38 protein-coding genes, 4 pseudogenes and 1 riboswitch are annotated in these 47,986 nt (G+C 72.8%); of the genes and pseudogenes, 28 read left to right on the top strand and 14 right to left on the bottom strand.

Features of this window, described 5'->3' with window-relative positions; all coding sequences use genetic code 11:
• A partial coding sequence (locus BU198_RS05755) for an AfsR/SARP family transcriptional regulator (RefSeq protein ID WP_411293147.1) occupies positions 1-316 on the bottom strand: 316 nt, incomplete at its 3' end.
• Between the two features lie 180 nt (positions 317-496).
• Between BU198_RS05755 and BU198_RS05750 the strand changes: the two genes are divergently transcribed.
• Complete coding sequence (locus tag BU198_RS05750; RefSeq protein ID WP_188295746.1) at positions 497-1,303, top strand: class I SAM-dependent methyltransferase; 807 nt, start codon at positions 497-499, stop codon at positions 1,301-1,303.
• 51 nt (positions 1,304-1,354) lie between these two features.
• On the opposite strand, the gene BU198_RS05745 is transcribed toward BU198_RS05750, so the two are convergent.
• Positions 1,355-1,837 carry a nitroreductase family deazaflavin-dependent oxidoreductase gene (locus tag BU198_RS05745; protein ID WP_188295745.1) on the bottom strand — a complete coding sequence of 161 codons (483 nt, stop codon included), beginning with the start codon at positions 1,835-1,837 and terminating at the stop codon, positions 1,355-1,357.
• 385 nt (positions 1,838-2,222) lie between these two features.
• Here BU198_RS05745 and BU198_RS05740 point away from each other — a divergent pair, with 385 nt between their 5' ends.
• The 9 genes from BU198_RS05740 (at position 2,223) to BU198_RS05700 (ending at position 18,998) form a co-directional block, all read left to right on the top strand.
• Positions 2,223-3,263, top strand: coding sequence for a helix-turn-helix domain-containing protein (locus BU198_RS05740; protein WP_188295744.1), 1,041 nt, complete (start codon positions 2,223-2,225; stop codon positions 3,261-3,263).
• 75 nt (positions 3,264-3,338) lie between these two features.
• Positions 3,339-3,749, top strand: a complete 411-nt coding sequence (locus BU198_RS05735; RefSeq protein ID WP_188295743.1) for a peptidase inhibitor family I36 protein — start codon at positions 3,339-3,341, stop codon at positions 3,747-3,749.
• Entirely contained in the window at positions 3,746-4,573 is an 828-nt protein-coding gene (locus BU198_RS05730; protein ID WP_188295742.1) for a hypothetical protein, read from the top strand. Before BU198_RS05735 ends, BU198_RS05730 begins: the two co-directional genes overlap by 4 nt.
• A gap of 570 nt (positions 4,574-5,143) precedes the next feature.
• Positions 5,144-5,857 carry a hypothetical protein gene (locus tag BU198_RS05725; protein WP_188295741.1) on the top strand — a complete coding sequence of 238 codons (714 nt, stop codon included), beginning with the start codon at positions 5,144-5,146 and terminating at the stop codon, positions 5,855-5,857.
• 19 nt (positions 5,858-5,876) lie between these two features.
• Positions 5,877-9,920, top strand: a complete 4,044-nt coding sequence (locus tag BU198_RS05720) for a DUF6603 domain-containing protein (protein WP_188295740.1) — start codon at positions 5,877-5,879, stop codon at positions 9,918-9,920.
• 13 nt (positions 9,921-9,933) lie between these two features.
• Positions 9,934-12,306 carry a hypothetical protein gene (locus tag BU198_RS05715; RefSeq protein ID WP_188295739.1) on the top strand — a complete coding sequence of 791 codons (2,373 nt, stop codon included), beginning with the start codon at positions 9,934-9,936 and terminating at the stop codon, positions 12,304-12,306.
• Positions 12,303-16,085 carry a hypothetical protein gene (locus BU198_RS05710; RefSeq protein WP_188295738.1) on the top strand — a complete coding sequence of 1,261 codons (3,783 nt, stop codon included), beginning with the start codon at positions 12,303-12,305 and terminating at the stop codon, positions 16,083-16,085. The genes BU198_RS05715 and BU198_RS05710 overlap by 4 nt, the downstream gene beginning before the upstream one ends.
• Positions 16,086-16,197: 112 nt before the next feature.
• A complete protein-coding gene (locus BU198_RS05705; RefSeq protein ID WP_188295737.1) occupies positions 16,198-17,568 on the top strand; it encodes a hypothetical protein in 1,371 nt (456 codons plus the stop codon).
• Positions 17,569-17,693: 125 nt separating this feature from the next.
• A complete protein-coding gene (locus tag BU198_RS05700; protein WP_188295736.1) occupies positions 17,694-18,998 on the top strand; it encodes an NAD(P)/FAD-dependent oxidoreductase in 1,305 nt (434 codons plus the stop codon).
• Between the two features lie 106 nt (positions 18,999-19,104).
• Here the strand turns inward: BU198_RS05700 and BU198_RS05695 are convergent, their stop codons facing one another.
• Positions 19,105-19,659, bottom strand: a complete 555-nt coding sequence (locus tag BU198_RS05695; RefSeq protein ID WP_188295735.1) for a hypothetical protein — start codon at positions 19,657-19,659, stop codon at positions 19,105-19,107.
• A gap of 352 nt (positions 19,660-20,011) precedes the next feature.
• Between BU198_RS05695 and BU198_RS05690 the strand changes: the two genes are divergently transcribed.
• From BU198_RS05690 to BU198_RS05680, 3 genes are all read left to right on the top strand, one after another.
• The gene (locus BU198_RS05690) at positions 20,012-21,256 is read left to right on the top strand and encodes a 2-isopropylmalate synthase (protein ID WP_317619981.1); all 1,245 of its coding nucleotides are present in this window, start codon (positions 20,012-20,014) and stop codon (positions 21,254-21,256) included.
• Entirely contained in the window at positions 21,253-21,945 is a 693-nt protein-coding gene (locus tag BU198_RS05685) for a hypothetical protein (protein ID WP_188295734.1), read from the top strand. Before BU198_RS05690 ends, BU198_RS05685 begins: the two co-directional genes overlap by 4 nt.
• A gap of 273 nt (positions 21,946-22,218) precedes the next feature.
• Positions 22,219-23,244, top strand: coding sequence for a BTAD domain-containing putative transcriptional regulator (locus tag BU198_RS05680; protein ID WP_188295733.1), 1,026 nt, complete (start codon positions 22,219-22,221; stop codon positions 23,242-23,244).
• A 51-nt stretch (positions 23,245-23,295) separates the two neighbouring features.
• Here the strand turns inward: BU198_RS05680 and BU198_RS05675 are convergent, their stop codons facing one another.
• Positions 23,296-24,381, bottom strand: coding sequence for an alpha/beta hydrolase (locus BU198_RS05675; RefSeq protein ID WP_411293148.1), 1,086 nt, complete (start codon positions 24,379-24,381; stop codon positions 23,296-23,298).
• Positions 24,382-24,633: 252 nt separating this feature from the next.
• Between BU198_RS05675 and BU198_RS05670 the strand changes: the two genes are divergently transcribed.
• On the top strand, positions 24,634-25,068 hold the full coding sequence (locus tag BU198_RS05670) for a chromosome partitioning protein (RefSeq protein WP_188295732.1): 435 nt from the start codon (positions 24,634-24,636) through the stop codon (positions 25,066-25,068).
• Entirely contained in the window at positions 25,065-27,065 is a 2,001-nt protein-coding gene (locus BU198_RS05665) for an NACHT domain-containing protein (protein ID WP_188295731.1), read from the top strand. The genes BU198_RS05670 and BU198_RS05665 overlap by 4 nt, the downstream gene beginning before the upstream one ends.
• 278 nt (positions 27,066-27,343) lie before the next feature.
• On the opposite strand, the gene BU198_RS05660 is transcribed toward BU198_RS05665, so the two are convergent.
• On the bottom strand, positions 27,344-27,709 hold the full coding sequence (locus BU198_RS05660) for a rhodanese-like domain-containing protein (RefSeq protein ID WP_317619980.1): 366 nt from the start codon (positions 27,707-27,709) through the stop codon (positions 27,344-27,346).
• 236 nt (positions 27,710-27,945) lie between these two features.
• Here BU198_RS05660 and BU198_RS05655 point away from each other — a divergent pair, with 236 nt between their 5' ends.
• Complete coding sequence (locus BU198_RS05655) at positions 27,946-29,100, top strand: hypothetical protein (RefSeq protein WP_188295730.1); 1,155 nt, start codon at positions 27,946-27,948, stop codon at positions 29,098-29,100.
• A gap of 1,359 nt (positions 29,101-30,459) precedes the next feature.
• Here the strand turns inward: BU198_RS05655 and BU198_RS05650 are convergent.
• Positions 30,460-31,476, bottom strand: coding sequence for a helix-turn-helix transcriptional regulator (locus tag BU198_RS05650; RefSeq protein ID WP_223243973.1), 1,017 nt, complete (start codon positions 31,474-31,476; stop codon positions 30,460-30,462).
• A 353-nt stretch (positions 31,477-31,829) separates the two neighbouring features.
• On the opposite strand from BU198_RS05650, the gene BU198_RS05645 reads away from it, so the two are divergent.
• The 3 genes from BU198_RS05645 (at position 31,830) to BU198_RS05635 (ending at position 34,377) form a co-directional block, all read left to right on the top strand.
• Entirely contained in the window at positions 31,830-31,994 is a 165-nt protein-coding gene (locus BU198_RS05645) for a hypothetical protein (protein ID WP_188295729.1), read from the top strand.
• A 3-nt stretch (positions 31,995-31,997) separates the two neighbouring features.
• On the top strand, positions 31,998-32,306 hold the full coding sequence (locus tag BU198_RS05640) for a hypothetical protein (RefSeq protein ID WP_188295728.1): 309 nt from the start codon (positions 31,998-32,000) through the stop codon (positions 32,304-32,306).
• A gap of 139 nt (positions 32,307-32,445) precedes the next feature.
• Positions 32,446-34,377 carry a hypothetical protein gene (locus tag BU198_RS05635; RefSeq protein ID WP_188295727.1) on the top strand — a complete coding sequence of 644 codons (1,932 nt, stop codon included), beginning with the start codon at positions 32,446-32,448 and terminating at the stop codon, positions 34,375-34,377.
• A gap of 387 nt (positions 34,378-34,764) precedes the next feature.
• Here the strand turns inward: BU198_RS05635 and BU198_RS05630 are convergent, their stop codons facing one another.
• From BU198_RS05630 to BU198_RS05615, 4 genes are all read right to left on the bottom strand, one after another.
• A complete protein-coding gene (locus tag BU198_RS05630) occupies positions 34,765-35,928 on the bottom strand; it encodes a low temperature requirement protein A (RefSeq protein ID WP_188295726.1) in 1,164 nt (387 codons plus the stop codon).
• A gap of 135 nt (positions 35,929-36,063) precedes the next feature.
• Positions 36,064-36,984: an alpha/beta hydrolase gene (locus BU198_RS05625; RefSeq protein ID WP_188295725.1), complete on the bottom strand. Its 921-nt coding sequence runs from the start codon at positions 36,982-36,984 to the stop codon at positions 36,064-36,066.
• A 50-nt stretch (positions 36,985-37,034) separates the two neighbouring features.
• Positions 37,035-37,802 carry an SDR family oxidoreductase gene (locus BU198_RS05620; protein WP_188295724.1) on the bottom strand — a complete coding sequence of 256 codons (768 nt, stop codon included), beginning with the start codon at positions 37,800-37,802 and terminating at the stop codon, positions 37,035-37,037.
• Between the two features lie 46 nt (positions 37,803-37,848).
• Entirely contained in the window at positions 37,849-38,262 is a 414-nt protein-coding gene (locus BU198_RS05615) for a cupin domain-containing protein (RefSeq protein WP_188295723.1), read from the bottom strand.
• Positions 38,263-38,506: 244 nt separating this feature from the next.
• Here BU198_RS05615 and BU198_RS05610 point away from each other — a divergent pair, with 244 nt between their 5' ends.
• Positions 38,507-39,403 (top strand): helix-turn-helix domain-containing protein, encoded by an 897-nt coding sequence (locus tag BU198_RS05610; RefSeq protein WP_188295722.1) that lies wholly within the window; start codon positions 38,507-38,509, stop codon positions 39,401-39,403.
• Entirely contained in the window at positions 39,400-40,293 is an 894-nt protein-coding gene (locus BU198_RS05605; protein ID WP_188295721.1) for a helix-turn-helix domain-containing protein, read from the top strand. The genes BU198_RS05610 and BU198_RS05605 overlap by 4 nt, the downstream gene beginning before the upstream one ends.
• 106 nt (positions 40,294-40,399) lie before the next feature.
• On the opposite strand, the pseudogene BU198_RS05600 reads toward BU198_RS05605, so the two are convergent.
• The 4 genes and pseudogenes from BU198_RS05600 to BU198_RS05585 all read right to left on the bottom strand — a co-directional run.
• A pseudogene (locus BU198_RS05600) lies at positions 40,400-40,549 on the bottom strand (DUF255 domain-containing protein); the annotation flags it as partial.
• Positions 40,550-40,894: 345 nt separating this feature from the next.
• On the bottom strand, positions 40,895-41,275 hold the full coding sequence (locus tag BU198_RS05595; RefSeq protein ID WP_188295720.1) for a CBS domain-containing protein: 381 nt from the start codon (positions 41,273-41,275) through the stop codon (positions 40,895-40,897).
• Positions 41,276-41,472: 197 nt separating this feature from the next.
• Complete coding sequence (locus BU198_RS05590; RefSeq protein WP_188295719.1) at positions 41,473-43,005, bottom strand: DEAD/DEAH box helicase; 1,533 nt, start codon at positions 43,003-43,005, stop codon at positions 41,473-41,475.
• Positions 43,006-43,376: 371 nt separating this feature from the next.
• The gene (locus BU198_RS05585; RefSeq protein ID WP_030918248.1) at positions 43,377-43,580 is read right to left on the bottom strand and encodes a cold-shock protein; all 204 of its coding nucleotides are present in this window, start codon (positions 43,578-43,580) and stop codon (positions 43,377-43,379) included.
• Between the two features lie 504 nt (positions 43,581-44,084).
• Here BU198_RS05585 and BU198_RS05580 point away from each other — a divergent pair.
• The 7 genes and pseudogenes from BU198_RS05580 (at position 44,085) to BU198_RS05550 (ending at position 47,882) form a co-directional block, all read left to right on the top strand.
• Entirely contained in the window at positions 44,085-44,306 is a 222-nt protein-coding gene (locus tag BU198_RS05580; protein ID WP_188295718.1) for a hypothetical protein, read from the top strand.
• A 110-nt stretch (positions 44,307-44,416) separates the two neighbouring features.
• Positions 44,417-44,774 (top strand): annotated as a pseudogene (locus tag BU198_RS05575) (aldehyde dehydrogenase family protein); the annotation flags it as partial.
• Positions 44,775-44,776: 2 nt separating this feature from the next.
• Positions 44,777-45,190, top strand: a pseudogene (locus tag BU198_RS05570) (acyl-CoA dehydrogenase family protein); the annotation flags it as partial.
• Positions 45,190-45,477 (top strand): enoyl-CoA hydratase/isomerase family protein, encoded by a 288-nt coding sequence (locus tag BU198_RS05565; protein ID WP_188295717.1) that lies wholly within the window; start codon positions 45,190-45,192, stop codon positions 45,475-45,477. The pseudogene BU198_RS05570 and the gene BU198_RS05565, both read left to right, overlap by 1 nt.
• Positions 45,441-46,277 carry a 3-hydroxyisobutyrate dehydrogenase gene (gene mmsB, locus BU198_RS05560; protein ID WP_188295716.1) on the top strand — a complete coding sequence of 279 codons (837 nt, stop codon included), beginning with the start codon at positions 45,441-45,443 and terminating at the stop codon, positions 46,275-46,277. The genes BU198_RS05565 and mmsB overlap by 37 nt, the downstream gene beginning before the upstream one ends.
• A pseudogene (locus tag BU198_RS05555) lies at positions 46,274-46,471 on the top strand (enoyl-CoA hydratase-related protein); the annotation flags it as partial. The gene mmsB and the pseudogene BU198_RS05555, both read left to right, overlap by 4 nt.
• Before the next feature lie 102 nt (positions 46,472-46,573).
• A riboswitch (cobalamin riboswitch) is annotated at positions 46,574-46,714 on the top strand.
• A 100-nt stretch (positions 46,715-46,814) separates the two neighbouring features.
• The gene (locus tag BU198_RS05550; protein WP_223243972.1) at positions 46,815-47,882 is read left to right on the top strand and encodes a prenyltransferase/squalene oxidase repeat-containing protein; all 1,068 of its coding nucleotides are present in this window, start codon (positions 46,815-46,817) and stop codon (positions 47,880-47,882) included.
• Positions 47,883-47,986 lie beyond the last annotated feature (104 nt).

The raw sequence follows: 47,986 nt of genomic DNA, 5'->3' as shown, positions 1-47,986 counted from the left end.
CCGCGCAGGCGGCGGCGTGCAGCAGCACCGCCGCGGCGTCCACCCGTTCCTCCCCCAGCCCGAGCCGGTACCCGGTCGGCGTGCTGACGATCAGCGAGGCCCCGAACCTGGCCCGCGCCCGGGACACCAGCACCTGGAGGGCCTTCTCCGGCCGCTCGGGCCCCGCCTCCGGCCACAGCCCGTCCACCAGCCGCCCCCGGCCGCAGCCGCTCCGCGCCTCCGCCGCCAGCAGCGCGAGCAGCCCCCGCAGCCCGGGGGCGGTGACCTCCTCACCCCGGAAGGAGACCGTGGACAGTACCCGCAGCTCGATCGTCACCGCGTCAGGGTAACGATCACCCTTCCGCCCATCGGCCCTGACCCCAGGTCAGCGGCAGCCGGCCTTGTACGTAAGCCCGCCGGTGCCTATCGTCACGATGTATCGGTTCGCTCTATGACACCGTCAGAGCCGGGCCGGCCGCAAGAACCCGGCACAGCCCGCCGATCGGAAGGAGCTTCGATGACGGGGCCGGACCACACCACCGAGCACCACCAGGACGAACGACGGCTGCACAGCTCGTCGTTCGGCCGGGCAGCGGTCGCGTACGCCGAGCACCGCCCGGACTACGCGCGGGCCGCGGTGCGCTGGGCCCTCGAAGCCACGCCCGGCCCGCGGGTGCTCGACCTCGGCGCGGGGACGGGCAAGCTCACCGCCACCCTGGTCGCACTCGGCTACGACGTCGTCGCGGTCGAACCCGACCCGGCGATGCTGGCCGGACTGCGCGGCTCGCTCCCGGCCGTCCGCGCGCTGCCGGGCAGCGCCGAGGCGATCCCGCTGGCGGACGGGTCCGTCGACGCCGTGGTGTCGGGCAACGCGATGCACTGGTTCGACATGGACGTCGCGGGCCCGGAGATCGCCCGGGTCCTCGCACCCGGCGGCATCCTGGCCGGCCTGTGGAACGTCTTCGACGACGGGGTCGACTGGGTGGCCGGCCTCGCCCGGGTCGCCGGCCCCGCCGCCATCGGCCCGCGCGACGTGCCCGCGAGCTGGCGCACCGCCACGGCCCGGATGCACCTCCCCGCGTCGGGCGGGGCCGCCCGCTTCGACTCCCCTGAGCAGGCGGAGTTCCCGCACGGGCAGCGCCGGACCGCCGACTCCCTCGTCGCCACCCTCGCCACCAAGGCGGGCATCCTGGTCATGCCGGAGCAGCGGCGCGAGGCCCTGCTCGGCGAGGCCCGCGCCTACCTCGCCGCCCGCCCGGAGACCGCCGCCGGCGAGTTCACCCTCCCGATGCTGACCAGCGTCCTGCGCGCCCGCCGGATCTGACGCGCGTCGCCCGCCGCCCCGGTCCGGGGGCCGAGCGAGTGGGCCCGAAGTTCAGTCCCCCGTGGGCGCCGGGGCCTCCACCGGCCCGGCCGGGTGCTCGGGTTCGAGGACGAAGACCGGGATCACCCGCGGCGCCCTCTCCTGGTACTCGGCGTACGGCGGATACGCGGCGACCGCGCGCTGCCACCACCGGGCCCGCTCGTCCCCGGTGAGTTCACGGGCCGTCATGCCCTGGCGCTCGGGGCCGTCCTGGAGGTCCACCTTCGGGTCGGCCTTGAGGTTGAAGTACCAGTCCGGGTGGCGCGGGAAGCCGCCCTTCGAGGCCACCGCCGCGTACCGTCCCTCGTGCTCCACGCGCATCAGCGGAATCTTGTGGATCCGGCCGCTCTTCGCACCGCGCATCGTGACGATGACGACCGGCAGGCCGGTGTCCCGCAGCGTGGTTCCCCGCGTGCCGCCCGAGCTCTCGTACAGCTCGACCTGTTCGCGCACCCACTGCGCCGGACTCGGCTGGTACTCGCCCTCAAGAGGCATCGCATTCACCCCACTGTCGTGCACGGACCGTGCCGGGACGGTCCGGACGCAAGCCTCCCGTGAAAGGGGACACCGCCGTCCCCGCTCTGCCGACACCGCCCAGTGTGACGGCAACGCTCCGGGGTCGCACCCGGCTCCGCGTCCCCGCAGGTCATCGACCCGTTCGTGAACGCCCCCCGCGGCCGGCGGGCTGCCGGGCCCGCTCCGTGGTCGGCCCCCGCAGGACGTGCGAACTCGACCACCGGGCCAGTGTTTCCCCCGCGTTTCCCCACGGCTCCGGGGACGGGAAAGTGCCACGCGCGGAGGGCGGGACCGGCAGGGGCCGCCTCCGTAATCTCGTTGCAGGGCAGACCTGCCCGCCCGAAGCGGGATCGCTGGAGGTTCTGTGGGATACACCGTTCTGAGCACGACCAGCGTGCCGGCCGAGCAGCGTTTCGACTGGTGGTGCGACCTGATAGGCCGTTCCGTCGCCCCCGTCCGGATCCACAGCCGCCACACCTCCGACTTCGTGGCCGACGCCGGCGCCCTGGATCTGGGGGCGGTCCGGCTGACCACGATGTCCTTTCCGCCGATCCACTCCTTACGCACGCCCGCGCTGATAAGGAACTCCGACCCCGAGGGCTATGAACTGGCGTTCATCCTGGACAGCGAGATGTCGATAGAGCAGTCCCGGCAGGGCAGCCGCCTGTCGGCGGGCGACTTCGCCCTGTGGAGCACGTCGTTGCCGTACGAAGGACGGGGGCTGGGCGGGACGGCCGGGCCGCTGCTGCGCGGCATCGTGCTGCATCTGCCACGTTCCGGCTTCCCGCTCCCGGACGGCAGGGTGGACCGCCTCCTGGCGCGGGCCCTGCCGGGCCGGAGCGGTGTCGGCGCGGTGCTCGCCGCGTTCCTGCGGAGCGTCCTCGACCAGGCACCCTCGCTGGAGCAGCCGGCCCTGGAACGGATGGGCAGCGCGGCCTGGGAACTGACCGCCGCCTTCCTCGCCCACCACCTCGACGCACACGACCGCCTCCCACCGGAGGCCCGCAACCGCATGCTGCTGGCCCGGATCAACGCCTTCATCGAGGACAACCTGGCCCAACCCGCCCTGTCCCCCACGTCCGTCGCAGCCCACCACGGAATCTCGGTACGGACGCTCCACTACCTCTTCCGGCAGCAGGGGGAGACCGTCGCGGCGACCATCCGCAGTCGCCGGCTGGCGCGCTGCCGGGCAGCCCTGAGCGACCCGGCCCTGCGTACGCTGCCCGTCCACGCCATCGGCGCGCGCTGGGGCCTCGCCGACGCCGCCACCTTCAGCCGATCCTTCCGCGGCGCCTATGGCGTCACCCCCGCCGAGCACCGGCGATCGACGCTCCCCGTCGTCCCCGCCACTCGTCCCGCCCGCCTTGCGCACGGTGTCAAGGAAGGCTGCGCCGATGGCCAATGACGCCGGCCGGGGGCCCGACGCAGACTTCTCGCACTGGGCCGAAGCCACGGCCCATCCCACGACCGAGGAGCGACGATGCGAGGAGTGAAGACGCGCGCACGAGGGCTGCTGCTGACAGCTGTGGCCACGCTGAGCCTCACCGCCGGCACCATGGCTGCGGCCGCCCCGGCGAGCGCGGACAGCTGCGTCAACGGGTGGTTCTGCCTCTACTACAACTCCAACGGGGGCGGTGCGTTCGTCAGGATCGGCGGGAACATCCCCAACCTGACGGACACCAAGTTCACCGCCTGCGGCACCACCTGCAACGGCGTCGGTCAGAGCGTCTGGAACAACGCCGGCTCGGCTCGGAACACGAACGACTTCTACGCTGCCACGGTCTTCTACCGGTTCGAATACAAGGGGGCCAGCGACTTCGTTCCGACCAACTTCCTCACCAACCTCCCCAATACGAAGAACGAGGACGCCTCGGTGCTGTTCGGCCCGTGAGCAGGCGGACCGTACTGACGGCGTGCGCGGTCGCCGTCTGCGTCGCGGCCGGCGGGGCGGCGGGCTACACCGCCACCGCCGGCCGCGGCCCGGCCCGCGACGGGAGCACACGGACGGATCTCCCCGTACAGGCGTACCTGCTCACCTACCAGCAGCGCGACGACCTGAACAGCGCGTACGAACGGCTGGTGGAGCGGTGCATGCGGGACCGGGGGGCGCCGATCCAGCCGCTGACGCACGTACGCCCGCCCCTGAAGGACTTCCTGGAACGGCGCTACGGCCTGACCGACCTGGAACAGGCCGAACGGTACGGCTACGGGCTCCCTCCCACCAGGGACGCCGCGGCGGCACCGGCCCCGCCGGAGCTGACGGAGGCCCAGCGCCTCGTCTACGACGGCGGTCCGGGCGAGGGGCCGTCGCAGGGCTGCGTGGGCTGGGCCGTGCAGCAGATCGGAGACACCGCCAGGGTCCGGGAGACTCCGGTCGCCATGGAACTGCAGCGGAAGTCATGGGACGCCTCGGCCAAGGACCCCCGCGTCGTCGCGGCGACGGCCAGGTGGTCGGCGTGCATGAGCGCGCTCGGCTACCACGTCTCCTCGCCCGTGGACACGGCTGCCACTCCGACGTCCGACCAGGCGGCGGAGCGGGCCCTGGCCGCCTCGGAGGTACGGTGCAGCCGTTCGTCCGGCGTCGTCCGCGAGTGGTTCGCGGTCGAGGCCGCGTACCAGGACGAGATGATCGAACGGAACAAGGACGCCCTGCTCGCCGAACGGTCCGCCGCGCTGCGGGTCGTCAACCGGGCACACGCGGTGCTCGACGGCTGAGCCCGAGATGACGCGGCGCCAGGAGATGGCCGGCCCTCCCGCATGCGCCGCAGGCGAGCCGGTGCGGCCCGGTGAGATCAGGTCATCGAGCGCACCACGTTCCGCCTGACCGGCTGCCGCCGGTTCGGCCACCGCTACCTGGCCTTCCCCGGCCCGGCCGCCGCCTCGTGCCGCTCCGGTCGCCTCCTCGGGCTCGCCACGGGGGAGACGGCCGTGGCCGCGTTCGGGACGGGCGGCCGGGACCGGAGGTCCGGGGTGGAGCGTGCGGGAACGGCCGGGGCCCGCAGCCGGGCGAACGGACGTTCGGCCTGATCGCCCCGCCGCGCCCCCGGGGCCGGCCCGGTCCCCGGCCGTGGCGAGGCGTGCGTCCGGCGCACCCGCGCGGGGCGCCCGCAGGTCCGTGTGGCAACTGTCCGAAAAGGTCTCCGCGCCCGCGGGGCACGGTTGCGCGGGCCGCCTCGCGGCCGTGAGCCTGTGACGACGGCCATCGGCAGTCGGGCTTCACCGGTGGGGAGCGGGCCGTGGCGGGGTGCGGCCCAGGTGGACGCATCCGGTCGGGGAGGAGATGCTGTGGCGCCCAGTCACAACCTGGAGATGCCGGACAAGAGGCCGTCACATCCGTATCGGGCTCTCGACAGGGAGTTGGTGCCCGGCCACGACAAGAAGCTCGACATGGCGCGCCACCACGTCACGCCCTACAACCAGCTCAAAGCCCTCTGGAACGCCAACCTCAAGGATCCGGCCGTCGCGAGAAGCCTTCTCCTGGCGATCGACACGAACATCGGTCTCTACACCGACAGGTCGGATTCCGCCCGCAAGGACGACCAGCGCGTCCGCACGTTCTGCGCGGAGCTCGCGAACGGTCAGTTCACCCACAATCCGGGCGGCGATCGCCACACCGGCTGGGACAGCTTCTGGGAGGTCTACTCCTGGCTTCCCGGGAACCTCTTCATCGGCCCCACAACCCGGGCCGACGACCCTGAAGAGAATTTCGAGAAGGATGCCGAGCCGATATTCTCCTCGGCCCACGGTGTCGATCCCCGCTACGGGCTCCTCTCGCTCGTCAACAAGAAGATCACCGAGCACCTGGGCTCCAAGACCTGCCGATCGGCCGAAGAAGCCTACGGAATGCTGGCCGAAGTGGCCACACAGGCCCGCTACGTGGACTACCAGGGATCCCACTGGACATGGGAGACCGACAAGGCCGAGCTGAGAAGGCTGAAGCCCGGGGCGAAGAAACAACCGCCGGATGGGCCCAGGATCAAACCGGGCACCGGCTCGTGACCGCGGGAGGGGGAGTCCGGTGGATCTCGAAGCCCTGAAGGCGCACCTGGCGGGTCTGGGGGATCCGCCGACGCTGCGCGCCGAGGACGCCGCGCTTCCCGAGCGGCTGCGCGCCGTGCTGGCGGCGTTCCCGGACGGCGCGTGCCGCGGTGCGGCCGGCAGCGGGCGGCCGGAAGTGGACGCGGGGCGTACGAAGCTGACGCTCGTCCTCGCCTGGCAGTCCACCGCCTGGCCGGCCGGGGCGCTCGTGGCCATGGCGGTGACGTCGGTGACGGTGACCGCGACCGCCCAGGGCTCGGTCACCGTGGCGCTGGGCGGCACCTTCGACGGCGTCGAGGTGGAGTCGACGCTGGCCGTGGACGACGTCGGATGGCTGACCGCCGCCGTACGGCCGCGGCAGCCGGGCGCGTTCGCCCGCTCGCTGGACGAGCTGGGCAGCCGCTTCGCGGGCGCCGGCCCGTGGCGGACCGCGCGGGAGGGACTGCGCGCGTTCGGATTCGACCCCGGGGACGTCGCGGGCTTCGACTACCGCCTGGTCAGGACGGGGCAGGGCACGTCGGCCGGCTACCAGGCGACCTCCGTCGCGGTCGTCGCCGACCTCGACGTCAAGGGGCTCCCCCTGGAGGTCGCCCTGCGGCTTCCCGACCTGGGTGTCACCGGCAGGCTGCGTGACGGCAGACCGATCGGCGTCCGGTCGCTGCTGGAGTCGTTCGGCATCCCCGCGGGAGAGGTGCCCGAGTCCGCCGCCGTCAGCGAGCTGTCCTTCGGAGCCCTTCTGGGGGACTGGTACCTCCTTCGGATGAAGGCCACGGGCGACTGGGCGCTCGGGCCCTTCACGGCCACGTCCCTGAGCCTGTACGTGTACCAGGACGCCCTCCAGGGACTCACCGCCCGCATCGCGGGCACGGCGACGATCGACTCCTCCTTCCACATCGAGGTCTCGGCCGCGAAGGCCCCCGGCGACAAGGGCGGCTGGACCTTCGGCGGCGGCCTGGAGGCCGGTGAGGCGCTCCGCATGGACGACGTCCTCGACGCCCTGCACCTGTCCGACGTGCCGGAGCCGGTCAGGACGCTGGAGCTCACCGCGCTGTGGCTGTCGTACACCAGCGGCACCGACACCGTCGACTTCGACTGCCGGGGAGAGGTGACGGTCGCGCAGGGGGTGACGGCCTCGCTGGAGGCGAGGATCACCCGGGACGGCTCCGGGGCGCAGTACCGCGGGGTCCTCGACGTCGACGGCTTCACCTTCGACGTCGTCTTCGACGAGCAGAAGGGCGGCGCCTCGAAATCCGGCGCCTCGAAGTCCGGCGCCTCCGTCCTGGCCGCCACCTACCGCAGCCCGGGTGAGGGCACCGAGATCGCCCTGCGGGACTGGGTCGCGCACTTCTCCCCCGACCTGGCCGACGACGTGCCCGACAGCCTGCGGGTCGGCCTCAAGGACGCCAAGTTCGTCCGGGTCGAGCCGCCGGGCGGCCCGGCGCGGTTCTGCGTCGGCGTGGACCTCTCGGCGGACTTCGACCTCACCCGGCTCCCCCTGGTCGGCGGGTTCCTCTCGGGGGCGGGCGGCAGCCTGGCGGTGCAGAACCTCCAGGTCCTGTACAGCTCCGGCGTCTTCGACCCCCCGACGGCCGACCTGGTGAACGGACTGCTCGGGCAGGCGCAGGTGGTACCGCTGCCCACGGCGGGGCTGACGCCGGGGGTGGGAGCCCTGGCCGAGCTGCGGATCGGGCAGGAGACCGTCCCGGTCGCCCTCGGCGTGCCCCCGGCGAAGACCGGTCCGACGGGAGCGGCCGGGCAGCCGACGGCTCCGGGCTCCCCGGGCACCGATACCCCGGTCCCCCCTGCCGTGCCCGGCGGCCCGGCCTCCACCGCCGTGTGGGTGCCGGTGCAGAAGCAGCTCGGTGTGGTCCAGATCAACCGGGTGGGAGTCGTCTACCAGAACAACGCGCTGCTGTTCGCCCTGGACGCGGGGGTCGCTCTGGGCCCGCTGTCCCTGTCCCTGGACGGCCTGGCGGTCGGCTCGGCCCTGGACCGCTTCGCGCCCGTCTTCCAGCTCGACGGCGTCGGCGTGGGGTACTCGGCTCCCCCCGTGCAGATCGCGGGCGCGCTGCTGCGCATCCCGCCCGACAGGCTGCCCAAGGAGGTGCTCTTCCAGTTCGACGGGACGGCGACCATCGCCGTGCCCGACTTCTCGCTGGCCGCCGTCGGCTCGTACGCCCAGCTGAAGGACGGCCAACCGTCGCTGTTCCTGTTCGGCCAGCTGGAGGCGCCGCTCGGGGGGCCGCCACCGCTCCTGGTCACGGGGCTGATGGCCGGGTTCGGCTTCAACCGGGAGCTGACCCTGCCGACCGCCCGGGAGGTGACCGAGTTCCCGCTGCTGACCCTGAACAAGCAGGGCCCCGACGCCGCCAAACGGCCCACCGGGGTGCTGGACGTCCTGGAGGGGCGCGAGCCCGCCGTGCCGGGCGGGCCGTCGCGCACCTGGATCGCCCCGAAGGAGGGGTCCTTCTGGCTGGCCCTCGGCATCGAGTTCACGGTCGCCGAGGTGGTGAACTCCAAGGTGCTGCTGGCCGCCGAGTTCGGCCGGGAGCTTGCACTGGCCGTCCTCGGCATCGCCACCGTCCAACTGCCGCTGCCCGCCGAGTCCGCGACCCGCACGTACGTGTACGCCGAACTGGGCCTGGAGGCGGAGGTCCGGCCGCTCGCCGGGAGCTTCGAGCTGGCCGCGCAGCTCGCGCCCGTGTCGTACGTGCTGACCCCGGACTGCCACCTCACCGGCGGGTTCGCCGCCGCCATGTGGTTCGGGCCGCACCCCGACGCCGGACAGTTCGTGGTCACCCTCGGCGGCTACCACCCCTCCTTCGAGAAACCCGCCTCCTACCCCGCCGTACCGAGGCTCGGCATCGACTGGGCGGTCAGCGGCAATCTGACGATCACCGCGCAGGCGTACCTCGCGGTGACCCCGTCCTGCGCGATGGCCGGGGGCAGGCTGTGCATCACTTTCCACGCCGGCGACTTCCAGGCCTCGTTCACCGCCCAGGCCGACCTGCTGCTGTCGTGGCGGCCGTTCTCCTTCACCGCCCGGATCTCGGTGAGCATCGGCGCGTCCTACACGATCAACATCGGACTCATCCACAAGACGATCAGCGCGCACGTGGGCGCCGATCTGGAGCTGTGGGGGCCGCCGACGGGTGGCTCGGTCACCGCGCACTTCGTCGGCTTCTCCAAGACGATCGGTTTCGGCCCCGGCCGATCCGGCACCGACACCAGGGCGCTGGGCTGGAGCGAGTTCGCCGACCTGCTGCCGAAACCGGCCGACGTCGTCACCGTCGGACCGGTGGGCGGCATCGACAGGGCCGTCGAGGACACCACCCCCCAGGACCGGGGCAACAGCGGCACGTTGTGGTACGCCCGCGCCCGCGACCTGCGGTTCTTCACCCAGTCCGCGGTGCCAGCCAGCCACCTGCGGATCGGCGCGGACCCGCTGTCCGCGCCCGGCGCCGGAGACGGCCCCGCGGTCGACGTGCGGCCCATGGACCTCTCCGGGCTGGTCGGCGAACACCGGCTGACGCTGTACTACGAGGACGCGCCCGCCCCGATGGACGGCTGGACGACGACCCCGCGCACCCACCACCTGCCCGCCGCACTGTGGGGCGCCCCGCCGACTCCCTTCAGCCACACCCCGGGCGCCCCCAGCGCCGAGGTCCTCGCGGACCGTCCGGTCGGCTACGACGTGCGGGCGCCCCGGCCCCGGCTCGCCGACTCGCGCGGGGTGTTCCCGCTCAGCGAGTACTCCGCCGACGAGATCCCGCCCGGCCTCGCCCCGCTGCCCTCCTCCCCCGTCGCCGACCGCGACTACGTCTTCGTCCCCGACGACACGTGCGTGCGGCGGATCGGAGAGACCGACCGGGGCACGGCACGGACCGGGCGCGACCAGGTGTGCGCGGCGCTCGTCGACGCCGGGCTGCTCGACGGCCCGGCCGACCCGCTGACCGCCCTGGCGGCCGGCGCCGGCCACTTCTTCGGCCAGGCCCCGATGGTGCAGAACCCGGACCGGACGTGAGGGAGCAGACCACGTGAGCGCGAGCCCGCCGCACCCCGCCCGCGACACCATCCCCATCGGGGACATCGAGCTGCACGACCGCTACCTGCCCGCCCTGCCCGCCGGGAACTACCGGATCGAGGCCACCCACACCCTGCGCACCGGGACGGACGGGAGCGCGCGGACCGTCGCCGGGCCGTTCCGGGCCGTCCAGCGGTTCACCGTGCGCGCACCCCAGGTGTCGATCGACGCCACGACCGCCGTGGTCGCCAAGCACCCGCCGGACACCGCCGCAGGGCGGTTCGCCGACGTGCTGCCCCACCTGGTACTCGGTGACCCGCTGCTGCCGTGGGAGCGGCCGCTGCACGGGGCGGGGGCCGGCACCCCGTGGCTGGCACTGCTGGTCCTGACCGACGACCAGCTCGTCGGCGGCGACACCTCCCCGAACCGGACCGAGTCGACCACCGTGGGCGACTTCCTGGCCGACGATCCCGCCGTGCTCAAGCCCGCGCTGCACCGGGAGTCCGACATCGGACCGGACGACCCGTGCGACGTCATCCGGATCCCCACGTCCGTGTTCCCCACGGTGGCACCCCGGCTGACGGAACTGCCGTACCTCGCGCACTGCCGCGGCGCCAACACCGGGGACCGGCCCGTCCTCGGCCTCCAGGAGGACGGGTTGTTCTCCGTCGTCGTCGCCAGCCGCTTCCCCGCCGCCGGCCCGCCCGGCTCACCGCCGGACGCCCGCACCAAGAACATCGTCCACCTGGTGTCCCTGGAGGGCCACGAGCCGCTCCTCGGCCCCGACCCTGACTTCCAGGACCGCACGTCTGTCGCCCTGCTGTCGCTGTGCAGCTGGTCGTTCTGGGCGGAGCCGGACGGCAAGGCCCACTTCCGCGACCTCGCCGAAGGACTCACCCGGACACCGGACGGCTCCCGGGCGGCCACCCGCGAGGAGATGTGGCTGCGGCTGCCCTCCCCCTACCGGGACGCCGACGGCACCCCGCCCGCCCGGCGGCAGGTGGCCCGGCGGATCGCCGACGGCCACCTGCCGCTGCCGTACCTGACCCGCTCCGGCGAGCGCGCCTTCGGCTGGTACCGGGGGCCGCTCACCCCCGTCCCACCCCAGCCCGTCGACCGGGTGGCCACCGCCACCAGCGCGGACGCCCTGCTCGGCTACGACCCCGCCTGGGGCAGCTTCGACGTGTCGCTGGCCACCGCGTTCGAGACCGGGCGGGCGCTCGCGCTCGCCGATCCGGCGTACGTACGGCAGCTGACCGCGTTCAAGCGCGCCACCCACGAACTGGCGGACACCCTCTACCACCGGCAGACCAGCACCCACCTCCCGGCAGCCGGAGGGGACGGACCGCGCACCGCCCGGGCGGCCTTCGGCGCGCTGCTGGACGGGCCGCTGCTCACCGCCCTCGGCACCACCCCGACGCACTCCGGTGACCCCTGGTCACCACCCGCTCCCGGGCCCGCCCCGACCGATCCGAGCGCCGACCTGGACGCCTTCCTGCGCTCCGACGCCGCCCGCGCGGCCGTCACCGAGGCCCTGGACACGGACGACGGCCTCAGGACACGGCTCGCGCCGGTCGCGGACTGGCTGGGGCACCTGCTGCTGCTCACCCCGGTGCCGTTCACCCACCTCGTGCCGGACGCCCGGATGCTGCCGCCGGAGTCCCTGCGCTTCTTCCACACCGACCCGAACTGGCTGGACGCCCTGGTCGGCGGAGCGCTGGGGATTGGCGCCCAGTCGAGCCGGGACACGCTCCAGGACGCGGTCGTGGCCGCCGCCGTCCGGACGAAGGCCGCGCAGGCGGCGGCCCGCCACCGCGACCGGCAGCGCGACGCCGGGCCCGGCGATCCGGACGCCACCCTCGGCCGGGTCTGCGGAATCCTGCTGCGCTCCGCGCTGGTCTCCGGCTGGCCCCACCTCGCCGTACGAGCCGTCGACGTGACCGGTGCCCCGCTGCCGGTGCTGCGGATGGAACACCTCTCCCCGACCGTGCTGCTGTGCCTGTTCAACGGGCTGCCCGCCACCGTCGAACTCGCCGAACCCCAGGAGGGGTTCCGCTTCGGCGTCGAGGACGACGGACTGATACCGCTGCGCAGCCTGCTGCCGGACGCCGGACCACGGCTTCCGCTGGGCGAGCAGCTCGGCCCGGACGTCACCTTCGACGTCCTGCGCCACCTGCGCCCGTCCGCCGACCCCGCCGTACGGGTCCTGGACCTCGACTCGCTCGTGCCCGCGCTGGCCACCGCCCTGGAATCCGCGCACGGCACGGACGTCGGCGGGGTCGGCCCCGCCGACCTCGCCCTGCAACTGGTCAAGGTGCCGGAGGCGATCCGCTTCGACGGCCCGGACGGAGACCGCTTCCCGGCGCCCGGAGGAGACCCGCGTTGAGCACCCGCCCCGCCCTCGTCGTGCCGGTCGCGCTCGACGCGCTCGTGGTGAACCCGGCCCTGCTGCGCCGGGACGGCTTCCGGACCTGGCGGCAGAACTACCAGGCCCTGGACGACTTCACCAGCCCCGAACCCGACGAGGGCGACCGGCAGAGCGACGACCCCCAGTTCCGGCAGACCGGCGTCCACCTGCACTGGGCGCTCCCCCGGGGCCTGCGCCACGGCGTGCAGGACCCGGCGACCGGGGAGGTCGACTACCCGCTGGTGCCCAACCGCTGGCTCGTCACCCGCTTCAGCGGCACCGGCACCCGGCGGGTCAGGGCGTGGGTGATCGAGAGCGACTGCCCGCACACGGCCTACGCCCTGCGGCAGGGCCACCCCCTCGAACACTCCAGCCCCCACCTGGTCACCGACGCCACGCTGAGCGCCTGGCGGGCCAGCCGGGACCCCTACCGGAGCGCCCGCACCGACGCGTCCCCCCAGGTCCTGCTCGGGCTCGCCTTCCCCCTCGCCGACCGCACGCCCTGGACCGAACGGGCCGCGGCGGACCGGCTGTTCCTCACCGCCATGGGCGCCGGCGACCAGCACTTCACCACCTACGTCCCGCACAACACCAACGTCTTCTCCTTCCTCGACGACCTCTCCGACGTCACCGCGGCGGACACGCTGGGGTACCAGGTCATCGGCTGGTACTCCGACCCGGCCGCCGACGTCCTCGCCACGCTCCCGCCCGGCACCCCGTACGCCGGCCTGCTCGACCGGCTGGGCTGGCGGGACCCGAGGCTCACCGGCGACCCCGCCGTGGACGGGGCCGTCCCGCCCGCTGTCCGCAGCCTCTACCAGGGACTGGCCCTGACCGTGCCCTGGGACCCGGCCGACAACGCCGCCGTCCCCTCCCCCGACCCGCTCCAGACCGTGCGGGACAACCGGACCCTCAACGTCGCCCTCGGCACCACCACCGAGGACGCCTTCACCGCGCTCGCCGGGCACGCCCTCCAGGCGACCGGCGCCCGGCCCGCCGCCGCGGACGTGCAGCTACTCCGGGCGTTCCTGCACGACCTGCTCGCCGTCGCCGAGGAGACCGGCGGCGACGAACGGGTGCGGCGCGCGGTCCACGCCGCCTCGTTCAGGCCGTCCTCGGGCGGATACCGGTGGACGGTGACACCACCGCCGGCCGACCCGGCACCCGACGGCACCCCCGCGGCGCCCTTCACCCCGCCCGCCTGGCTCACCACCCTCAACGACGACCAGAACCGGCTGGACTCGCTGCTCGGTGAGGTGCACGCGCTCCAGTGGCGGCTCAACTCCCTGTGGCTGAAGAACGGCATCCTGGAGTTCCTCCCGCCACCGCCGCCCGGGGACGCCCCGGACCAGGACGACATCCGGGCAGAACTGGACCCCACCCGGCCCGGCTCCCTCGCCCACACCCTGCGCGAGAAGGCCGTCCAGGCACGCACCCTGGCGGCCCGGGTGCCCCAGCCGGACCCGTCCGCGCCGCACGCCACCGCCCAGGAGGCGCTCCAGGCCGGGATCAGCGCCTTCGCCAGGGCCAAGGGCCTGACCGGGGGCGCCACCCTCAAGGCCGTACCCCGGCCCGCGTACTGGCGCACCACCGACCCGGTGGTGAGCGTGTCGGGCATCCGGCCCCCGGCCGACGCCGTCGTCTCCGACGAGCCGGTGCCCGTACGCCCGCTCGCCGACCACACCCCGGCCCCACCGGTCAGCGCCGTCTCGGTCGGGGGCCGGCCCGTCACCGCGACACCCGGACAGGGCGGGCTGCCCACCCTGCCCGGACTCGGCGCGCTGCCGGGCGAGGTCGCGCCGCTCCTCACGGAGTACTACCTGCTGGACCCGGGCAACGCGGCCGCCCTCGCCGCCGCCACCGGCCTGGCGGCGGGCGACCTCACCGCCGCGCTCACCGCGCACCGCCCGGCCGACTACACCGGCACCCTCCCCGCACTCGGCCTGGCCCCGTGGAGCCAGCCCTGGGAGCCGCTGTTCATGGAGTGGAACGTCTCCTACCGGCACATCCCGCACTCCGTGGACGGCCAGGGCTGCTGGGCCTTCGACGGCACCGACTACCGCTACACCCCGGGCGCCCGCCTCGACGGGGACCCGGTCGACGTCACGGGCATCTCCGCCCTCGGCCCGCACCCCCGCGCCCTGTTCGCCTCCCGGCTGAAGGAGTTCGTCTCCCGGAACGGCTCCGCCGACCAGCGCGACCGGCTCGCCGCCTGGCTCGGGGCCATCGGCGACTGGGGCATCCTCGCCCAGGAACTCACCGGCTTCAACGAGCGCCTCGCCGCCCGCGACACCCGCGCCTTCCGCCGCCCCACCACCGGGGACGACGACCTGCCGCACATCGCGGGCCTGGCCGGCTACCCCGACGCCGACACCGAGGACGCGCTGCCCGCCCGCTACCGGGGCCGGGTCACCAGCGTCCCCTACCTCCCCGGCGGCGAGAGCGCGGACTTCCACGAGACCCGCCAGGGCCAGATCCACGTGCGGGAACTGTTCCTCTACGACAAGTTCGGCCGCGTCCTCGACGTCGTCAGCCCCGACCTCCGGCAGGGCGGCCTGCACGAGTACCGCAGCTTCCCGCTGATCGTCGACACCTCCCTGACCACGGAGTCCTCACTCACCCCGACCGTCGCCGCCGTCGCCCAGCTGCCCCCGCGCCCGCTCCAGCCCGCCCGGCTCGACTTCGACCTGCTGGACGCGGCCACCGGCACCCGGGTGGTGGAGACGGCCGCCGACCCGAGCCCCGTCACCGGCTGGCTGCTGCCCGACCACCTCGACCGCAGCCTGCTGCTGTACGACCCGGCGGGCCGTTTCCTGGGCACCTACCGGCTGCTCACCGACGGCTCAGGCACCCGCGCCGGCCAGTGGGAGCCCCCGCCCGACGGCACGGTCACCGGCCTCGCCCAGGTCGAGGCGCTCGCCCCGGACCTCGCCGGCCTGGTGCGCTCCCGGCGCCTGGCCACCGAGGCCAACCTCAGCGCGTTCCTGGACGTCGTCGACTCGACCCTGTGGACCACCGACCCGCTCGGGCGGCGCACCGACCAGACGCTGTCCGCCCTGATCGGACGGCCGCTGGCGCTGGTCAGGGCCCGGCTCCGGCTGACCCTGGACGGGCCGCCCCTGACCGACACCGGCTGGGCGGCCACCCTCGACCCGCCGGCTCCCGCCTTCACCGCCGATCCGTTCGCCGTCCGGCTGGGCGACCAGGCGGCCCGCGACGACGGCCTCATCGGCTTCTTCCGGACCGCCCCCGGCGGGGGCTACGACTACGAGCGCTTCGACAGCGTCACCGCCCCCGACCACGGCCAGGACCTGATCGTCCCGATCGGCCCGCCCGGCACCCTCCCCGACCCGCAGCGCGGCGCCGGCCACCTGGACCTGGCGTTCGGCGATCCCGCGCCGACCCGGCTGCTGCTGCTCGTCGACCCGCGCGCGAGCGTCCACGCCGTCAGCGGCATCACCCCCACGGTGTCCGTGACCGTCCAGCCAGCGCACGTCGACGGGGCGTTGCGCCACCTCCAGGCCCAGTTCCGGTTCGGGCCCGTCATGACTGGCGGCCTGGACGGGGCGGTCCCGTTCCCCCGGCCGGGCACCCGGCACGGCAACTGGTCCTGGCTGCGTCCGGGACCACCGCCGGGCGGCCACTGGACGTCGCACGACCTGACCCCGGCACAGACGAACGCTCAGTTCCCTGACCGCCCGCCGACGCTGGAGGACGGTCTGCTCCGGCTCCTCACCGAACCCGAGCCCGAGCCCTGACCCCCGGTCCCCCGCTCCCGGTTCGGATCCTGCCCCCGGCTCCCAGCCCCGTCCGAGTCCGAGTCCGAGCCCGGCCCCGGGCAGTCACCACCACCCACCAGGAGGCCCCGCCGTGTCCGACCAGCCCCCGCTGCTCACCTACCGCCCCTCCACCAGCCCGGCCCCGCTCCAGGCGAGCACCCCCGGCACCGGGACCGACGGCCGGGTCAACCTGGCCGTCAGCACCGGCAAGAACACCGTGTACTGCGATCAGATCCTGCTGAGCATCCCGAAGGACGCGGAGAGCGGCGGCGCCTACTTCGCTTCCAAACCGCACATCTCCACCGGCTCCGACCGGTGGACCGTGGCGTCGCTGGTGTCCGTGTCCGCGGAGGAGATCGGCGGCAAGGGCAAGGCCGAGTACTGGCGGGCCACCCTCAAGTCCGCGGGCGAGGAGTACGACCAGGTCGAGGGCACCCTGGACTTCGGCATCAGCGGCGAACTCGGCACCAGCGCGGGCACGATGAACTGCTACATCACGGAGTACTCCGCCACCACGCCCGGCCGCAAGAGCTACAGCCACGAGACGTTCGTCCTGCCCCTGCCCGTCACCGGCCCGGTCTTCTACCTGCACACCTTCCTCGCCCGCGGCAGCGCCAGTGCCACCGCCCCGAAGACGGTGTTCAACCGGAACGACTCCGTCTACCTCTCCTGGGAGAGCAACGGCGCCTACTTCCGGGTGTACGACGGCGAGGGCCGCATCGTCCACGAGGGCCCCGAGACCTTCTGCTCGCCCGGCGCCGACCACCTCACCATGGACACCACCTTCACGGTGGAGGCGTCGATGTCGTCGACACCCGAGGGCGACTCCTTCAAGCCGGTCTACCAGTACGCCACGCTCGCCCTCAGCGTGAAGGACCCGGTCCTGGCCGCGCTGACCGTCGAGGGGGAGATCTCGGGCCGATCCGGGCTGGACCTGGCCGGCACCGCGACGGTGTACTACCTGACGGTGAACGGCTCGGCCGGTATCGGGAGCAGCCTGTCGGTCAGCGGCAGCGCCACCGTGCAGAGCAGTCTCACCACGAACGGCTACCTGAGCGTCGGGAGCACCGTGTACGCCAACAGCGACCTGCGGGTCAGCGGCACCCTGGAGGCCAACGGGGACCTGAACGCCAACAGCACCCTGAACGCCTACGGAGAGGTCCACGCGGTCAGTGACAACTTCGTCCGGATCCGCGAACTGCGCGGCCCGTACGGCGTGAAGCTCACCATCAACAGCAACACCGAGCTGATCTCAGGATGTGAGCTGGACGTCTCGGGGGACATCAAGCGCAAGGGCCACGGGGTACTCTCCGACCAGGACACCATCGGACTCAACAACAAGTACTACGGCGGCTATCTCTACGCCAGCGACTACGAGAGGGACAGCGACCGCCGGATCCCGTACGTGTGGGTGCCGGGCGACCGGGTGGCGCAGTCGTACTGGCAGATCTCCCGCGGCTGACAGCGGCCGGGGGCGCGCTCATCGAGGCGTGGACGGCGGGGGAAGCGTCCGGGAAAGCCTCTCCCGGATCGCCTCCGCCGCCACGCCCACCACCACCGTCACCACCACCCCGAGAAGAGGCCGTCATGACCATCGGACACCCGGACGCGGTGGTCGTCGGAGCCGGCGTGATCGGCTCCGCCATCGCCCTCGAACTCGCGCGCGCCGGACGGCAGGTGGTCGTCGTGGACAAGGCGGGCGCCGTCGGTCACGGCTCCACCAGCGCCTCCAGCGCGATCATCCGGTTCAACTACTCGGCGTTCGACAGCGTCGCGACCGCCTGGGAGGCCCAGCACCTCTGGGCGTCCTGGCCCGATCACCTGCAACTCCCCGGCCGCCGCCCGCTCGCCGCCTTCCGCCGCACGGGCGCCGTCCTGCTGGACTCCCCGTCCGTCGCGACGTCCGCCTCCGCCGCGCTGCTCGACCGCGCCGGCGTCCCGTACGAGCGCTGGGACGGCCCGACGCTGCGCGAGCGCCTCCCCGGGATCGATCCCGGACGGTACTGGCCGCCGAAGCCGGTGGACGACGACGCCTTCTTCGCCGACCCGTCGGGCGAACTCGGCGCCCTGTTCACCCCCGACGCCGGGTACGTCGACGATCCGCAGCTCGCCGCCCAGAACCTCGCGGACGCGGCGGCCGGACTGGGCGCACGCTTCGCCCTCCACCACACCGTGGTGGCCGTGGACGGGCACGCCGGCCGGGTGACGGGCATCCGGCTCGCCGACGGGACACGGATCACCGCCCCCGTGGTGGTCAACGCCGCCGGCCCGTGGTCGGGCGGCCTCAACCGACTGGCGGGCGTCGGCGACGACTTCACGATCGGCGTGCGCCCGCTGCGCGAGGAGGTCCACCAGGTCGCCGCACCGGACGGCCGGGCCGCCGGCCCCTTCCCGCTGGTCGCCGACCTCGATCTCGGCACCTACATCCGCGAAGCCCCCGGAGGTCACCTGCTGGTCGGCGGCACCGAACCGGACTGCGACCGGCACGAGTGGATCGACGACCCTGACACGGCCGACCCCCGCGCCACCCCCCGGCGCTTCCGCACCCAGGTGACCCGGGCCGCGCGCCGGTTCCCCGCGATCGGAGTCCCCAACCGGCCCCTCGGAGCGGCGGGGGTGTACGACGTCGCCGACGACTGGACCCCGATCTACGACCGCACCGCCCTCGACGGCTACTACGTCGCCATGGGCACCAGCGGCAACCAGTTCAAGAACGCGCCACTGGTGGGCCGTTACCTGGCCACCCTGATCGACGCGGTGGACTCCGGGCACGACCACGACGGCGACCCGGTCCAGCACCGGTGCGAACACACCGGCGCCCTCGTGAACCTGGGCGCCTTCTCCCGCCGGCGCCCCGTCCGGGCGGACGCGGCACGCACGGTCATGGGCTGATCCCCCACAGCTCCCCCCAGCCGTCCTCCCGCGCCGTCCTCCCGCGCCGACCGACGATGGTCCAGCGCGCACCGGGCGCACCGATCCCACCAGGGGTGCCGATACCTCAGAGCCAGTCCTCATCACCCCGGTCGACGTCGTGCAGCGTCTCGCCGAACCGCTCCAGTGCCGCCTCCGGCCCGCAGCCGAAGGCGCGGCCGATGTACTCCCAGGTCATCATGCTGCTGCGGGCCTTGCGGCCGGCCAGCAGCGCGGTCGAACCGGCGGCGCGCTCGAACCGGGCGGCCGCACGGGCGGCGGCGTACGGCCTGCCCTCCGTCAGGTCGCAGATCCGGTCCACCAGCGCCGCGACCAGCTCCTCGACCTCGCGCGGCACCACGCCCTCGGCCAGGTCGACGTGCCACTCCCAGTCCGCGAACGGCCCGGTGGCCTCGCCCACCGCCTCGGTCGCCGCGTCGTCACCGAAGTCCAGCAGGTGCAGCCGCTCACCCCGCCAGCCGCAGCTGCACCCACTGCGCACCGCGGCGGCCCGAGGACCGTCCGCACCGTTGTAGAGCCACCAGGTGGTGCGCCCGTCCGGCAACGGCTCCGGCTCGCTGCCGTCCGCCAACACCGCCGCCGGGAAACCCTGGTGGCGCCCGCTCTCCTCAAACCATGGCATGCCGTGCCCCTCGCCTCCCTGAAGTACAGCACCAGGGTTCTGAGTCCGTGACGCGCTGTCAAGGCTTCGCGACAACCGGTGCGCTCCGCAGCTCAAGGCGGCGCGCACCAGCCGCCGCGCGCCGGTCAGGGGCCGGTGAGCCACCGGACCGACCCTCCACTGCCCCGTGGGCCGCGACCGGACAGCCGGACGCGGCCCGCAACTTCACACGTCCCGGTGACGGGGTCCCGAACGCCTCCCCACCTTCGGGCATGAGCTGGATCACCTAGAGTACGGCGGTGGACTCTCTCTGCCGACGGAGAGTGCGAGTGCCGGGCCGGCCCGCAGGCCGGTCCGGGGATCAGGGGGCGCAGTGGGCGGGGACGTGGTGCGGGAGTCCGCGCTGGCGGGGCGAGTGGTGCTGTGGGAGGAGTCGGCGAGGGACGGCGCGCAGGCCAAGACCCTGATGGCGCCGGGGTTCCGGGTGCGGCTGGCCCGGGAACAGGGGCGGGTCTTCGGAGTGGACGGGCCGCGGCACGTGGTGTTCGCGGCGGGCTTCCCTGCGGTGTGCGCGGAGGAGTTCGAGGCGGTTCGGCGGGTGGCGGTGGAGGCCGAGGGCGCGGTCAGCGTCGCGGCGGTGTGCCGTGGGCGGGCGGCGGATGTCCGGCAGGCCGTCGCCTCGGTGAGGGGCACGGCGCACGCTCGGGTCATGGTGATCGTGCCCGCGTCCGAGGCGATGGCCCGGGTGATGACGCATCGCACCGCGCGCGAGGCCCTGGAGCTGGGCGTGGCCCTGGTCGAGGAGGCGCGGGGGCTGACCGGCGGGGTGGCCGTGGACGTGTGCCTGGCGGACGCCACCCGTGCCGACCACGGCCTGCTGGCCGAGTCCGCGGTGGCGTTGACCGCTGCCGGTGCGGGGGTGGTGGTGCTGGCCGACACCGTCGGCGACCAACTGCCTTCCGACGTCGCACGGTTGTTCACGCGGGTGCGGGCGGCGGCAGACGACGAGGTGGTGCTGGCCTCCCACCTGCACAACGACCTGGGGCTGGGGCTGGCCAACACGCTTCAGGCGCTGGAGGCGGGCGTACGGGTCGTCTCCAGCTCCTGGCTCGGCATCGCCGAGCGCAGTGGTCTGGTGGCGACCGAGCAGCTGCTGTTCCTGCTCGCCCACCGGGCGCAGTACACGGCCCGACTGCTGGGCGAGGGCGCCGATCCGTGGTGGACGGCTCCGGACCTCACCCGGCTGCCGGGGATCGCACGGATGGTCTCCGAGGAGACGGGCGTGCCGCTGAGTGTGACGACTCCGATCGTCGGCACGGGGGTCGGCACGATATCCACCGGCACCCCGTTCGTCCATCCGCGGCTCTTTCAGCCGTTCGATCCCGAGGAGTTGATGGGGATCACGCCGCGTGTGGTGCTCACCCAACTGGCCAGTGCGCGGGTGGTCAGGACGGTGGCCGCCCGGCTCGGCCGGGAGCTGGACGACGCGCAAGCCCACGCCGCGATGGCATGGGTGAAACAGCATGCCTACCGCACGGGCCTGGCCGTGGTCGACGACGACGCCTTCGGCTGCTACCTCGAAGGACTGCACACCGACGTGACGGAGGATGAGCGATGAACCGCGACCTGGGAACCGTCGACGCCGACGACGCACGCCACGCGCTCCACCAGGGCACGGCGGTGGTCCTGCCCAACCCCGCACCTCTGACCTACGTCGTGGCCGCGACCGACCCGCAGGCCGTCAACGCCGCCAAGGGCCGGCCACTCCCCCAGGCCGTCGCCCTCTGGGCCCACGACCCCGCCACCCTGGCCGCGCTCGACGACACCCTCGACCTCACCCCGCATGCGGTCGCCCTGGCCCGCCGGCTGCTCACCGAGGAACGGGTGACCCTGCTGCTGCCGCTACGTCCCGCCGCCCGACCGCCGTCCTGGCTGTCCCCGGCCGCCCAGGACGGCTGGACGCTGCTGTTCGGCGCCCGCTGGACTCCGCTGCTGCCCGTCCTCGCCGATCACCCGATCCTGTACGTCAGCAGCGCCAACCGCACCGGCCACCCGCCGGCCGCCTCCGCCGCAGAAGCCACCGCGATGTTCCCCCCGACCGTGCCCGTCCTCGGCTGCGCCTCCCTCACCGGCACCGACCCCGCCCCGGCAGAGCCGCCCCGCGCGGCGACCACCACCCTGCGCCTCCATCCCGACGGCCGGCTCGAACTGCACCGCCACGGCGCCCAGAACCGCCCCTACCCGGACGCCCACCACTACCTCGACCACCTCCGCTCCTCCCTGGCAACCTCCGCGCCACGCACCTGAGCACGCGAACGCGGTCAGCCGGCGGTCCGCCCCGGTCTTCAGCCGCGGTCGCCGCCGCACACCGGCCGGCCGCGGTGGCCGGCGCCTGAGCCCGTCCGGCCCGCCCCGGCCGGACGGACCGGCACGGAGGCTCCCGAACCCGCACCGGGGAATCACGTGGTTTGCCGTTCCGCGCGAGGAGGTACCGTTCGCCTCGCAACGGTCGGCACGCGGCACGGGGCGCCACACGCGGGCCGGCGGAACCTGAGCGGGACTCTCGTCGAGGGGGCAGCGATGCTCGGACACCGGGAACGCGAAGTGCTCCACGCCGTCGGCTGCGGGCTGCGGGACGACGAGATCGCCGCCGCCCTGGCCGTCTCCGAGGACGCCGTGGCCGCGCACCTCGTACGGATCCTCGGCAAGCTCGGGCTGCGCGACCGGGCCGCCGCCATCGTCCACGCCTTCGACTGCGGGCTGGTCACCCCGGGCCTCGGCCCCCGGGCGCGGCCCGTACCCTCGGCACCCCGGGCCACCGTGACCCGGACGGCGGAGCCCGCCGTGCGGATCACGGTACTCGGACCGCTGGGGGCCTGGCAGGACGGGCGCCGCCTCGACCTCGGGCACCCGCGCCGGCAGGCGGTGCTCGCGGCCCTGGCGCTGCACGCCGGGCGGGCCCTGAGCCGGCAGGAACTGCTGGACGGCGTCTGGGGATCGGAGCCGCCGGTCGCCAACGTGGTACCGGTCCACATCTACCGGCTGCGCAGGATCCTGCACATCGGGGACAGCCCGGGCTCGGTGATCGAGCACGACCGGGGCGGCTACCGGCTGGCCGCCGGCGCGGCCGAGGTGGACGTGACGCGGATGGAGGATCTGGTCACCGCCGCCGGGGCGGCCCGGCGCGCGGGTGACCTGACCGAGGCCGTCGGCCTCTGCTCCCGCGCGCTGAGCCTGTTCCACGGAGAGCTCCTGGCCGGACTGCCGGGCCCACTCGCCGAGTTGGAGCGGCTGCGGCTCACCGAGCGCAGGATCGCCGTCGCGCAGCGCAAGCTGGAGTGGCAGCTGCGGCTGGGTTGCAGTGCGGAGGCCGTCGCCGAACTGTTCCCGCTGTCCGCGGAGCACCCCCTGAACGAATTGGTGGCCGCGATGCTGATGCGGGCGCTGTACCGCTGCGGCCGGCCGGCCGACGCCCTGGCCGTGTACGACCGGACCCGCCGCCGGCTGGCGGAGGACCTAGGCGTGCTGCCGGGCCGGCTGCTGCGGCAGACGTACCGGATGGTCCTGCGGGGGGACGAGGCCGGCCCCGAGCCCGGCACCGGGTGACTCCGGTGGCGGGTCCGGGACCGGCGGTACGCGGGTGCGCGGACCGGCCGCTCAGGAGCCGAAGGCCGTCTCCAGCCGGGGGATCAGGTCCCGGAGGTCCTGCTCCCAGCAGCCGCCGTTGTGGCGGCCGTTGCACTGGGTGCCCCAGGTGGAACCGTCGCCGTAGTCCACGTAGTGGTAGGGCATGCCGAGGGCGTCCATGTGCTCCTTGACGTGCTTGGCGGCACCTTCGAGCCAGAACTCGCCGTCGGTGACCACGCCGTTCCCGTTGCCGACGTAGATGGAGACCCCGATTCCGGCGAGCCTGTCCATGTGCCGTGACGGGTCGGCGTTGTTCCACCGCCAGTCCGCGTTGAACACCGGATAGGGCGAGCCGAACAGGGCGTCGCTGTCCACGGCCGGCTTGTAGGGGGAGTTCGCGGGGTCGCAGGACCCGGACGACAGGCCGCAGAGCACTCCCGGCCCGTCCACGAGGGAGGCTACGGCGGCCAGCCGCAGGTCCATGGAGTCGACCGAGAGGTCGATGTCGCCGGACAGGGAGGCGGTCTGACTGAACAGCTCGGGGTGGTCCTGGGCGTAGTGGAAGGCCCCGAATCCGCCCATGGAGACGCCCGCGACGGCCCTGGCCTTCTTGGTGGCCACGGTCCGCAGGTTCGCGTCGATGAACGGGATGACCTGATCGAGGTGGAAGTTCTCCCAGTTCTGGGCCCCGGCCGGGGTGTTCTGGTCGAGCCAGTTGGCGTACCAGCCGCGGGCGCCGCCGTCCGGGATGACGGTGATCATCGCGTTCGAGCTGCTCAGCGCGGGGTAGGTCTGGCGGACGGGCTCGTCGGGCGAACCGTGCAGGAAGTACAGCACCGGGTAGCGCTTGGCCGGGTCGCGGTAGTAGCCGCTCGGCAGGATGATCTTGATGTGGTGCCTGCCCGCGACCTCGGGTGTGGTCACGGTGAGGTAGAAGTCGGTGGGGCCGCCCACGGCCGGGGCGACCTGGGTCAGGCCGAACCCGTCCGCCATCGGCGGCGGCGCCCCGGTGCCGCCGCCGGCCTCCGCCGCACCCGCGGTGCCGGTCACGGCCAGGAGGACGGCCACCAGGGCCACCATCGCTGCCGACCGCCACCGGCTCACTGCCATCGTCACGGCGTTCCCCTTCATGTGCTGGTCGTTCGAAGTCACCGGACGACCGTCGCAGCGGTCGATGACGGGGCGATGACACTCGGCGCCAGGACATGAAACACCTGCTCGAATTTCCTGATGCATCATCACATGTGTTCTATGAAAGGCGAGTTTGAGTGCGAAGACCGGCCCCGGAGTGCGAGGTTCCCGTCACGCGGCCGCTCCGTCGGGGCTAGGTTCGCCACACCGACGAACACGTGCTGCGGAGGAGCGAACATGGTGGGCATCGAGCTGGCGGTCGGCTTCCTGTTCGCTTGGGCGGTGCGCAAGGCGAAGCGGGTGGCGGGCCGGATGGACACCGAGGTCGACCTGACCCTGGACGCCGGGATGGACCGCCTGCACCGGGTGGTGGCGGCCCGCCTGGGCACCGACCCCGCCCTGGAGCGGATGATCGAGGAGGCCGGCTCCGGCACCCCGGAGCCGACCGACCGCACCCGGCAGCGGCTGCAACTCGCTTTGGAGGAGGCCGTCGAGAACGACACCGGCTTCGCCGAGGCGCTGCGGGAGGCCGTGGCGGAGGTCCGGTCGGCCGAGTCCGCCGCCGGTGCGGGCCCCACCGGGAACACGGCGTCCGGAAACACCTTCCACGGGCCGGCGGCGATCTCGATGGGTGACCACAGCCGCCAGGAGAACCACTTCGGGGCCTCATGACCGGTGCGGAGCCGAGACCCGGCCACACGTACGTCTTCCACAGGCCCACTGCGATCAGCTCAGGCCCCAACAGCGTCCAGAACAACTACTTCACCCTGCACTTCCCCGACGAGGTGGAGACCCAGGCACAGCGGCTGGGGGACGTGGTGCTGGCGCAGTGGCGCCGGGAGGCGGCGCTGCGCGCGGTGCAGGGCCCGGAGTCGATTCCGGTGCGGTGGTGTGCGAGATCGGGCGGTCGGTTCGGTGACCATCCGGATCCGTCGGCGGTTCCGGTTGCGGGGAACTCGGCGGATCCGGGCTCGTTCGTCGACGCGTTCCTGAGCCTGGAGCGGCCCAGGCTGGTCGTCCTGGGCGGGCCCGGCAGCGGCAAGTCGACCATGGCCCTGCTGTTCGTGGTGGAGTTGCTGCGGCGGATGCGCGAGGGGGATCCGGTCCCGGTCCTGCTGTCGCTCGCCTCCTGGCGGCCGAGGGCGGAGCACCTGGAGGGTTGGCTGGAGCGGCAGTTGCTGCGCGAGTACCCGTACCTGAGCACGGGTACGGTCCGGGTCCTGCGCCGTGGCGGGCGGATCCTGCCCGTGCTCGACGGTCTGGACGAACTGCCCACCGGCGAGCGCCCGCTGGCCCTGGAACGACTCAACGCGCTCGAGGACGGGACCCCGCTGGTGCTGACCTGCCGGACGGCGGACTACGCGGTGGCGGCCGGTCGCGCCGAGGTGCTCCGCTCGGCCACGGTGGTCGAGGCCGAGCCGCTGACCGCGCGGGAGGCCTCCGCGTACCTGCTCGCCAGCGCCACGCCGCAGCACCAGGAGCGCTGGCGCCCGCTCGCCGACGCCCTCACCGCGGACCCGGATTGCCCCGCGGCCCGGGCCCTGACGGTTCCCCTGATGCTGTGGCTGTGCCGCACCGTCTACCGTCGTCCGGACCCGGAGCGGCGGCCCGCCGACCTCGCCAAGCGGTGCAGTTACCCGACGCCCGAGGCGGTCGAGGGCCATCTGCTGGACTCGCTGGTCCCGTCGGTCTACCCCTCCGGGCCTCTGCCGCCACCCCAGCCCGGGCGCAAGGCCTCGGGCCGGTGGTTCCGGGACGAGCGGAACCGGGATCCGGAGCGGGTCACCCGCTGGCTCGGTTTCCTCGCCCGCCACCTCGAAGGGCGTCGCGGGCCCGGCCTCGCCTGGTGGGAACTGGGCACCAGCGTGCGGCTGGTGCCGCGCATGCTCCTCGTCGGGCTCGTGGCCGGGGCCTACGTCACCCTGCTCGACTGCGTCGTGGCCTGGCCCGAACGCGGATTCACCGTCGCGATGCTGGACGGGCTGATCAACGGTATCCCTGCCGCCCTGATCTTCGCGCTCGTGCACGGGGGCGACTTCGTGCTCCGGGGCGCGGCCCCGGAGCCTTCGCGTGTGCGAATGCGCCTCCGTGAACGAGCCGGGGAAGCACGCGCCAGGTCCGGTCGTGAGATCCTCGCACGCGCCGGCGCCGGGCTCGTGGCGGGACTGCTGGGAGGGGCGGGTCTCGGTCTCCTGGAGGGGGCCGGCAACGTCGTACGCACGGGGAACGTGGGTTACCTCAAGGTCGGGCTGGTGGTCGCGGTGATCTACGGGATCACGCTCGCCCTCTCCGGCGGGCTCACCGCGGCGCTGATCGCCTGGTTCGAAGCCCCCGTCAAAATCGCGTCCGCGCCCGACCCCCGCGACCTGCTGGGCCTGAACCGCAGGACCGTGCTCCTGCTGTGGCTCCTGTTCGCGCCGGTGTTCGGCGGCCTGGTCTCGATCGGAAGCCCGCTCGTCATCGCCCTCTTCCCCCACGGCCCCCGGGGCATCACGCTGCCCTGGGACGCCGAACGCGCGCTCAGGGCCGGAGTCCTCACCACGTTCGGAGTCGGGTTCGGAGCGATGCTCAGCCTGAGCGCGTGGGGCCAGTGGATGCTCTTCGCGTGGTTCTGGCTGCCGCTGACCGGGCGGCTCCCCCGGGCGACGATGACCACCTTCGCGGCCTGATTGCGGAACCACCCCGAGGTCCGCATGCTCCACGGGACGGCATTTCTTCCGCGACACGCCGCCCGGGTGCGCCCTGAGCGCCCGGACAGCCGCCGCCTGGCATTGCAGCACGAACCACACCCCGGAGGCATCACAGCTGTTCCGTGTCCGCCGCGGCCGCGCCCCCCTCCCCCGGGCGGGGCGCCGATGGGGGTTGGTGTCCCGGGGGCACGCGGTGGGTGCAGCCTTCAGGAACACCCGCGGCCGGCCGGAGGTCGGGCCGGGACGGTCGGGTGCCGTCACTCCGCCGGGGTGGCGTCCCAGGCGCCGTAGCCGCCGATGAGGTCGTAGGTGTCCCGGTGGCCGTGGTGGCGCAGGAGGCTGGCGGCGATGGAGAAGCGGCTGCCGCCGGCGCAGTGCAGGACGACGCGGCGGTCGGTGGGCAGTTCGCCGTGGCGGGCGGGGAGTTCGGCGAGCGGGAGGTGCAGCGAGCCGGGGATGGCGCCGGCCTCGCGCTCGGCGGCGCCGCGGACGTCGACGACCAGCGGGGGCCGCGGGCCTGCAAGTTCCGCGCGCAGGGTGTGGACGGTGAGCCGGGCGCCCTGTCGCATCAGCTCGGGGTGGGCGAGGAAGAGGTCCTCCGGGTCGGCGAGGTATCCGGCCACCCGGTCGAAACCGATCCGGGCCAGGCGGGTGACGAGTTCCGCTCCCTCCGATGTGTGGGACGGCGGGCGAGTTTGACGGGTGTGCGCGAGGAGGACAGGTTGCCCTGCTGTTCAGGTACCGAGGCGGTGCAGCCTGTCAACCATTCACACGAGCCGATTTGGTGACCTGTCGGCGAGGGGCGCGACACTGATGCGGAGCAGTCGGGTACGCCCGATCGGGCATGAAGGGTGATGGGATGAGTTGGCTCGCCGTACGGTCCGGTGCCGAGGAATGGGTCCGCGGGAGGCTCGCCGCGCAGCAGCAGCGCGTGGATCTGGTCACCGCCACGCGCTCCGCTCGCGAGCTGGTCCGGCTGGTCGGGGTGGACGCGGCCGATCGGGTGGCCTTCGCGCCAGTGCGTACCGCGATCGAGCGGCGGATCGGTGTCGAGCGCCACTTCTACTACCACTGGCGGTCTCCGTGGCTGGTCCCGCTGGCCGTTCCGCCCTTCCTCGTACTGTTCGGTGGGCGTCCCCGCGTGGCCGCGACGATGACCGCGCTGCTGTGGACAGCACTGGTGGGACGGATGCTCATTGCCCGGTACCGGGCTGCCAAGTACCGGGTGGCAACCGTCCTCGGCCTGCTCCTCACCATCTATCTCTGGTTCATCGTGCCTATTCAGCACGGGAATTCGGACGCACCATGGCACCTGCCGGAGATCGCACAGGTGGCACTCGCGCTGCTGCTTTCCATCGAGATTCCGCTCCTGGGATTCGGGTGGCTGTACTACCGCAGCCGAGTGGACGAGGGCTGCCATGCCTACGACAGGCTCGTCGTCAGGACGGTAGAGGTTGCTCATCGGTTCCACCAGGAGCGGGCCGCGTGGCGTTCGGCGGGCACGTGCCGGAGCTGGACGCGAGACATCGACAGCCTCGCCGTCGATGCGGCCCGCTGCCTGGCACTGCCGGAACGCACTGATACGGCTGACTGGCGCCTGCGCGCGGAGCTGCGTGTCGAGGCCGAGCGGATCGCGGAAGGCATCCGGCTGCTGAAGGCGGATCTGGTCCGGGCGCGCTGCGAGGAGGATGTGTCCGAGGTCGTCGCGTCGCTGGCGCGCGGCATGTTGTTGGTGGCCGGCTTCGACCGGACCGCGCTACTGGCGACCGCGCCGCCGGCACCGACCCCACCGGGCCTCCTGGCCAGGCTCGGCACAAGGCTCGCCCCGGCCATCGTGCTTCTCCTAGCCGCCTGGCTGGTTCCGATGATTCCCATGGTCGCGGATCGGCCAGGCGTTGCCCAAGCAGCTATGTGGTCGCTGATGATCTCGGCGGGAACGGTGCTGGCGACGGCCAACTCAGAGGTCCGTAACCGGATCCAGGACGCCGTGGCCAAGACCCTCCCGCCTGTCTAGAAGTACTTCGAGGGCGCACGGCGACTGATCAACCAGGTCGGCGGCGGCCCGATCGGTGCTTTCGCGGTCCTCGCCCAGCTGACCAGCTCGTTCGAGCAGTCCGCCCGCACCGCCGGCCTCAACCCGACCGGCTGGCTCCGACTTCCGCATGGCCGCCTGACCGGCCCGACCTTCGAGAATCGCGAACCACCTTGCCCAACAACGACGTCGAGTCCCACCTCGACCACTCTCGGCTCGTGGCGCCGGCTTCACCGCGTTCGAGCAACTGGTCACCGTCCAGGACGAACGCCACCCCTACAGCGATTCGGACGGGGACCTCGTGCTCTCCTCCATCGGCCACGCGGGCGACGGCCGGTGGGAGTCCGCGTACGCGCTGTTCCGGCCTGGAGACGTCTGACGGCGAACGACTCCTGGTCATCAGGACCGACAAGGACGCCCCGCTCCTGCTCGGCGCTGCCAAGCCCCACAACCTGCCCTCATACGAGCCCCGCGCAGTTCAGGTCCCCGCGCTTGTCACCCTCACCGCGGATGTCCCGCCAGCCACAATGGCGGCCGTCGTCACCACCCTGGGGCCCGCTGCCAGCAGGCCCTCTTGCAGGCCCGCGTGAACGCCGCCACCTACACCGTCTCGGCCCTGCCGCCGCCTGGCCACCGCTTACATCCCAGCTCCCGGCTTCCCCTGGGCCACGGCGGGATCGGCCCCTTCGAGTCCCAAGAGGACCGCAACCGCGCCGCCTGGCCGTACACCGAGACGCACATCGACCAAGGCACCTACCTCACGGCCTGAATCCGGGCCGCTGTGACGGTCGAGGACCACCTCGACCCCGCCGTCGGCCCCGACCTACGACGCCTCGACGCGACCGAGACCGCGCTCGACCGGCTCTGGGAGGTCCGGGACTGCTGGCACGACGCCGAAACCGACATCATCGGCACCCATCCCGAAGCCGACCGGGCACGGCGGCGCGCGGAGATCCTGCGCAACGCAGAAGCGTGGGCCCCTCCGCCCGGATCACGGACGGCGGCCGGTGCGGCCCTGTTCCTGTCGGATCGCCTGGGAAGCACCGCTACGGCCGGTAGGAGAGCCGGGTGCCGCCGTCGGGGAGGCGTTCGTGGCACCAGCGCACCGCTTCCGGCCGACGCCGCCCGGCCTGCCCGCTGCACGACGGCCTTCCGCTGAGCCCAGCCGCCTACTACTGCCGCGAGCCGATCCGCCCTGGACCTTCCCCGCCTGCTTCGCACCGCCGCGCCGGTCGTCGCCGAGGGGGACGGCAGCCGTACCGGTCAGACCCTGGGGCCTCGCCTACTTCCCCGCCTCCTGGCGGCCGTCGCGGCAGGCGCAGCAGCTTCGGGCCGTGGGCGTCAGAGCCAGCCCTTGTGAGCGGCCTTGATACCGGCTTCGAATCGGCTGCTGGCGCCCAGGCGCTCCATGACCGAGGCCATCAGGCGGTTGACGGTACGGGAGGAGACGCCGAGGCGCTGGGCGGCGGTGTCGTCGGTGAGGCCGGAGCCCAGCAGGCGCAGCAGTTCGCGTTCGGTGTCGCTCAGCCCGGTCGCGGTGTCCTCGGCGCGGGCCGCGCCGAGTGGGACGGCGGTCTCCCAGGCCTGGTCGAACAGTTCGCACAGAGCCCCTACCAGGCCCGGTTCGGTGACGTGCAGGGCGCCCCTGCGGGTGTCGCCGGGGTCGATGGGAACGAGGGCCTGGGCGCGGTCGACGATGACCAGGCGCTGCGGGATGACCGGGGCGGTGCGGATCTCGCCCCCGTGGTCGAGCATCCAGTTGGCGTGGGCGACGGTGTGCGGGACGTTGCGGACGGCGTCCTGGTAGAGGCTCTTGATGACGATGCCGCGGGCCAGCGCCTCGGCGTTGGTGGCCCGGGCCGCTTCCAGGTCCTCGGGGCGGTGGCCGGTGCCGGGGTGGACGCCCAGGCACTCGGTGCTCACCCTGCGGCCCAGTTCCTCCAGCCGGGCCTGGATGGCGTCCATTCCCAGCAGGCGTTCGCCATGCGCGGCCCGGGTCTCGGCGCGGTCGGCGACCAGCCTGGTCACGGCGGCGCGGGAGGCGGCGAGCTGGGCCTGGCGGGCTGCCAGTTCGGCCTCCTGGCGGGCCAGCATGTCCGCGAGGCCTACCTCCGGGCTGACCGCGCGCATCTGCCCGGGGTGTTCGCTGGAGGCGCGCACCAGCAGCAGGGCGGCGAGTTCGTCCAGGCAGCCGTGCACCTGGCCGGCGGTCAGTTCCAGGTCGGCGGCGAGTGCGGCGACTCCCGCACCGGGCCGGTCGAGCATGGTCTGGTAAACGGCTGCGGCAGCGCCGGACAGCCCCAAGGTTTCGAGCATGGTGGTGTTGCCCCCCGTGAAGACGCGGTCGCGCTTCGGCATCCGCTGCCCATGATGGCAGGCCCTTCACAGCCCCTTCAAGATCCACTATGGGGTGGTTGGTTGTGGGACAAGGCATATGGGAGACCTGCCCGTAGTGCTCGTCTCTAGGACTGTTGCACCGGTCTGCCCCGGGACGAACCAGGTCGGAACGGTCCGGCCAGGCTCCGTCCTCCTGTCGGGATCCCGCCTGGCGCCTTGGCGACATCCCGAAGCCCTACCGACGGCACCACCGGACGGCGAAGCTTGAACCATCGCCACCGGGGAGCACCTGGAGCGGCGAACGGACCGAGCGCCACCGCGGGGCGCCGAACCGGCCCAGGCACCTTCCCTCCTCCCTCCCAAGGACAACGACCATGACCCGTCTGCCTCTCACCGTCGCCACCGCGGTCGCCGCCCTCGCCATGACCCTGCTTCCCACCGCAGCCGCCACCACGGCCCTCGCCGCCCCGGCGCCCGCCACCCCGGCCATCGCCACGTCCCCCTCGCCGGTGGACCCCAACGAGTTCCAGTGGGGCTGATCGGTGGACATCGTCTACCTCAGCCTGGACCACCGCCCCGGCGCCACCCCGGATTTCCTCACCGAGGCCGCCGAAGCCCTCGACGTCCTGTGGGTCCACACCACACCCGAGGACGGCCTGGAACACGCCAGCGCCCGTACCGAGACCGGCCGCCTCGATCTGCTCCTCTTCCTTCTGCCGCCCGATGGGCCCGGAGTCGAGGACACCACCGGCCGCGCTGCCGCCCTGGTCGCTCGCAGCTACCGCAACTCCCCGGTCCTGAAGCTGCGTTACCTCCCGCCGGCCTCCGCGCCGAGCGTCTCGGGCCGCTGATCCCTCGCGCCCGTCCGTGCCGACCGCTGTTCCTGCAGGACAGCCGTCCACGCCATTCACCCGTACGAACGCAACCACGCCGCGCCCGACCGGTGGCCGGCCGCTTCGTCTTCTCCACACACCTTGTGAGGACTTCCCCATGTCTGCTCGTAGGACCCGCCGCGTCTCCCTCGCACTCGCCACCGCCGCCGCCCTCGGCGCGAGCCTGCTCACCCTGGCCGCTCCCGCCCAGGCCACCAGCTCGATCGGCGGTCAGATCTCCTCCGCCGAGATCCTCTCCCGCGCCCAGTCCTGGGTGGACAAGCACGTCCCCTACAACCAACAGGGCTACGCCACCGACCCGCAGGGCACCAACTACCGCGAGGACTGTTCGGGCTACGTCTCGATGGCCTGGCACCTGGACAAGAGCCTCGTCGTCACCGACGGCGGCCCCGCCTTCACCAACGCCGACGGCTCTCCCAACTCCGCCTACGACACGGCCGTCGGCAGCTTCTCCAACCTCCAGCCCGGCGACGCCATGGCCTACCCCCACCAGCACGTCTTCCTGTTCGCCGGCTGGACCAACAAGGCCGCCGGGGACTTCGTCTACTACGCCGACTCGAACACCAACGACCCCACCCACGGCCCGAGCAAGGCGAACATCCACGACTCGTCGATCGAGGGCTGGCCCACCTCCGGCTACGTCGCCCTGCGCTACAAGAACGTCTCGAACGCCCCCACTATCCCGGCCGGCTTCAACGTCGCCATCGACGCGGGTGGCACGGCCGCCTCCGGACAGACCGTCTCCGGCACCGTCAACCTCACCGCCCTGGCGAGCGCCTCCGGCTACATCAACACCGGCCGGTACGTGATCACCGGCCCCGGCGGCTACAACACCGGCCAGCTGACGCCCTCCGCCGGCGGGGCCTCGAACTACCCGTACGCCTGGAACACCGCGGGGCTGGCCGCCGGCACCTACCAGATCTCCTTCGTCGCCAACGAGACCGACGGCCAGGACCACACCTACGGGCCCGTCAACGTGACGATCGCCGCCCCCATGCCGCGCAGCAGCTCCTCGGGCCTCTCGGCGAGGTCCAACGGCGGATACGTCACGGCATGGCGCGGCGGTGACGGGTACCTGTGGGTGGGCACCGGCAGCGGGACGAACATGGCGCAGCCCGACAGGCCGTGGCTGCTCGGCGTCGCCCAGGGCTCGAAGCCGTCCATCGCCACGATGGCCGACGGCAGCTGGGCCACCGCATGGGCCGGCAACGACGGGAGGCTGTGGATCGCCACGGGCAACGGGACGAACATGGCGCAGCCGGCCGAGCCGTGGCTCCTCGGCGTCTACCCCGGCACCAGCCCGGCGATCACCGCCCTGTCGACCGGAGGCTGGGAGATCGCCTGGAAGGGTGCTGACGGCAACCTGTGGGTCGCCACGGGCAACGGCACCAACATGGCCCAGCCGGCCGCGCCGTGGCTGCTCGGCGTCGCCGACACCACCAGCCCGTCGCTGGCCGCCCTGCCCGGTGGCGGTTACGAGGTGGCCTGGAAGGGCAACGACGGGTACCTGTGGCTCGCGACCGGCAACGGCACCAACATGGCGCAGCCCGCCAGGCCGTGGCTGCTCGGCGTCGGCGCCGCCGGCAGCTCCTCCAGCCCCTCCATCGCGACGATGGCCGACGGCAGCTACGAGGTGGCCTGGAAGGGCGGCGACGGCAATCTGTGGGTCGCCACCGGCAACGGGACGAACATGGCCCAGCCGGCCGCGCCCTGGCTGCTCGGCGTCGCCGACACCACCAGCCCGTCGCTGGCCGCCCTGCCGAACGGCGGCTACGAGGTGGCCTGGAAGGGCAACGACGGGTACCTGTGGCTCGCCACCGGCAACGGGACGAACATGGCGCAGCCCGACAAGCCGTGGCTGCTCGGCGTCGGCGCCGCCGGCACCTCCTACAGCCCGTCACTGGCCAGCCTGCCGGGCGGCGGGTACGAGGTGGCGTGGAAGGGCGGCGACGGGTACCTGTGGCTCGCCACCGGCAGCGGCACGAACATGGCCCAGCCGGCCGAACCGTGGCTGCTCGGCGTCGCGTAATCACCACACAAAGGATCAGGCAGCGTCCTGCGGTTCCCCGTTGGGAACCGCAGGACGCTGCTCTGTCCGCACCTGGGCATCACCCCAGCAGCAGACGCAATCCGGCCCGTTATACCGGCGGAGAGCACTTATTCCTGACGTGTCGTACCCTCTGCCAGCGCGGGTGGAGTCAGCGTCGGCAGCCGAGGCCCCGAAGCGGACCCCACGACGGCTACGCCCGGTCAGCCGGGCCTCGACGTATGAGGTCAACTCCCTGCTCCAATTCGGGCCCCGGGCGATGTAGCTTGTGGGCCGTCATGCGCGTTATCTGACGAAACATCAGGACCTAACCAGCGGCAGGATGCGTACGTGTGCCGATGTCGCCGCGGCCCGTAAGGCTTCGTGGCGTCAGTTCGTCGGGGCGGCCCTGAGGGCCCGGGTGAGCCGCCGGTGGGTGCGGGTGAGGACGGCTGCGGTCGTGATCAGGATGACGTCGAGGACGGCGATGGAGGCGAGCGGGGGCATCCAGGGAGCTGCGATGCCCGCGACGATGCAGGCCGCGCAGGCGATGAGGCGTTCGGTCCAGGCGCCGCCGGCGGTGACATGGAAGTACCAGGCGGTGGTGGCGAGGTAGAGGGCGGGGCCGCCGAACAGAAGGAGGCCGAGAGTGGCGGAGCCGTGGCCGAGGGGGTGGGCGATGACGACTTCGCTGCCGACCGCGAGGGCGACCAGTGCGGCCAGGACTCCGTAGGCGCCGTTGACGCCGAGGCGGACGGCACGTACGGGATCAGCGGTGGTGGCGACGGAGCTGGTGACGACCTCCTCGCCGCCGCGGAAGTAAACGGCCCACAGGCACACCAGGGCGGTGAACACCCCGGCGCCGGCGAGGATGCTCGGCGCGTCCACGGGGGCGTCGGACATGGCCCGGCCGGCGGTCAGGACGGTCTCGCCGAGCAGGATGATGAAGAACAGGCGCAGGCGTTCGACCATGTGGTCGGCGTCGAAGGCGAGCGCGCGGCTGGTGAGGGTCCGGCCGGGCAGCGGGTGGGCGAGCCAGGTGCCGGCGAGGTCGACGAGGGCGGCGGCGCCCCACCACCACAGGCGCGGGCCGGGGTCGGCGGCGGCTCCCGTGATCCACAGCGGGGCGGAGGCGGCGATCCACACGAGGGTGCGGCGGAAGTGTTCGCGCAGGTGGTCGGTGCGGGCGGCCAGGGCTGTCACGGTTCCCGCGAGGAGGAGGATCGCCAGCAGGGGAACGGAGAAGGCCCACGCCCGGTCGTCGAAGGCGTGGGGGACCGCGGAGTTCAGGTAGAGGCCGAGACCCATGACGACGACGACCATCCACCGGGTGACGGAGCGGTGGATGTCCAGGAGCGTCGCCTCGTAGCTGGTGTAGGCCCAGGTGCCGAAGACCGCGACCAGGAGCACCGCGGTCTCGGCGGCGCCGCGCCAGGTGAGGTGGGTCAGGAGGTGGTGGGAGAGCTGGGAGACGGCGAAGACGAAGACGAGGTCGAAGAACAGCTCCAGCGGAGACACCTCCCGCCGCAGGCGCAGCGACTCGGGCACGCTCATTCCGGGCACTCCTGTTCTGGGGCCCGGTGCGCCGGGCCGTCTGGTCCGGTCCGGACCAGACCGCGACGTGGGTGGGTGGGGGCGGTGCCCGGGAGGTGTTCCCGTCCGGGCACCGCCCCCGTGGGACGGGGTCCCTCAGCTGCGGGGGGCGAGGTTGTCGTTGAAGAACGGCACGGCTTCCTGGACGGCGCGCTCGACGTACTTGGGCACGTCGTAGAAGTCCATGTGGGTGCCGCCCTCCACGATGACGAGCTTCTTGGTGCCGCGGGCCTTGGCGTGAAGCTCGGTGCTGTGCCACAGCGAGCCGGCCTCGCTGCCGGCGACCATGAGGAGGGGCTGGGTGAGGAGGTCCTCGACGAGGTGGAAGGCGTCGAAGGCGAGGATGCGCGGGATGCTCAGGCCCAGGAGGTACTTGTTCCGGGCGTTGGGGTGCTGGGCGCGGGGGGTGAGGTAGTAGTCGTGGGCCTCGGCGAGGTCGCGCGGGGTGTTCCCGTCGAGCTCGGCCGGGACGTAGGGGGCCATGGCGGGCTCGGCGCCGGTGGCGGCCTGGGCCTGCCGGGCCTGGGAGGCGGCGTCGCGCACCGGCAGGGCCGCGCTGTCCTGGTCGGTGCCATACCAGCCCTTGCGCCAGGCGCTGCCGATGTTGAGGGCGCTGACCGTGGCCACGGCCCGGATGCGGGAGTCGGTCATGGTGGCGTTGACGGCGTAGCCGCCGCCGGCGCAGACGCCCAGGACGCCGACGCGGTCGGCGTCGACGTAGGGGAGGGACTGCAGGTGGTCGACGGCGGCGTGGACGTCCTCGACCCGGCGCGCGGGGTCCTCCAGGAAGTGCGGCTCACCGCCGCTCTCGCCCTGGTAGGAGGCGTCGAAGGCCAGGGCCACGAAGCCCTGCTCCGCGAGCTTCTTCGCGTAGAGGCCGGCGGTCTGCTCCTTGACGCCTCCGCCCGGGTGGACGGTGACGATCGCGGGGTAGCTGCCGTGCGGGTCGAAGTCCTCGGGGAGGAACAGGTTGCCGGCCATGGTGATCGGGCCGTTGGGGAAGGTGGTGGACTGCATGACGATGCTCCTGGTGAGGGGTGGTTGCTCGCGGATTCGGGGACGGGTCTCTACTGGGCGCGCAGGTGGTCGAGGTCGTCGCGGACGCGGGCCGGTTCGCGCTCCAGGGGCAGGTTGGCGCGGTCCTCGACCGCGTCGAGGGCGCCTGCCCCGTCGGGCCGGGCCTGGGTGAACAGGGCGGTGAAGTCGGTGGTCGCGGGGCCGGGGCCGGAGAAGACCTCGAAGGTGCGGCCGATCGCCTCGTCGTCGAGCAGGGCGGCGACCAGCAGGCCGGCGAGGGCCGTGCGGCTGACGCCGTCCTCGCCGGTGTCGCCCTGTTCGACGCGCAGGCGCTCCCCGCCCGGCCCGGCGTCCAGCCAGCCGGGCCGCACGATCGTGTAGGGGGCGCCGCTGAGCCGCACGAGGCGCTCGGAGCGGCGCTTCCAGTCCAGGGCGTGGCCGCCCTGGTTGAAGGGGTGGTCGCGGCGGGTGACGAAGATCGTCGTCTGCAGGACGATCCTGGGGCGCCGGTCGCCGAGTGCCGCCAGGACGTGGGCGACGCCGCCGTAGTCGACGCGCTCGAAGGAGTCGGGGCGGGCGTCGTCGTCGGAGCCGTGGACGAAGACCACCGCGTCGACGCCGTCCACGGCGTCGGCCAGGGCGTCGGGCGACTGGAGGTCGGCGACGGCGATCTCGGTGCCGGGCAGCAGCCGGCGGGCGCGGGCCTCGTTACGGGCCAGGGCGACGGGGGTCAGGCCCCGGTCCTTCGCGGCGGCGACGACGTACCGGCCGGTGCGGCCGGTGGCTCCGACGACGAGGACCCGGTTGACGGTGCTCATGGCGGTTGCGCCTTTCTTCCGGACGAGGGCGGGGGTGGGTGGCCGGTCAGTGGCTGGTGGTGCGGGCGGCGGAGTACTGCTCGTCGGTGACGGGCTCCAGCCAGACCGTCTCCGGGCTGCCGTCGCCGGGCCCCTCCCACATCGCCAGGTGCTCCATGAAGCGGTCCGGGGCGGCGCCGTGCCAGTGCTCCTCACCGGGAGGGCAGACCACGAGCTCGCCGGGGCGGGCTTCGAGGACCACTCCGTCGCGGGTGCCGACCAGGGCGGTGCCGGAGACGACGTGCAGGCTCTGGCCCAGCACGTGGGAGTGCCAGTGGGTGCGGGCGCCGGGGGCGAAGCGCACCAGGTTGACCCGCATCCGGGACGGGGCCTGGCCGGGGTGGACCACGTCCCACCACACGTCGCCCGTGAACCACTCGGCCGGGGCCTTGCTCGTGGCCGCGGATTCGACGAATTCCATGAATTTCTCTCCCGATGGTCGTGTGCCCCGCGCCGGATGTCCCGGCGGTGCGCAACGGCGGAGATTCCCGAATCTCAGCGACCGGACATCCCCAGGATTCCAGGAAGTGTCCTGCGGGGCACACCACAAACACTCGCACGCCCCGCTGTCCCGTTGAAGAGGAGATTTCCTTCCCGGGAGGGACTTATCCAGGGAGGAAACTCTCCCTCCCACCGGACTTGCGCCACGGGTAAGACTGGATCGCATGACCAGCAATGCGCACCCCGAGGAGCTCGGGGCCTTCCTCAGGGCCCGCCGGGCCGAGCTGAGCCCCCGCACCGTCGGGCTGCCCGCGGACACCGGGCGCCGCCGCGTGGCCGGGCTGCGCAGGGAGGAGGTCGCCCAGCTGGCGGCCATCAGCACCGACTACTACACCCGCCTGGAGCAGGGGCGCATCCAGGCGTCGGCGCCGGTGCTCGACGCCCTCACCCGTGTCCTGCACCTGGACGACGACCAGCGCGACTACATGCTCGGCCTCGCCGGACGGCCCGACAACCGGCCCCCTCGCCGCACCCTGCAAAAGGTCCAGCCGAGACTGCGCCGACTGCTGGACGATCTCAACACCACCCCCGCGATCGTCCTCGGCCGACGCATGGACATTCTCGCCTGGAATCCGCTCGCAGCCGCCCTGGTCGCCGATTTCTCGGAAATTCCGGAGAAACACCGGAACTACATACGACTCGTCTTCACCGACCCGAGAATGCGAGAACTCTACGCCGACTGGGAGAGCGTCGCCCACACCTGCGTGGCCCAACTGCGCATGGAGGCCGCCCGCGATCCCGGCAGCCCCCGCCTCGCCGCCCTGGTCGGCGAACTCTCCCTCCAGGACGCCGACTTCCGCCGCTGGTGGGCCGCCCACCACGTCGCCGTCCGCGGGATCGGCACCAAGACCCTGCGGCATCCCGTCGTCGGCGACCTGACCCTCGACTGGGACACCCTCACCAGCACCACCGACACCGACCAGCAGCTCGTCGTCTGGTCCGCCGAGCCCGGCACCCCCACCCACGACGCCCTGCGCATCCTCGCCTCCTGGACGGACACCGGCCCCGTCGGCGACGCACCCCACCGCCCGCCCGGCACCCCTGCCAGACTGGAACCATGAACAGCCACGCCGGCGACCCGAAGGAACTCGGGACCTTCCTCAAGGCCCGCCGAGCCGAACTCGGCCCCCACCAGGTCGGCCTGCCCGCCACCGGGACGCCCCGCCGGGTCGCGGGCCTGCGCCGCGAGGAGGTCGCCCGGCTGGCCTCGATCAGCACCGACTACTACACCCGCGTCGAACAGGGCCGGATGCCCGCTTCCACCCCTGTCCTGGAAGCCCTCGCCCGCGCCCTGCGGCTCACCGCCGACCAGCGCACCTACCTGCTCGGCCTCGCCGGACGGCCCCCGGCCGATCCGCCCGCCCCCTCCACCCCGCAGGTCACCGAATCGGGCCGCCGCCTCCTCGGCCAGCTCACCACCTGCCCGGCCGTGGTACTCACCGACACCATGGACGTCCTCGCCTGGAACCCGCTGGCCGCCGCCCTGCTCACCGACTTCGCGCTCCACCCCGAGCCGCGGCGCAACTACGTCTGGCTCCTCTTCAACGACCCGGTCCTGCGCGACCGCTACGGCGACTGGGACAGCGGCGCCCGCGCCTGCGTGGCCTACCTGCGCATGAACACCGCCGGCCGCACCGACGACCCGCGCCTGCACCGGCTGCTCGCGCAGATGGCAGACCAGGCTGACTTCCAGCGGTGGTGGCAGGGCCACGAGGTCGCCGTCCAGGGCGCGGGCAACAAGCACTTCCGCCACCCGCTCGTCGGAGACCTCACCCTCGACTGGGACACCCTCACCAGCTCCACCGCCCCCGACCAGCACATCGTCGTCTGGACCGCCCAACCCGGCAGCACCTCCGAACAGCGCCTGCACGAACTCGCCGCCGCGGTCGCCACCCACGGACCAACGGCGGGGCTTCGGGACGGGCAGCCGGTGGCGCCAGGCCTGGAGTAATGCGGCGTGATCCCCAGCCGGGGAGGTGGCGCCGGGGCGGATCACGGACACCGGTCGGCGCTGCGAGTGCCGTGCCATTGGCACCAGCGGATCATCAGAAGCCCAAGTGCCAGGACGCATAGCCCACACTCAAGAGAATGGGCACGTCCCGCCGCTTGGCTTCATTGACCGCCTCCTCTCCCCATGGCCGCCAATCCACCGGATTGGAGGCGTGCTGGAGAAGGTACGGCGACGTCGCGTTCGCGAGTCGGTTCATGCTGGCACCGTCGCACGATTCAGCCGGACTCTGACCTACGGCATCCGCCACTTCGACACCGCCGTCATCGGCCCCTCGAACAGTCGGCCTGAGCCGCGCAGCCGGCCCTTCCGTTCGCCTGGCCGCACAGGCCCAGCCCGCGGGTTCGACCGCGCCGGAGTCGGGCTGGCGGCCGGCTCCGAACCTGCTCCAGCGGACTCGCCGACCATGTTGGCGCCGCTGCTGCACGGAGGTACTTCGCGGGACGGACAGTCAGCACGCGAGCTCGCCTGCTCGCGCTCGCGCCCCTGCGGTCGGACGTCGCCTCCTGATCAGGCGTGCTGACAGCGCTCGTTGTCCGTACCTCTACAAGCTGAGAAGGCCGACGGCGTGTCCGTCGTGGTCCACCACCGGCCAGGTGTCCAGGCCGCGGGAGCGCATGGCGGCGGCAGCGGTGGCTGCGGGCATGCCGGTGGTGGCGAAGGGGGCGCGGTCGAGGGTCACGTCGCGTACGGGGGTGCGCTCGGTGTACCAGGACCGGGCCTGGAACGGCGCCAGGTGCAGGCGGGTCAGCAGCCCGGCGCAGCGGCCGTCTTCGTCGCGGACCAGGAGGTGGTCCGCGCCGGAGCTCTGCAGGATGTCCATCGCGGCGTCGACCATGACATCGTCGCTGATCTGCAGCTCGGGGTGTTTCATGAGATCGCCGACCGTGGCGGTGGTCGGCGGATTCTGGATCGTGGTGGTCACGGGCTGACTCCTTCGTGTCTCTCCGGCCGAGGCCGGCGGTGATGATCAGGGCACTCGTGGCGGACGGGCCGCACAGGCTGCGCGGGGGCGGGCCGCAGCGCTGAACGATTCCGCGTGCGGCCGCCACGGGAATCCGGTGTCGCAGGCCCGGCGATCTGTGCGGCCCCGGTCCGCGTCGGAAGCCGGGTCCGGGGGTGCTACGCGGCGGGGGCGACGCGCTTGGGGGCCCGGCGGCGGGAGGAGCTTCGGTTGTCTCGGCTCGGGGTGGCCCGGGTGTCACCGGCGGTGTTGGCGGGACGGCCGCGGCGGCCGCGGTTCGCGGAGGGGGTGCGGCGCGGCCGTTCGACGGCGGCTTCGGCGATCACGGTGGGGATTCCGGTGGGCACCCGGGCACCGGTGATCCGGGCCAGCTCCTCGTCGCCGGCGCTGACCCTGGTGGTGACGGGATTGATGGCGGCGGTGGCCATCATGCGGTTCATCTCGCGGCGCTGGTTGGGCAGCACCAGCGTGACGACGGTGCCGGACTCGCCCGCGCGGGCGGTGCGGCCGCCCCGGTGGAGGTAGTCCTTGTGGTCGGCCGGCGGGTCCAGGTTGACGACGAGGTCGAGTCCGTCGATGTGGATGCCGCGGGCGGCGACGTTGGTCGCGATCAACGCGGTGACCTGGCCGGTGCGGAACTGCTCCAGGGTGCGGGTGCGCTGGGGCTGGGACTTGCCGCCGTGCAGGGCCGCGGCCTTCACCCCGTTCGCGAGCAGGTCCTCCACCAGGCGGTCGGCGCCGTGCTTGGTGTCGGTGAACATGATCACCCCGCCGTCGCGGGAGGCGATGTGGGCGATCGTGGCGTTCTTGTCGAAGTTCTGCACGTGGAGCACGTGGTGCTCCATGGTGCTGACCGCCCCGGCGGACGGGTCCACCGAGTGGGTGACCGGGTCGTTGAGGAAGCGGCGCACCAGCCGGTCGACGTTGCGGTCCAGGGTGGCGGAGAACAGCATCGTCTGGCCGCCTTCGGCGACCTGTTCGAGAAGTTCGGTGACCTGGGGCAGGAAGCCCATGTCGGCCATCTGGTCGGCCTCGTCGAGGACGGTGACGGCGACCTCGTCCAGTTGGCAGTCGCCGCGCTGGATCAGGTCCTTGAGGCGGCCGGGGGTGGCGACCACGACCTCCGCCCCGCGGTTCAGAGCGTGTGCCTGGCGGCCGATCGACATCCCGCCCACCACGGTCGCCAGGCGCAGGCGCACCGCGTGGGCGTAGGGGGTGAGGGCGTCGGTGACCTGCTGTGCGAGTTCGCGGGTGGGGACCAGCACCATGGCGAGCGGGCGGCGCGGCTCGGCCCTGCGCCCGGTGGTGCGGGCCAGCACGGCGAGGCCGAAGGCGATGGTCTTGCCGGAGCCGGTGCGGCCTCGTCCCAGGACGTCGCGACCGGCGAGCGAGTTGGGCAGTGTCGCGGCCTGGATGGGGAACGGCGTGGTGACGCCCTGGCGGGTCAGCACCGACAGCAGCGCGTTGGGCATGTCCAGTTCGTCGAAGGCTTCGACGGCCGGCAACGCCGCAGTGGTACTCACCGGCATAGCGAACTCCCCCTTCGGGGACGATCCCGAACGGGCGCTCCGTCCGGAGGAGTGCCGGCCGCCGGCAGGCCGGTCGCCGTAGAAGGAGCTACCACCGGAGCGGGAGCCCGCAGAGGAGCGGGAGTTGGCGTTCTGGTGGGAGGAGCGACTGGAGCGGTTCATGCGGGAGACCTTCCTCAGGGCGGCACGTCACGAGGAAGGCTCCGCGGTACAGGGCAGCGCGGAGACCACAAGGGAACGGGCCGAAAGTGTGACGGGTGGGGCGTGGACGGTGGAACCGTGCGGCACGTCACCTACGGTCGGCGCTCACCGCGCGGAGCGGGAGCGAGGAACCTCAAAGCCGTGCGATGTCACGGCAGGGCGCCGATCCGGACGCGGCGCTGTGCGTCTCGCGTGGGGATGGCTGCCGGTGGCGAAGCCAGGGGCCAGAAACGGCCGGGAGATGCGCCGTGGCGCAATGCCGAGGGGCCCGCACCAGGCATGTGTGCGCGGTGCGGGCCCCTCGCTGCTGGGCGGGTGCCGTGGCAGAAGAACTACAGCGGACGAATGTTCTCGGCCTGCGGGCCCTTCTGGCCCTGCGTGACGTCGAACTCGACCTTCTGGCCCTCGAGCAGCTCACGGAAGCCGTTGGCGTTGATGTTCGAGTAGTGGGCGAAGACGTCGGGGCCGCCACCCTCCTGCTCGATGAAGCCGAAGCCCTTTTCCGCGTTGAACCACTTCACGGTGCCATTAGCCATAAAGAAATCTCCTTCAAGGGACTGTCCGAAGCACGCACAGCGCGGACTTCGAGTCGCCGCGATGAGCACCCACCCGGGGAAGAGCCGGGAAAAGAAAAATGCGCCCGCGAAACATCAGCAGGCGCACACAACGTTCATGGGAACCACTACTGCAACTGATGACGACAGTAGCAGGCCGCAGCCCATCGCGGCGGGAAGTTTCCTCCCCAGATCTTCGGGGCCCCCTGAACCTGCCGGACCAGCGCCGACGGGCCTGTCAACACGCTTGGAGGGCACACTGGTTGACCAAGTGGATCATTCCCCGGGCCGACCGCCCCATGCTGCGAGGATCACAGGTGCGGTGTGTCCGCCCTCACGGCGGCAGCCGTCAGGGGGACGGATCACGCCTACCGGCACCGCCGGAGAGACGAACCGGACGAGCGCCCGCGTCGCTCAAGATCCCCCGGAAATCGATGGCGCCGAGAAAGTCCGACCTCGCGCTTTCCGAGCGCATACTGACAGACAATGACGAAATACACAGCAGTCCCCCGCCACCTGCCCACCAGCCCGTTCAAGGCCCGGATGGAGGCCCCGCGCAAGCACTTCGCCGTCGGCGACCGGGTCACTCATGACACGTACGGTCTCGGCCGGGTCATCGGCGTCGAAGGCGACATCGCCGTGCTCGTCGACTTCGGGTCACGGCAGGAACGCATCACTCAGCCGTACACCACGATGTTCGGACTCTGACCCCGGGCGCCGCCCGTCCCGGCCGGCCGTCCCGCGCACCTCGCGGGCAATCGGGGCGGTGGCGGTCGCGCACGCGCAGGATTGCAGTACCGGCAACACCCCGGCACCCGATGGTCCATGAACTGACCCACTTCGTCGCGGGCAAGCCCGTCGCCGGTACGTCCGGCCGTTTCGGCGACGTGTACGACCCCAACACCGGCCGGGTGCAGGCCCGGGTGCCCGCTGGCGAGCCGTGCCGAGGTCGAGGCCGTGATCGCCGACGCCGCCCGGGCCCAGCCCGCGTGGGCAGCATGGAACCCGCAGCGGCGGGCGCGGGTGCTGCTGCGCTTCCTGCAGCTCGTCGAGCAGGAGAAGACGGAGCTGGCCCGGCTGCTGTCCGCCGAGCACGGCAAGACCGTCGCCGACGCCCACGGCGACCTCCAACGCGGCCTGGAGGTCGTGGAGTTCGCCGCTGGGATCCCACACCTGCCATCGCCGCCTGCTCGCTCGGCGGCGCCCAGGACGCCCTGGATCGGGCCGTCCGCCACCTGGCGGACCGTGAGGCGTTCGGCGCCCGCCTCCTGCACGCCCAGGCCCTGCAGTTCCGGCTCGCCGACATGGCGACCGAACTGGAGGCCGCCCGGGCGCTGCTGTGGCGGGCGGCGACCGCCCTGGACCGCGGTGACCCCCGGGCGCCGCAGCTGTGCGCGATGGCCAAGCGCTACGCCACCGACACCGGATTCGAGGTCGCCAACCAGGCGCTCCAACTGCACGGCGGCTACGGCTACCTGGCCGAGTACGGCATCGAGAAGATCGTCCGCGACCTGCGGGTGCACCAGATCCTGGAAGGAACCAACGAGATCATGCGCGTCATCGTCGCCCGCGGCCTGACCGGAGCCGCGTGATGACCCTCAACAACACCGAGGAGGTCCTCGTCCAGCGGGAGGGCCGGGCCGGCCTGATCGTCCTCAACCGGCCGGCGGCCCTGAACGCCCTCACCCACGCCATGGTGCTGCGCATCACGGAGGCCCTGGACCTGTGGGAGCGGGACAACCGGGTCGACACCGCCGTCATCACCGGCGCCGGGGACCGCGCCTTCTGCACGGGCGGCGACATCGTCGCCATCCACCACGCCGCGACCGGCTGGGCGGCCCGATGGCCGCCAACCTCGTCAAGGCCGGCCACCGGGTGACCGGCTACGACCTCGCAGCGGAGGCCCGCGAGCGGGCGGCCGAGCGCGGGGTGGCCGTCGCGGACTCCGCAGAGCAGGTCGCCACCGGGGCCGAAGTGATCATCACCATGCTGCCGACCGGCCGACACGTGCTGGAGGCCTACGAGGGTCTGACCGCAGCCGCCCGCGGGGCGCTGTTCGTGGACTGTTCCACCATCGCCGTCGGGGACGCCCGGATCGCCGCCGATCTGGCCCGCACGGCCGGGCACCGGGCCGTCGACGCGCCCGTGTCCGGTGGTGTGCCCGGCGCCGAGGCCGCGAGCCTGACCTTCATGGTCGGCGCGGAGGACGCCGACTTCGGCGAGGCCGAACCGCTGCTGGCCGCGATGGGCCGCCGGGTCGTGCACTGCGGGGCGTCCGGAGCGGGGCAGGCGGCGAAGATCTGCAACAACATGATCCTCGGCGTCTCCATGATCGCGGTCAGCGAGGCCTTCGTCCTCGGGGAGAGCCTCGGGCTCAGCCACCAGGCCCTGTTCGACGTGGCCTCCGCCGCCTCCGGCCAGTGCTGGGCACTCACGTCCGACTGCCCCGTTCCCGGGCCCGTCCCCACCAGCCCGGCGAACCGCGAGTACGCGGCCGGGTTCGCCGCCGCCCTGATGGCCAAGGACCTCGGACTGGCCGCCGGGGCGGCCGAGTCCGCCGGCCTGTCCACCGAACTCGGACGCAGGGCAGCGCAGTTGTACGCGGACTTCACGGCGGCCGACGGCGCAGGACTGGACTTCTCGGCGATCATCACCATCCTCCGGAAGGACACCGCATGACCTACGAGACGATCCTGGTCGAACGCAAGGGCCGGGTCGGGCTGATCACGCTCGACCGCCCGAAGGCGCTCAACGCGCTCAACACCCTCCTGATGAACGAAATCGTGGCCGCGGCAACGGACTTCGACCGCGACCCGGAGATCGGCTGTCTGGTGGTCACCGGTTCGGAGAAGGCGTTCGCCGCCGGTGCCGACCGGGGTGGCGCACCGCCCGGCGGCTCGGGGCCCACCGGAGCAACGTCGCGGGAGCTTTGAACACCGTGCTGTGACGCACGAACCCTTGACCGAATCTTTCGCGTTTCGCCATGATGAGCCGTCATGTTCTGACTCCGCCGCTGGGGGAAGTCCGGTCCGAATCCGGCGCTGACCCGCAACGGTAGGCCGTCGACGCAAGGTCGGCGGCGAGCCCGAGTACCCGTCGGCGGAGGTATGTCGTCCCCTCCTCCCGTCGTGGTCTGCGGGCCGGAGCTCCGAGGGCTGCCCCGGCACCGTGCCGACGTCCTCCGGGCCCCTGCGTCCAGGCCCGGAAAGGCACCTCATGTCCGCACTCCGCCGCACTCTCGGTCTGCTCGCGATACCCGCCCTGGCCCTCGCCACCGCGCTTCCGGTGGCCACCGCCGCCCACGCCGACACGACCCCCTCCTCGACGATCCGTCCGGATGCCGCGGCGGGCGGCTGGCTGGCCCGCCAGCTCGTCGACGGGGACCACTTCGAGTCCGTCTTCAACGGCACCGCCTACGCCGACCAGGGCCTGACCATCGACGCCGTACTGGCCTTCGCCGCCTCGCGCAGCGCCGACGAGGCCGCCGCCAGGGCGACCGCCTGGCTGGCGAAGCCCGAGATCCTCTCCGGCTACCTCGGCGACGGCACCACCGAGGCGTACGCGGGCGCCACCGCCAAGCTGCTGCTCGCCGTCGAGGTTCGCGGCGCGAACCCCACGAACTTCGGTGGCATCGACCTGCCCGCCCGGCTGCGCTCCCTCCAGACCACGGAGGGCCGCTTCTCCGACCGCTCCCAGTGGGGCGACTACAGCAACGCCTTCGGCCAGTCGCTGGCCCTGATCGCCCTGCACCGCACCCCCGGTGACGCCCCGACGGCGGCCGTGGACTTCCTCGCGAACAGCCAGTGCGCGGACGGCGGCTTCCCGGTCTCCTTCGGCCAGCCCACCTGCGCCGGTGACCCGGATGCCACCGCCCTCGCCGTCCAGGCCCTCGCCGCCACCGGCCGCACCGCCAAGGCCAACACCGGCCTCGACTGGCTGGCCGCCCACCAGAACGCCGACGGCGGCTTCGCGGCCGCGGGGGCCACCACCTCCAACGCCAACACCACCGGTCTGGCCACCCAGGCGCTGCTCACCGGCGGGCGCTTCGGCACCGGCCTCAAGGGCTGGGGCCGGCTGGTCAAGTTCCAGCAGGGCTGCTCCGCCGATCCGGCGGTGCGGGGCGCGGTCGCCTACGACGCGACCGGCTTCAACGCGGCCGGCGGCACCCGGGCCACGGCGCAGGCCGTCCTCGGCCTCGCCGGCACCCCGCTGTCGGCGCTCTCCGCCGCCGGCGCGCGCCCCGACTCCCCCACCCTGGCCTGCCCGGCACCGGCCACCCACTGAACGAGCCCGAGACCGCGAGGAGTTCACCGATGACCGACACCGTCACCGCATCCCGCCCGGCCCGCCGCACGCTCGGCTCGATCGCCGCCGCTGCGGCCCTCACC

Source organism: Streptomyces sp. CBMA156 (assembly GCF_014596515.1).
Taxonomy (GTDB): Bacteria; Actinomycetota; Actinomycetes; order Streptomycetales; family Streptomycetaceae; genus Kitasatospora.
This window is presented reverse-complemented; position numbering and strand designations above follow the sequence as displayed.

Coding starts and splice junctions, on each gene's coding strand:
- BU198_RS05685 (WP_188295734.1), top strand. CDS start 21,253: ATGAACCGCGACCTGGGAACCGTCGACGCCGACGACGCACGCCACGCG.
- BU198_RS05625 (WP_188295725.1), bottom strand. CDS start 36,984: ATGCAGTCCACCACCTTCCCCAACGGCCCGATCACCATGGCCGGCAAC.
- BU198_RS05700 (WP_188295736.1), top strand. CDS start 17,694: ATGACCATCGGACACCCGGACGCGGTGGTCGTCGGAGCCGGCGTGATC.
- mmsB (WP_188295716.1), top strand. CDS start 45,441: ATGGCCGCCAACCTCGTCAAGGCCGGCCACCGGGTGACCGGCTACGAC.
- BU198_RS05665 (WP_188295731.1), top strand. CDS start 25,065: ATGACCGGTGCGGAGCCGAGACCCGGCCACACGTACGTCTTCCACAGG.
- BU198_RS05605 (WP_188295721.1), top strand. CDS start 39,400: ATGAACAGCCACGCCGGCGACCCGAAGGAACTCGGGACCTTCCTCAAG.
- BU198_RS05650 (WP_223243973.1), bottom strand. CDS start 31,476: ATGCCGAAGCGCGACCGCGTCTTCACGGGGGGCAACACCACCATGCTC.
- BU198_RS05735 (WP_188295743.1), top strand. CDS start 3,339: ATGCGAGGAGTGAAGACGCGCGCACGAGGGCTGCTGCTGACAGCTGTG.
- BU198_RS05630 (WP_188295726.1), bottom strand. CDS start 35,928: ATGAGCGTGCCCGAGTCGCTGCGCCTGCGGCGGGAGGTGTCTCCGCTG.
- BU198_RS05580 (WP_188295718.1), top strand. CDS start 44,085: ATGACGAAATACACAGCAGTCCCCCGCCACCTGCCCACCAGCCCGTTC.
- BU198_RS05695 (WP_188295735.1), bottom strand. CDS start 19,659: ATGCCATGGTTTGAGGAGAGCGGGCGCCACCAGGGTTTCCCGGCGGCG.
- BU198_RS05550 (WP_223243972.1), top strand. CDS start 46,815: ATGTCCGCACTCCGCCGCACTCTCGGTCTGCTCGCGATACCCGCCCTG.
- BU198_RS05565 (WP_188295717.1), top strand. CDS start 45,190: ATGACCCTCAACAACACCGAGGAGGTCCTCGTCCAGCGGGAGGGCCGG.
- BU198_RS05610 (WP_188295722.1), top strand. CDS start 38,507: ATGACCAGCAATGCGCACCCCGAGGAGCTCGGGGCCTTCCTCAGGGCC.
- BU198_RS05680 (WP_188295733.1), top strand. CDS start 22,219: ATGCTCGGACACCGGGAACGCGAAGTGCTCCACGCCGTCGGCTGCGGG.
- BU198_RS05670 (WP_188295732.1), top strand. CDS start 24,634: ATGGTGGGCATCGAGCTGGCGGTCGGCTTCCTGTTCGCTTGGGCGGTG.
- BU198_RS05620 (WP_188295724.1), bottom strand. CDS start 37,802: ATGAGCACCGTCAACCGGGTCCTCGTCGTCGGAGCCACCGGCCGCACC.
- BU198_RS05645 (WP_188295729.1), top strand. CDS start 31,830: ATGACCCGTCTGCCTCTCACCGTCGCCACCGCGGTCGCCGCCCTCGCC.
- BU198_RS05585 (WP_030918248.1), bottom strand. CDS start 43,580: ATGGCTAATGGCACCGTGAAGTGGTTCAACGCGGAAAAGGGCTTCGGC.
- BU198_RS05745 (WP_188295745.1), bottom strand. CDS start 1,837: ATGCCTCTTGAGGGCGAGTACCAGCCGAGTCCGGCGCAGTGGGTGCGC.
- BU198_RS05590 (WP_188295719.1), bottom strand. CDS start 43,005: ATGAACCGCTCCAGTCGCTCCTCCCACCAGAACGCCAACTCCCGCTCC.
- BU198_RS05655 (WP_188295730.1), top strand. CDS start 27,946: ATGAGTTGGCTCGCCGTACGGTCCGGTGCCGAGGAATGGGTCCGCGGG.
- BU198_RS05615 (WP_188295723.1), bottom strand. CDS start 38,262: ATGGAATTCGTCGAATCCGCGGCCACGAGCAAGGCCCCGGCCGAGTGG.
- BU198_RS05750 (WP_188295746.1), top strand. CDS start 497: ATGACGGGGCCGGACCACACCACCGAGCACCACCAGGACGAACGACGG.
- BU198_RS05635 (WP_188295727.1), top strand. CDS start 32,446: ATGTCTGCTCGTAGGACCCGCCGCGTCTCCCTCGCACTCGCCACCGCC.